Annotated in this window: 56 protein-coding genes, 1 pseudogene and 1 riboswitch (1 of these 58 only partly in view); of the genes and pseudogenes, 34 read left to right on the top strand and 23 right to left on the bottom strand. The window is 71.5% G+C overall.

The genetic code is table 11. The annotated features are described in order from the left end of the window. Together DY218_RS31850 and DY218_RS31855 are read left to right on the top strand one after the other, a co-directional pair. On the top strand, nucleotides 1-619 hold the 3' portion of the coding sequence (locus tag DY218_RS31850) for a sigma-70 family RNA polymerase sigma factor (RefSeq protein WP_407703711.1). Its footprint begins 200 nt before the window's first position; only the last 619 of its 819 coding nucleotides appear in the window; its start codon lies beyond the left edge, outside the window; the stop codon is at nucleotides 617-619. Between the two features lie 225 nt (nucleotides 620-844). Beyond that, complete coding sequence (locus DY218_RS31855) at nucleotides 845-1,666, top strand: ANTAR domain-containing protein (RefSeq protein WP_199566919.1); 822 nt, start codon at nucleotides 845-847, stop codon at nucleotides 1,664-1,666. Between the two features lie 108 nt (nucleotides 1,667-1,774). Here DY218_RS31855 and DY218_RS31860 read toward each other — a convergent pair whose 3' ends face one another. Next, on the bottom strand, nucleotides 1,775-2,038 hold the full coding sequence (locus tag DY218_RS31860; RefSeq protein ID WP_128559645.1) for a GlsB/YeaQ/YmgE family stress response membrane protein: 264 nt from the start codon (nucleotides 2,036-2,038) through the stop codon (nucleotides 1,775-1,777). A gap of 205 nt (nucleotides 2,039-2,243) precedes the next feature. Between DY218_RS31860 and DY218_RS31865 the strand changes: the two genes are divergently transcribed. The 15 genes from DY218_RS31865 (at nucleotide 2,244) to DY218_RS31935 (ending at nucleotide 14,409) form a co-directional block, all read left to right on the top strand. Further along, nucleotides 2,244-2,591 (top strand): gas vesicle protein GvpO, encoded by a 348-nt coding sequence (locus DY218_RS31865; protein WP_128559646.1) that lies wholly within the window; start codon nucleotides 2,244-2,246, stop codon nucleotides 2,589-2,591. 73 nt (nucleotides 2,592-2,664) lie between these two features. Continuing rightward, entirely contained in the window at nucleotides 2,665-3,117 is a 453-nt protein-coding gene (gvpJ, locus tag DY218_RS31870) for a gas vesicle protein GvpJ (protein ID WP_128559647.1), read from the top strand. Nucleotides 3,118-3,120: 3 nt separating this feature from the next. Beyond that, entirely contained in the window at nucleotides 3,121-3,834 is a 714-nt protein-coding gene (locus tag DY218_RS31875; protein ID WP_128559648.1) for a GvpL/GvpF family gas vesicle protein, read from the top strand. Nucleotides 3,835-3,863: 29 nt separating this feature from the next. Next, complete coding sequence (locus DY218_RS31880) at nucleotides 3,864-4,133, top strand: gas vesicle protein GvpG (protein ID WP_128559649.1); 270 nt, start codon at nucleotides 3,864-3,866, stop codon at nucleotides 4,131-4,133. Nucleotides 4,134-4,158: 25 nt separating this feature from the next. After that, complete coding sequence (locus DY218_RS31885) at nucleotides 4,159-4,830, top strand: hypothetical protein (protein WP_128559650.1); 672 nt, start codon at nucleotides 4,159-4,161, stop codon at nucleotides 4,828-4,830. After that, nucleotides 4,823-5,998 carry an SRPBCC family protein gene (locus tag DY218_RS31890; protein WP_128559651.1) on the top strand — a complete coding sequence of 392 codons (1,176 nt, stop codon included), beginning with the start codon at nucleotides 4,823-4,825 and terminating at the stop codon, nucleotides 5,996-5,998. Before DY218_RS31885 ends, DY218_RS31890 begins: the two co-directional genes overlap by 8 nt. A gap of 32 nt (nucleotides 5,999-6,030) precedes the next feature. After that, nucleotides 6,031-6,456, top strand: coding sequence for a gas vesicle protein (locus tag DY218_RS31895; protein WP_407703713.1), 426 nt, complete (start codon nucleotides 6,031-6,033; stop codon nucleotides 6,454-6,456). Beyond that, on the top strand, nucleotides 6,456-7,274 hold the full coding sequence (locus tag DY218_RS31900; RefSeq protein ID WP_233522001.1) for a GvpL/GvpF family gas vesicle protein: 819 nt from the start codon (nucleotides 6,456-6,458) through the stop codon (nucleotides 7,272-7,274). Before DY218_RS31895 ends, DY218_RS31900 begins: the two co-directional genes overlap by 1 nt. Further along, entirely contained in the window at nucleotides 7,264-7,473 is a 210-nt protein-coding gene (locus DY218_RS31905; protein WP_128559653.1) for a gas vesicle protein, read from the top strand. The genes DY218_RS31900 and DY218_RS31905 overlap by 11 nt, the downstream gene beginning before the upstream one ends. A 36-nt stretch (nucleotides 7,474-7,509) precedes the next feature. Continuing rightward, a complete protein-coding gene (locus DY218_RS31910) occupies nucleotides 7,510-7,920 on the top strand; it encodes a gas vesicle protein K (RefSeq protein ID WP_128559654.1) in 411 nt (136 codons plus the stop codon). Between the two features lie 81 nt (nucleotides 7,921-8,001). Then, entirely contained in the window at nucleotides 8,002-8,439 is a 438-nt protein-coding gene (locus DY218_RS31915; protein ID WP_128559655.1) for a hypothetical protein, read from the top strand. 161 nt (nucleotides 8,440-8,600) lie between these two features. Continuing rightward, nucleotides 8,601-9,878, top strand: coding sequence for an HAD family hydrolase (locus DY218_RS31920; RefSeq protein WP_199566922.1), 1,278 nt, complete (start codon nucleotides 8,601-8,603; stop codon nucleotides 9,876-9,878). Between the two features lie 16 nt (nucleotides 9,879-9,894). Next, nucleotides 9,895-10,827 (top strand): poly(ethylene terephthalate) hydrolase family protein, encoded by a 933-nt coding sequence (locus tag DY218_RS31925; RefSeq protein ID WP_128559657.1) that lies wholly within the window; start codon nucleotides 9,895-9,897, stop codon nucleotides 10,825-10,827. A gap of 126 nt (nucleotides 10,828-10,953) precedes the next feature. Beyond that, entirely contained in the window at nucleotides 10,954-13,428 is a 2,475-nt protein-coding gene (locus DY218_RS31930; RefSeq protein ID WP_158574179.1) for an outer membrane protein assembly factor BamB family protein, read from the top strand. Between the two features lie 144 nt (nucleotides 13,429-13,572). Then, entirely contained in the window at nucleotides 13,573-14,409 is an 837-nt protein-coding gene (locus DY218_RS31935; RefSeq protein ID WP_128559659.1) for a class I SAM-dependent methyltransferase, read from the top strand. Nucleotides 14,410-14,450: 41 nt separating this feature from the next. Here the strand turns inward: DY218_RS31935 and DY218_RS31940 are convergent, their stop codons facing one another. After that, on the bottom strand, nucleotides 14,451-15,293 hold the full coding sequence (locus tag DY218_RS31940) for a GntR family transcriptional regulator (RefSeq protein ID WP_128559660.1): 843 nt from the start codon (nucleotides 15,291-15,293) through the stop codon (nucleotides 14,451-14,453). 339 nt (nucleotides 15,294-15,632) lie between these two features. Between DY218_RS31940 and DY218_RS31945 the strand changes: the two genes are divergently transcribed. From DY218_RS31945 to DY218_RS31970, 6 genes and pseudogenes are all read left to right on the top strand, one after another. Then, on the top strand, nucleotides 15,633-16,892 hold the full coding sequence (locus DY218_RS31945; RefSeq protein WP_128559661.1) for an extracellular solute-binding protein: 1,260 nt from the start codon (nucleotides 15,633-15,635) through the stop codon (nucleotides 16,890-16,892). Between the two features lie 5 nt (nucleotides 16,893-16,897). Further along, the gene (locus DY218_RS31950) at nucleotides 16,898-17,875 is read left to right on the top strand and encodes a carbohydrate ABC transporter permease (RefSeq protein WP_128559662.1); all 978 of its coding nucleotides are present in this window, start codon (nucleotides 16,898-16,900) and stop codon (nucleotides 17,873-17,875) included. Further along, nucleotides 17,872-18,705, top strand: coding sequence for a carbohydrate ABC transporter permease (locus DY218_RS31955; protein WP_128559663.1), 834 nt, complete (start codon nucleotides 17,872-17,874; stop codon nucleotides 18,703-18,705). Before DY218_RS31950 ends, DY218_RS31955 begins: the two co-directional genes overlap by 4 nt. 27 nt (nucleotides 18,706-18,732) lie before the next feature. After that, complete coding sequence (locus DY218_RS31960; RefSeq protein ID WP_128559664.1) at nucleotides 18,733-20,322, top strand: beta-N-acetylhexosaminidase; 1,590 nt, start codon at nucleotides 18,733-18,735, stop codon at nucleotides 20,320-20,322. 243 nt (nucleotides 20,323-20,565) lie between these two features. After that, nucleotides 20,566-21,369 (top strand): annotated as a pseudogene (locus DY218_RS31965) (glycoside hydrolase family 16 protein); the annotation flags it as partial. Nucleotides 21,370-21,486: 117 nt separating this feature from the next. Beyond that, a complete protein-coding gene (locus tag DY218_RS31970; protein ID WP_128559666.1) occupies nucleotides 21,487-22,443 on the top strand; it encodes an SDR family oxidoreductase in 957 nt (318 codons plus the stop codon). Nucleotides 22,444-22,512: 69 nt separating this feature from the next. On the opposite strand, the gene DY218_RS31975 is transcribed toward DY218_RS31970, so the two are convergent. Beyond that, complete coding sequence (locus DY218_RS31975) at nucleotides 22,513-23,433, bottom strand: glycoside hydrolase family 16 protein (RefSeq protein ID WP_128559667.1); 921 nt, start codon at nucleotides 23,431-23,433, stop codon at nucleotides 22,513-22,515. 169 nt (nucleotides 23,434-23,602) lie between these two features. Further along, nucleotides 23,603-24,454, bottom strand: a complete 852-nt coding sequence (locus tag DY218_RS31980) for a LysR family transcriptional regulator (RefSeq protein ID WP_128559668.1) — start codon at nucleotides 24,452-24,454, stop codon at nucleotides 23,603-23,605. A gap of 106 nt (nucleotides 24,455-24,560) precedes the next feature. Here DY218_RS31980 and DY218_RS31985 point away from each other — a divergent pair, with 106 nt between their 5' ends. The 3 genes from DY218_RS31985 (at nucleotide 24,561) to cobF (ending at nucleotide 26,528) form a co-directional block, all read left to right on the top strand. Beyond that, complete coding sequence (locus DY218_RS31985; RefSeq protein WP_128559669.1) at nucleotides 24,561-24,923, top strand: DoxX family protein; 363 nt, start codon at nucleotides 24,561-24,563, stop codon at nucleotides 24,921-24,923. Between the two features lie 65 nt (nucleotides 24,924-24,988). Next, nucleotides 24,989-25,531: a DapH/DapD/GlmU-related protein gene (locus DY218_RS31990; protein WP_128559670.1), complete on the top strand. Its 543-nt coding sequence runs from the start codon at nucleotides 24,989-24,991 to the stop codon at nucleotides 25,529-25,531. Nucleotides 25,532-25,739: 208 nt separating this feature from the next. Then, nucleotides 25,740-26,528 (top strand): precorrin-6A synthase (deacetylating), encoded by a 789-nt coding sequence (gene cobF, locus DY218_RS31995; RefSeq protein ID WP_128559671.1) that lies wholly within the window; start codon nucleotides 25,740-25,742, stop codon nucleotides 26,526-26,528. Nucleotides 26,529-26,621: 93 nt separating this feature from the next. Here the strand turns inward: cobF and DY218_RS32000 are convergent, their stop codons facing one another. The 3 genes from DY218_RS32000 to aceA form a co-directional block, all read right to left on the bottom strand. Then, nucleotides 26,622-27,491: a 3-hydroxybutyryl-CoA dehydrogenase gene (locus DY218_RS32000; protein ID WP_128559672.1), complete on the bottom strand. Its 870-nt coding sequence runs from the start codon at nucleotides 27,489-27,491 to the stop codon at nucleotides 26,622-26,624. Next, a complete protein-coding gene (gene aceB / locus DY218_RS32005) occupies nucleotides 27,491-29,080 on the bottom strand; it encodes a malate synthase A (RefSeq protein ID WP_128559673.1) in 1,590 nt (529 codons plus the stop codon). The genes DY218_RS32000 and aceB overlap by 1 nt, the downstream gene beginning before the upstream one ends. 99 nt (nucleotides 29,081-29,179) lie before the next feature. Then, the gene (gene aceA, locus DY218_RS32010) at nucleotides 29,180-30,469 is read right to left on the bottom strand and encodes an isocitrate lyase (protein ID WP_128559674.1); all 1,290 of its coding nucleotides are present in this window, start codon (nucleotides 30,467-30,469) and stop codon (nucleotides 29,180-29,182) included. Between the two features lie 368 nt (nucleotides 30,470-30,837). Between aceA and DY218_RS32015 the strand changes: the two genes are divergently transcribed. Beyond that, entirely contained in the window at nucleotides 30,838-32,274 is a 1,437-nt protein-coding gene (locus DY218_RS32015) for a short-chain fatty acyl-CoA regulator family protein (protein WP_128559675.1), read from the top strand. Here DY218_RS32015 and DY218_RS32020 read toward each other — a convergent pair. The 4 genes from DY218_RS32020 to DY218_RS32035 all read right to left on the bottom strand — a co-directional run bounded on the left by DY218_RS32020 (nucleotide 32,264) and on the right by DY218_RS32035 (nucleotide 36,278). Then, nucleotides 32,264-34,261: an ABC transporter permease gene (locus DY218_RS32020; protein ID WP_128559676.1), complete on the bottom strand. Its 1,998-nt coding sequence runs from the start codon at nucleotides 34,259-34,261 to the stop codon at nucleotides 32,264-32,266. The two genes, DY218_RS32015 and DY218_RS32020, sit on opposite strands and share 11 nt — an antisense overlap. A gap of 23 nt (nucleotides 34,262-34,284) precedes the next feature. Next, on the bottom strand, nucleotides 34,285-35,082 hold the full coding sequence (gene modA / locus DY218_RS32025; protein ID WP_128559677.1) for a molybdate ABC transporter substrate-binding protein: 798 nt from the start codon (nucleotides 35,080-35,082) through the stop codon (nucleotides 34,285-34,287). A gap of 204 nt (nucleotides 35,083-35,286) precedes the next feature. Next, nucleotides 35,287-35,685 carry a TOBE domain-containing protein gene (locus DY218_RS32030; protein ID WP_128559678.1) on the bottom strand — a complete coding sequence of 133 codons (399 nt, stop codon included), beginning with the start codon at nucleotides 35,683-35,685 and terminating at the stop codon, nucleotides 35,287-35,289. Nucleotides 35,686-35,831: 146 nt separating this feature from the next. Next, nucleotides 35,832-36,278: a molybdopterin-dependent oxidoreductase gene (locus DY218_RS32035; RefSeq protein ID WP_128559679.1), complete on the bottom strand. Its 447-nt coding sequence runs from the start codon at nucleotides 36,276-36,278 to the stop codon at nucleotides 35,832-35,834. A 203-nt stretch (nucleotides 36,279-36,481) separates the two neighbouring features. Next, nucleotides 36,482-36,608, top strand: a riboswitch (cobalamin riboswitch). A gap of 52 nt (nucleotides 36,609-36,660) precedes the next feature. On the opposite strand from DY218_RS32035, the gene DY218_RS32040 reads away from it, so the two are divergent. From DY218_RS32040 to DY218_RS32055, 4 genes are read left to right on the top strand one after another with little or no spacing between them, the layout of a single operon-like run. After that, entirely contained in the window at nucleotides 36,661-38,220 is a 1,560-nt protein-coding gene (locus DY218_RS32040) for an ABC transporter substrate-binding protein (protein ID WP_128559680.1), read from the top strand. Between the two features lies 1 nt (nucleotide 38,221). Next, nucleotides 38,222-39,169 carry an ABC transporter permease gene (locus DY218_RS32045; RefSeq protein ID WP_128559681.1) on the top strand — a complete coding sequence of 316 codons (948 nt, stop codon included), beginning with the start codon at nucleotides 38,222-38,224 and terminating at the stop codon, nucleotides 39,167-39,169. Then, nucleotides 39,166-40,041 (top strand): ABC transporter permease, encoded by an 876-nt coding sequence (locus DY218_RS32050; protein ID WP_128559682.1) that lies wholly within the window; start codon nucleotides 39,166-39,168, stop codon nucleotides 40,039-40,041. The genes DY218_RS32045 and DY218_RS32050 overlap by 4 nt, the downstream gene beginning before the upstream one ends. After that, nucleotides 40,038-41,642, top strand: a complete 1,605-nt coding sequence (locus tag DY218_RS32055; RefSeq protein ID WP_128559683.1) for an ABC transporter ATP-binding protein — start codon at nucleotides 40,038-40,040, stop codon at nucleotides 41,640-41,642. Before DY218_RS32050 ends, DY218_RS32055 begins: the two co-directional genes overlap by 4 nt. Here the strand turns inward: DY218_RS32055 and DY218_RS32060 are convergent. The 4 genes from DY218_RS32060 to DY218_RS32075 all read right to left on the bottom strand — a co-directional run bounded on the left by DY218_RS32060 (nucleotide 41,626) and on the right by DY218_RS32075 (nucleotide 44,074). Next, nucleotides 41,626-42,825, bottom strand: coding sequence for a cysteine desulfurase-like protein (locus DY218_RS32060; RefSeq protein WP_128559684.1), 1,200 nt, complete (start codon nucleotides 42,823-42,825; stop codon nucleotides 41,626-41,628). The genes DY218_RS32055 and DY218_RS32060 overlap by 17 nt on opposite strands. Next, complete coding sequence (locus DY218_RS32065) at nucleotides 42,822-43,046, bottom strand: helix-turn-helix domain-containing protein (protein WP_128559685.1); 225 nt, start codon at nucleotides 43,044-43,046, stop codon at nucleotides 42,822-42,824. The genes DY218_RS32060 and DY218_RS32065 overlap by 4 nt, the downstream gene beginning before the upstream one ends. Beyond that, nucleotides 43,046-43,543, bottom strand: a complete 498-nt coding sequence (locus DY218_RS32070; protein WP_128559686.1) for a DUF2975 domain-containing protein — start codon at nucleotides 43,541-43,543, stop codon at nucleotides 43,046-43,048. Before DY218_RS32070 ends, DY218_RS32065 begins: the two co-directional genes overlap by 1 nt. 159 nt (nucleotides 43,544-43,702) lie before the next feature. Beyond that, a complete protein-coding gene (locus DY218_RS32075) occupies nucleotides 43,703-44,074 on the bottom strand; it encodes a VOC family protein (protein WP_128559687.1) in 372 nt (123 codons plus the stop codon). 137 nt (nucleotides 44,075-44,211) lie between these two features. Here DY218_RS32075 and DY218_RS32080 point away from each other — a divergent pair, with 137 nt between their 5' ends. Beyond that, on the top strand, nucleotides 44,212-44,514 hold the full coding sequence (locus DY218_RS32080) for an ArsR/SmtB family transcription factor (RefSeq protein ID WP_128559688.1): 303 nt from the start codon (nucleotides 44,212-44,214) through the stop codon (nucleotides 44,512-44,514). Beyond that, a complete protein-coding gene (locus DY218_RS32085) occupies nucleotides 44,511-44,903 on the top strand; it encodes a VOC family protein (protein ID WP_128559689.1) in 393 nt (130 codons plus the stop codon). Before DY218_RS32080 ends, DY218_RS32085 begins: the two co-directional genes overlap by 4 nt. Nucleotides 44,904-44,978: 75 nt before the next feature. Here DY218_RS32085 and DY218_RS32090 read toward each other — a convergent pair whose 3' ends face one another. From DY218_RS32090 to DY218_RS32100, 3 genes are read right to left on the bottom strand one after another with little or no spacing between them, the layout of a single operon-like run. Next, a complete protein-coding gene (locus DY218_RS32090) occupies nucleotides 44,979-45,569 on the bottom strand; it encodes a histidine phosphatase family protein (protein ID WP_128559690.1) in 591 nt (196 codons plus the stop codon). A gap of 42 nt (nucleotides 45,570-45,611) precedes the next feature. After that, nucleotides 45,612-47,222 carry a pyruvate, phosphate dikinase gene (locus tag DY218_RS32095; protein WP_128559691.1) on the bottom strand — a complete coding sequence of 537 codons (1,611 nt, stop codon included), beginning with the start codon at nucleotides 47,220-47,222 and terminating at the stop codon, nucleotides 45,612-45,614. Beyond that, a complete protein-coding gene (locus DY218_RS32100) occupies nucleotides 47,219-47,839 on the bottom strand; it encodes a transcriptional regulator (protein ID WP_128559692.1) in 621 nt (206 codons plus the stop codon). Before DY218_RS32100 ends, DY218_RS32095 begins: the two co-directional genes overlap by 4 nt. Before the next feature lie 105 nt (nucleotides 47,840-47,944). On the opposite strand from DY218_RS32100, the gene DY218_RS32105 reads away from it, so the two are divergent. After that, entirely contained in the window at nucleotides 47,945-49,036 is a 1,092-nt protein-coding gene (locus DY218_RS32105) for a TetR/AcrR family transcriptional regulator (RefSeq protein ID WP_128559693.1), read from the top strand. Between the two features lie 18 nt (nucleotides 49,037-49,054). Here the strand turns inward: DY218_RS32105 and DY218_RS32110 are convergent, their stop codons facing one another. The 5 genes from DY218_RS32110 to DY218_RS32130 form a co-directional block, all read right to left on the bottom strand. Next, entirely contained in the window at nucleotides 49,055-50,005 is a 951-nt protein-coding gene (locus DY218_RS32110) for a phosphotransferase (protein ID WP_128559694.1), read from the bottom strand. Further along, complete coding sequence (gene abc-f / locus DY218_RS32115; RefSeq protein WP_128559695.1) at nucleotides 50,002-51,732, bottom strand: ribosomal protection-like ABC-F family protein; 1,731 nt, start codon at nucleotides 51,730-51,732, stop codon at nucleotides 50,002-50,004. Before abc-f ends, DY218_RS32110 begins: the two co-directional genes overlap by 4 nt. A gap of 281 nt (nucleotides 51,733-52,013) precedes the next feature. Continuing rightward, nucleotides 52,014-53,669, bottom strand: a complete 1,656-nt coding sequence (locus DY218_RS32120; protein WP_128559696.1) for an acyl-CoA dehydrogenase family protein — start codon at nucleotides 53,667-53,669, stop codon at nucleotides 52,014-52,016. A gap of 70 nt (nucleotides 53,670-53,739) precedes the next feature. Beyond that, complete coding sequence (locus tag DY218_RS32125) at nucleotides 53,740-54,366, bottom strand: TetR/AcrR family transcriptional regulator (RefSeq protein WP_128559697.1); 627 nt, start codon at nucleotides 54,364-54,366, stop codon at nucleotides 53,740-53,742. A 109-nt stretch (nucleotides 54,367-54,475) separates the two neighbouring features. Next, on the bottom strand, nucleotides 54,476-55,625 hold a 1,150-nt coding region (locus DY218_RS32130; protein WP_128559698.1), incomplete at its 5' end, for a VWA domain-containing protein.

The raw sequence follows: 55,625 nt of genomic DNA on the forward strand, positions 1-55,625 counted from the left end.
CGAGGAGCGCGAGGACCTGCGGCAGGTCGCCGCACTCGGCCTGTGCAAGGCGGTGCAGGGATACGACCCGGGGCGCGGCGCCTTCGAGGCGTACGCGGTGCCCACCATCACCGGTGAACTGCGGCGCCACTTCCGCGACCACACCTGGGGCGTGCATGTGCCACGGCGTGTGCAGGACCTGCGGAACCGGGTGCGCACGGCGCTGCAGTTGATGCCCGACGGAGGGAGCGCCCGACAGGTGGCGACCGTCGCCGGACTCACCGAGGAGGAGGCGCGGCAGGGTCTCGAGGCCCTGCACAGTTACCGTCCGCTGTCCCTCTCCGCGCAGCCGGCCGCGCAGCCCGACGGATCCGGCCTGGGGGAGTACCTGGGCGAGACGGACGAGGGCTTCGACGTCGTCGACGACCGGGAAGCCGCCCGGCCGGGCCTGAGCAGGCTGCCGGAGCGCGAACGCCGGGTGCTCTACCTGCGCTTCTTCCGCGACATGACACAGAGCCAGATCGCTGCGCGACTGGGCGTGTCCCAGGTGCACGTCTCCCGGCTGATCAGCGCCGCCTGTGCCGACGTACGGGCCGAGGCGCTCGGTGACCGGGTCACGGCCGGCTCGAAGCAGCGCTGACCGGCGGCGTCCCCGCGGCCGGTGGGCCTCGATCCCGCCGGCAGCGGTGGCCTGCGGCACCACCGATCTGCGGTCGCACAGCCGGCTCGGTCAAGGGGTTGCAGGTCCCCGGCGACGGCCACCACCATGGGGCACTGCGGTGTTCGGACGACGCTGTTCAGCTGCCGCTCACGCCGCGAGCGGCCGCCGACCCGTCTTCCCGAGCCCCAGGGAGGCACGCTTGCGATGAGCATGCGCGACGAGGTCGACGATGTGACAGAGCAGGAGTGGCGGGCCTGGCTCGCCCGGCGCAACCGCCGGGCGGCCCGCGGTGTGGTGCGCCGTGCCGAAGCCGTACTCGTCGAACGGTACGGGCTCGAGGACCTGCTCGCCGCCTTCAGTCTGCTCAAGGACGCCTCGCAGCAGTTCAATCTCAAGCTGCACACCGTGGCCGACGCCGTGGTACGGGTGTCGGCGCCCGAGGCCGACAGCAGGGACTGGTTCCCGGGCCGCGACCATCCGCTGCCGCCGCCGCTCGAGACGCTGGCCTCGCGACAGGTGCGACGCTCGGCACCGCTGAGCGAAGTCCTCGGCGCCGCGCTCGGCCGTACCCTGCAGGTGGCCCGGGCGGACCGCGGCCATGTGCACGTCGTTGAGACCGGCATGCGACGACTGGCCCGCAGCACCGGTCTCGACGAACCTTTCGCGGAGTACGCCGCGTTCACCCGTGGCGAGGAGACCGCCTGGGACCGGGCGGCGAACGAGGCGCGCCAGATCACCGTTCCGGCCGCCCCGGACAGCGACCTGTTCACTCGGGCCGCGAGCCGGGCGATGTGGGACGGCGGCTGCCTGGCCTGCCACTGCCTGCCGCTGACTCCGGGCCGCGACGGTGCACTGGCCGTCGTGACCGCCCACTACCGCCGCCCACTGGGCGCACCCCTGTCGTGGTCCCGCCTCGCCACGATGGACGAACTCGGCTCGGAGGTCGGTGCGTGGCTCTCCTGGCACCGCAACACGATCGTCCTGGACGCGCTCGAGTATCTGCACCACCGGGCGTACGACGTATGACGGCCGGGGACTGGACCACCGCGCGGGCCGGGGCGTGCAAGGGGCGCCGCACCGGGAGTGAACTCGCCAGTGGGGCGCCCGAGTTCGGTGGAACCGGGTCCGGCGGTGTCAGCGTCGGCCGATTGCGCGGTCGAGGGCGGCGACGCCCACCGCGGCCAGGCCGATCTGGATGAGCCATTCGCCCCAGTCGACACCGTCCGTGTCCGCCACTCCGAGCGCTGCCGCGACGGCCGTCCCGAGCAGTGCTGCGGCGATACCCACGGCGACCGTCCACAGAACGCCGATGCGCTGACGTCCGGGGAGAACCAGCCGGCCGAGGACGCCGATCACGATGCCGATCAGGATTGCCGTGAAGAGGCCTGAAATCTCCATCGTTTCCCCTCAGTTGGTCATCGCCGTGCCGTTGTCGGTTCGAGTACCGCCGGGTGCCCCGCGGCGAGTCGCGTAACCACCGCCTCGCACGCATAGGTCCCGGTTGCGGGGGCACCCGGTGGCCCGGTCGTCAACGGCTGCCGCCACGGACTGCACCGGGGACGAGCGACCAGGCCGATCCGAACGACGCGGAACAGGCGGAACCATGGCACCACCGGACAGCGCGGGAAGCGACGGCAGCGACCGTCGCTCCGGCGAACACAAGCGCAGTACCCCCGAGTCCTCCGGGCGCCCGAAGCGGCTCGACGTCTCCGACGCCATGCAGCACGCGGTGCTTCAACTCGCGGAGCTGCTCCGGTGCGAGCCCGGTTCGGTATCCGCCGTACGCGCGACGGACACCGGCTGGACCGCGGATGTCGAGGTGCTCGAGCTGGCCAGGGTGCCGGACACCACGAGCCTGCTCGGTTCCTACCGGGTCACGCTCGACACCCGGGGCCGGCTGACGGGCTACGAGCGCACCCGGCGCTATGTGCGAGGACGGACCGACCCGTGACCCCAGCACGAATCGGCGCGACACGACTCGGCTCGGCCCGCACCGGCCCGGCTCGACGGAAGGAAGTTCGACCATGAGCATCGTTCAACAGAGCAATGCACGCAGCGGCAGCGGGAACGCCGGCAGCTCGGGAAATCTCTACGACGTACTCGAACTCATCCTGGACCGCGGCCTCGTCATCGACGCCTTCGTACGCGTCTCCCTCGTCGGCATCGAGATCCTCAAGATCGATGTGCGGGTGGTCGTCGCCAGCGTCGACACGTATCTCCGCTTCGCCGAGGCCTGCAACCGGCTGGACCTGGAGTCCGGCCGCAAGGCCCCGACCCAGCTCACCGACATCGTCGGCGAAGCCACCGAGAGCGGCGCCAAGGGCAAGTCGAAGGGCGCCCTCACCGGCGCCGTCGAGGCCTTCACCGAAGGTCTCCAGGGCAGCCCCGAGGAGGAACCGGAGGAGGAGGAGCGGCGGCCCCGCCGCAAGTCCTCGACGACCGGCAGCCGGCGCGCATCCCCGCGCAGGGAGGAATGACCGATGCCCATCTACGTCTACGCCGTCACCCGCGCCGATCATCCACTGCGTCTCGAAGGGCTGCAGGGCGTCGGCGACCCACCCTCCGAACTCCGGTACCTCGCCACGAAGGAGCTGGCCGCCGTCGTCGGCGACGCACCGCCGGAACTGCGGGCCAAACGCCGCGACCTCATGGCCCACCAGCTCGTACTGGAGCGCCTGATGGCGGACGGTGCCGCGCTGCCGATGCGGTTCGGTCTGCTCGGACCCGACGACGACGCTGTGCTCGGCGTACTCGAGGAACAGCGCGACGCCTACCGCCGGCGGCTCGAAGAGCTGGACGGCTGCCTGGAGTACAACCTCAAGGTCGCCCGGGACGAGCGGGACCTGCTGCACGAGATCCTCACCGGGTCGCCGGAGGCCCGCCGGCTCGACGCGTACACCAGGGAGCATCCCGAGGCACAGGGCGACAAGGTGGCGCTCGGCGAACTGCTCATGCAGGAGGCGCAGCAGCGCGAGCGCACCGAGGCGGAAGGCCTGGTGGACCGGCTGGCCCCGTCCGCACTGCGCACCGCGGCGGCGGACCCGACCGCGGCGCACTTCCTCAATGTGTCGTTCCTCGTCGAGCGGGACCGGGCCACCGCGCTGTCGGAGGCCGTGCACCAGGAGGCGGAACGGTGCGGCGACTCCTACGACTTCACGCTCAGCGGACCGCTCCCGCCGTACAGCTTCGTCTGAACTCGGCGCCGCAGAACGGAGATTCAGCCATGGGACTCCTCACGCAAGTCCTCACCCTGCCCCTCGCGCCGGTACGCGGCAGTCTCTGGGTCGTCGACCAGGTGATCGCGGCCGCCGAGCGCGAGTATTACGACCCCGAGCCCGTACTGCGTGAACTCGCCGCACTGGAAAGGGAGTTGCTCGAGGGACGCATCGGCGACGAAGAGTTCGAGCGGAGCGAGAGCGCACTGCTCGACCGGCTGGAGGAATGCCAGGCACATCGGCCGGACGCCCCGGGCATCCATCGCATCGACACCTGACCGAGCCCCGAAGAGGTGCAGACACATGACAGGCAACGTCAAGACCGGCGTGGCCCTGGTGGGCGGATACCTGCTGGGCCGCACGAAGAAGGCCAGGATGGCCATCGGCCTCGGTATGTTCCTGGCCGGCCGCAAACTGGATCTCGACCCGGCCAGGCTCGGCAAGCTGGTGGCCAACTCGCCGGTGCTCGGGGGCCTCAACGACCAGGTCCGCAAGGAGCTGGTGGAGGCCACGAAGACCGCGGCGACGGGCGCGCTCACCAAGCGCGCGACCGGACTCGCGGACTCGCTGCAGGACAGGACCCGGGCGCTGAACGATCCGCTCCGGGGGCGCGGCGAGACCGGCGAGGAGGACGACGGCCGGGACGAGGAGTCCGGCCCTGACGAGGGCCTCGCCGACGCACCGGCGGCAGGAGCGGCTGGAGCGGCCGACGCGGCCGCCGAGGCCCGCGACGAGGACGAGAAGCCGCCGCCGCGCCGCCGGGCCGCCGGGAAGACGGCGGGCGGGGGCGCGGGCAAGGCCCCGGCCAAGTCCGCCCGCACCGGGTCCCGGACGGCGTCGTCCGGCCGGACCAAGAGCCCGGCAGGCTCCGCACGCAAGAGCGCGGCCGGTGCCGCGACGAAGTCCGCGTCCAAGGCGGGCAAGAAGACCACCAGCGGTGCCCGCAAGTCCCGGGGAGGCGGCAGCAATGGCTGACTCCACCGTGAGCAGGCTGAAGGGCGAGATCGCGAAGAACCCCGCCACGGAACGCCTCAAGGGCGAACTGCAGAACTACCTGCGCGCCCGCGCCACGCACGCCGTCGGCAACCTCGGCCAGAAGCTCGGCGACGGCATCGGGAAACTGGCCGACCCCGGCGGCGCGACAGGAGCCGGCGGCATCGCATCGGACCTGGCGAAGGGCGGAAAGGCCCTGGGCGAGGGCAAGTCACCCGCACAGGCCGCCATGAAGGTCGGCGCCTCCCACCTCAAGGACACCGTCAAGGAGAAGGTCAGGGGACTGTTCGGCAAGGGCCGCAAGGGCGGCGGCGGAAAGTCCAAGAGCATCACCATCGTCGAGGACATCGACGTGGGTGTGCCGGTCCGTGAGGCATATGACCAGTGGACCCAGTTCCAGGAGTTCAGCACGTTCGCCAAGGGCGTCGTCAGCGTCGAGAAGGCCGACGACACCACGAGCAACTGGAAGGTGAAGGTCGCCAAATCCACCCGCAGTTGGAAGGCGAACGTCACCGAGCAGGTCCCCGACGAACGCATCACCTGGACCACCGAGGGCGCCAAGGGCACCGTCAAGGGCGTCGTGACCTTCCACCGCATCACGGACGACCTGACCCGGGTGCTCCTCGTCCTCGAGTACTTCCCGAAGGGCCTCTTCGAGAAGACCGGCAACATCTGGCGCGCCCAGGGCCGCCGCGCCCGCCTCGACCTCAAGCTCTACCGCAAGTTCATCATGATGCGGGGCGAGGCCTCCGACGGCTGGCGCGGCGAGATCCGGGACGGCGAGGTCGTACTCGATCACGACGAAGCCCTCGAGCAGGAGGACGACCGGACGGGCGAGGGCGATGCCGACGACCGTCCTGCCGACGAGTACGACGAGGATGCCCTGCAGGACGACGCGCCCGACGACGAGGACCTCTCTGAGGGTGAGCACGACGACGACTTCGACGACGAGGCCCCGCAGGACGAGGAAGAACCTGCCGAGGACGAGGACCTGCCGGAGGACGAGTACGAGGCAGGGGACGAGTACGACGACGAGGAGGCGGGCCCCGAGGACGTCGACGCCGACGAGACCCGGGACGAAGCCGAGCAGGAGGAGGCGGCGCCGCCCCGCTCCCGCCGGCGCCGCACTCCCGCGACGGCCCGTCGCTGACGCGCCGCAGCACTCGGAGAGGGTGATCCCAGGTGTCCGATCCGCTGCCCGGCCGAGCGGGGCCGGGGCCCGCACACGGACTGTCCCCGTACCCGCAGCAAGGTTCGTCCGCCAACCTCGCCGACATCCTCGAGAGGGTGCTCGACAAGGGCATCGTGATCGCGGGCGACATCCAGATCAATCTGCTCGACATCGAGCTCCTGACCATCAAACTGCGGCTGCTCGTCGCCTCGGTGGACAAGGCCAAGGAGATGGGCATCGACTGGTGGGAGAACGACCCCTCGCTCTCCTCGCAGGCCCGGCCGCCGAGGGAGGTCCGGAGCCGGACGCACGAGTCGGCGCCGTCCGCCGAACTCGAGAGGGAGAACAGCGCCCTGCGCACCGAACTCGCCGCACTGCGCTCCGCCGTGGACGCCGACGAGGCATCCCGCACACACGGGCGCGAGGAGGACGCATGATGTCCGCCGACACTGTGCCCCAGCTGTCGTACGTGTACGGCGTCGGCATCGCCGGCGAGGCACTCGACCGGGCGGCGGCACTGCTCCCCGGAGTCGACGGCGGCCGGGTGCGCACGGTGGGCGCGGCCGGCCTCGCCGCGCTCACCTCGTCCGTCCCGGCCGACACCTTCGCCATGGAGGGGCTCAAGGCCCAACTGGAGGATCTGGCCCGCCTGGAGACCGTGGCCCGCACCCATGACGCGGTCGTCGAGGCCGCCAGCGCGCACACCACGGTCCTGCCGATGCGCCTGGCGACCGTCTACCACGACGACCGCCGGGTGGCCGCCATGCTGACCGACCGCGCGGCGGAACTCGGCGCGCTGCTGCGCCAGTTGGCGGGACATGTGGAACTGGGCGTCAAGGTGTACGCCGACGTGCGGGAGGCCGCGGCACCTGCGCCGGCCACCGCGGACGAGGCGGCCGCCGAGATGAGCCCCGGGCGCGCCTACCTGCAACACCGGCGCGCCGAACGGCGCACGCACAGTGATGTGCACCGGGCGGCGGCCTCGGTCGCCGCACAAGCCGCTGCGCGCGTCGCCGGATGTGCCGTGCTGCGTATGGCACACCGGCCCCAGCGGGGCGAACTGGCCCCGGCCACGGGGGAGAACGTGGTCAACGAGGCCTACCTGGTCCCGGCCGGCCGGGTCGAGGAGTTCCGTACCGCACTCGCCGGCCTCGACGACGAGGCCCCCGGTGTCCATCTGGAGATCACCGGGCCGTGGGCGCCCTACTCGTTCGCCACCCCGCCCGAGCCGGACGGGCCGTCCGATGCGCAGTGACGTCCCCGGCCGCGACCCGGACATCGAGCAGCTCGCGGGACGCCAGGTCGCGCTCATCGACCTGCTCGACCGGCTGCTGGCCGGCGGTGTCGTACTGACCGGAGATCTGGTCCTGTCCGTGGCCGGCGTGGATCTGGTGCACATCGATCTGCGCGCGGTCATCCACTCCGTCACCGCCGACGATCCGCCGCCGTGGTGAGCGCCCGGCGGGAACGGCACGACCGCGGAGGTATCGATGGGCAAGCCCGTACCGCCTCAACAGCCTTTGTACGACCGCCGGTTGGACGAGGTCGCCGCGGCTGCGACGCGCGCCTTCGCTCTCGTACCGGCCCGGAGCGCTGACGAGCGCAGGCGCCCCGGCACGACCGCCGGGCGCCTGGGTACCGACCCCGACACCGTGGAACGCGACCTGATCAAACTCGTCCTGACCATCGTCGAGCTCCTGCGGCAGCTGATGGAACGCACAGCACTGCACCGGGTCGACGAAGGCGACCTCACCGAGGAGCAGGAGGAGCGCATCGGGACGACCCTGATGATCCTGCAGGACCGGATGGCGGAACTCTGCGAGCGCTACGACCTCACGCTGGCCGATCTGAACCTGGATCTCGGGCCGTTGGGCTCCCTGCTGCCACCCGAAGGCAGCTGATCCCGCACCCGAGTGACGCGAGGCACCCAAGTCGTGCGCTCCCCTGAGTATCACCGGGAGTCGAACGGAAACCCGGAGCCCATGACTGCAGAGAACCGGACCAACAGCAAGTCCGACACGGCCCCCGCCCGGGCGGCCTCCGACGAGAAGGACGGCGCCGGCAACGGCGTCGCGTCGCCAGTCGCCAAGGGCCGGTCCACCGCCGAGAAGGGAGCGGCGAAGGCCGCGGCACAGCCCGAACAGACGGTGTCGAAGGCGAAGGAGGCGGCCGGCGCCGGTCTGGAGAACGGCAGGCAGGCGCTCAGCGCCACCGCCGGACAGGTCACCTCGACGGCCGTCACCGCCTGGAGTGTGGTCAAGCACCGCAAGGCGATCGTCACCGGCACCGCCGCCGGCCTCGCCGGCATGCTGGGCGGAGCCTTCCTCCTCGGCAGGCGCTCGGCAGAGCGGAACAGCACCTGGGCGACCTGGCGCAGGACCGCCCGCGACACCGCACGGAGCGCCCTGCACCGGAAGTAGCGGCCGCGCGCCGCTCCGCGCGGACGGCGGCGCCGCGCCGCTGAGCCGTCCGGCTGCCGTCCGGCGCGGTGGGGTGTACCCCGGGTGACCCTCGGGCGTACGGTGCGAGGCGTCCTGACGTCGTAGATGCGAAGGAGTCGCGCCGCGTGCGTACTGGTCCCCTGGCTGCCGCCCTCGGTCTTGTTTCGGTCGCCGCCCTCACCGTCCTCGCTCCCGCCACCACGCATGCGGCGGAGCGCCCCGCCGAGCGGACGCACTGCCCGCAGCTCTCGTCCGAACTCGACTGGTACGGCGGGAACAAGCAGCATCTGCAGCGAGTGATCGACGAGCGCGGCAGATGTACCGGCCCCGGCCTCCGGCACGGCGACCGCCCGGTCGCGGTCTTCGACTGGGACAACACCGTCACCAAGAACGACATCACCGACCTGGCCATCGCCTGGGCCCTCAAGCACGACAAGATCCTGCGTCCGGCCCGCTGGGCCGACTCCAGCCCGTGGATGACCGCGGAGGCCGACCGCACCCTGACCGAGGCCTGCGGCACGGACGTCCCGGTCGGTGAACCGCTGCCCACCTCCACCAACACCGCCTGCACGGACGAGATCTTCTCGATCCGCAGCGAGGCGAAGCTGATGAACGGCAACGACGCCTTCGAGGGCGACTGGAACAGCCGCCGCACGCTGCCCGAGTACGCCTGGGTGCCGCAGCTCTTCGCCGGTCACACCGAGGCCGAAGTGACCTCGTACGCCCGCAAGTCACGGGCCGAGGCACTGGCCGCACCCGTCGGTGCCACACAGCAGCTGGGCAGCCACACCCTGCACGCCTACGCCCGCTACAACCCGCAGATCAAGGACCTGATCCGGACCCTGAAGCGGGCCGGATTCGAGGTGTGGGTCGACTCCGCGGGCGCCACCGCGGTCACCAACGCCTGGACGGGCGGAGTCGGCGTCGACCGCAAGCACACCATCGCCATCCGCAACGTCCTCGACCAGCAGGGCCGCATCACCTACACCCAGGAAGGCTGCGGCGGTGAACCCGCGAGCAAGGGCGAGGTCATGCCGTACATCGAGGGCAAGCGCTGCTGGCTCAACGAGAAGGCCTTCGGCATCACAGGACCTGCCGCCTGGGAGAAGCAGCCCGCCGAGCAGCGCCCCGCGATCGGCGCCGGCGACGCGGACACCGACGTCACGATCGTCTCCGACGCCACCGGCGCGCACCTCCTGCTCAACCGCAACAAGAACGAAGTCATGTGCCGCGCCTACGACAACGCGGACGGCAACTGGCTGATCAACCCCATGTTCATCGAGCCGCTGCCCCGCAAGGACGGCGACTACCCCTGCTCCACCACCGGCTACACCAACCCGGACGGCACGCTCGGTCCCGTACTGCGCGAGGACGGCAGCGTCATCCCCGACCAGCAGGACACCGTGCACGGAAGCTGAACCGAGGTGAGGAGCCGTGACCGTGGGACCTTCGCGCACAACGGCTCTTCGCCCGGCGGCCGGCCGGCTGCTCGCCGCCGTGCTGCTGCTCGCCTCGACGGCCGCCTGCGGCGGCTCCGGCGGGGAGCGGGACGCGTCGGGCAGTCCGGAGCGGCCGGCGCCCGACCCGGTCGAGCGTGAGCTCGACGGCAAGCACTACGGCCCTTACGAGGTCCGCACCGACCGCTTCGGCGCGGACGCGGTCGACGGTGATTTCGGGGGCGGCACCCTGTACCACCCGGTCGGGGGGCCCGCGCCGAGCGGGGACGGCGACAGCCGCCGGCACGGTGTCGTCGCGGCCGCGCCCGGGCTCGGCGCCGACGAGTCGATGGTCGAGTGGTTCGGTGAACTCCTGGCCTCCCACGGGTTCGTGACGGTCACCCTCAACACCCGCGCCACCGACGACACCCCGGACGAGCGTGCGCAGCAGATCCGGTCGGCACTCGGCTACGCGACACGGGACAGTGTCGCCGCGGACCGGACCGACCCCCGACGGCTCGGCGTACTCGGCCACTCGGCGGGCGGCGGAGGAGCCCTGGTCGCCGCCGCCGAGCATCCCGCCGTCCGGGCCGCGGTGCCGCTCACCCCGTACTACGACGGCACATACGACTGGTCATCGGTCCGCACCCCGACGCTGATCATCGGCGGTGACCAGGACGCGGTCGCCCCGGTCGCCGACCACGCCGAACCGATGTACCGGGGTACGGGATCCCGTGAAAAGGCGTATCTCTCCCTGGCCGGCGACCACTTCGTGGCGAACACGCCCGGCGCCCTGGTCGCGGAGCAGACCGTGGCCTGGTTCAAGCGCTTCGTGGACGGCGATCGCGCCGCGGGCCGTGTGCTGTGCCCGCCTCCCGAACCGGACGGCACCGAACTCCTCGCGGCGAAGCACACCTGCCCGCACCGGTGACACGCGTCCGTCCGCCGGCCTGTGACCCTCGGGACTCCTAGGTTGACAGCCGCGGCGTGTGCGTGGCTACGCTCCGCCCGTAGGACCAGGGGGAATGGGGCCAGGGGGAATCGGGGGATGTCACTCATGGGGTTCACACGCGGCCGCGCCCGAGCAGCCACAGCCGTCGGGGTGCTGTGCGCCCTGCTCGCGAGCGGGGCGTGCACCGGCGGGGGAGGCGGCGACGACGGCAAGGACGAGCGGCGCAGTGCCGTCAAGCCGGCGAAGCTCAAGAAGGCCTGGCAGGTCTCGGCACGGGCGCGCGTCGCTACGCCCGACGACGAAGGCGACGTGTGGGTCAGCGACGGCATCCTCGCCCTGCGGACCGACGGAAGCGTCACGGGATACGACACGCGCTCGGGCAAGAAGCGCTGGACCATGGAGATGCCCGAGGGCACCAAGGGCATCTGCGGGTTCTCCGCGAAGCCGAGTCCGTCCGGACTCGGCGGCTTGTTCTTCACCGCCGAGAAGCCGGCCGGCAAGAAGGCGAAGGAGAAGCAGGAGAAGTCCGACTGCAGCTACGCCGGCGCCGTCGACCTGGCGGATGGCAAGGTCAAGTGGACGCAGCACGTCGGCACCATGAAGGGCACGTACGGCAAGAACGACATCAGCATCGGCGACGAGGCGGTGACCGTCACCCTCGACTGCTACGGCGTGAAGCAGTTCCGCGCCGAGGACGGCAAACCGCTGGGGACCCGGGTCGAGAGCGACAAGGCGTGCGCGCACAACGTCGATCACAACGGCCGCCATCTCGCCGTCCGTACAGCCCCTGCGGGAGATGCCAAGGAAGTGGTGCCCGGCTGGATGCCCGCCGCCGACGGCGCCCCGGCCCATTTCATGCTGTACGAGGGTGGCGACAAGAAGCCCCTGTGGCGTACGAAGGCGGCGCGCGTGGGCGACGAGCTGCACCGGATCGTCTCCGACGATCCGCTCGTCCTGGACATCACACGGGAGGGGCACCGCCTGATCCAGACGTACGACGGCGACGGCAAGCCCGTCCGCACGATCGGCAAGCGGCTCAAGCGGTTCTCCGGCGGCGACGGTGAGGCGCAGGTGGGGCCGTTCACCCACGGGGACACGCTCGTCATGGGATACGGGCGCGATCCGGCCCTGTACGCGTACGACCTGGACACGGGGAAGGTGCGCTGGAAGAAGCGCCGGGGCGGCGAGCAGATACTCGGTGTCTGGAAGGACAAGCTCCTGGCAGCCCGTCAGATGAAGGGCCCCAAGGGTGTGCCGGAGGTCTGGCTCCTGACGTACGGGATGCAGGACGGCAAGCAGCGCACCATCGGCAGGGTCACCGAGGCCGGCGTACAGCCGCAGCTGTTCGCGGCCTGGGACGACGAGCGGATCTTCCTGAGCGGCACGGGTGCCGGGCGGACCGGCGAGCGGGTCGTCGCGTATCCGCTGCCCGCCTCCGGCGGCGACACCCGCCGCTACGACGGTGAACCGATGCCGGACGGCTCGGAGCTGACGCCCGCTCAGAAGCGCGCCTGGCGCAAGGGCGATCTGCGCCCGGACGCGGTCGCCAACGCCTGCGAGGCGGTGTCGCCGGCCGCACAGAAGTCGATGCGCGTGTACCGCAAGGGGATGCCCCCGCCGGCCGACTGCGCCTGGGAGGAGAAGAACACACCTCGGCACGCGGAACGTGAGCTGTCGGTGACGGTGACCGCGCACCGGCCGGGCGGCGACGAGGAGTTCCGCGCCGGATCGTCGAGCGACGGAGCGCGGAAGCCGACACCGGCCCTTGCGGTGGCCGAGCAGGCGTTCCGGGAGGCGGGCACCGGAAAGATCGAGAACGAGGACGACTCCGAGAAGGTCCTCGCCGATGCGCACCGCCTGGAGGGCCTGGGCGACGAGGCGAAGTCGACCGCGTTCGGATCGGCGGCGGACAGTGTGTCCACCGCCGACATCCTGGCCCGCTACCGCAATGTGACGGTACGGGTGAAGGCGCGGACCGAGGCGTTGTCGAGCTACTTGTGGGCCGATGTGCCGCCGCAGCATCGGGTGGAGGCGGCGGCGCGCCAGGCCGCGGCCGACGTCCTGGAGCAGCTCGGCGCCGAGGTGCCCGCCGCAGGGGACGATCCGGCAAGAGCGGCCGGAGGAAAGATCACCAAGGCCAAGTCCCTCTGCACGAGGCTGCGTTCGGAGGCGGCCGGACTGGTGCCCGGAGCCGAGGCGCAGGACACCGCACCCAAGGGCGGATCCGACGGCCGGGTCGCGGGCTGCGAGTGGGAGGCGGATGCGGATCTCTCGCCGAGCCTGATCGTACGGGTCAAGGCGATGCCCGACTCGCCGCTCACCGGAGAGGATGCACTGGAACAGGCCGAGGGCGAGATCACCGCAGCGAAGGGCGGCGAGCTGAAGGGCTTCGGCGACGAGGCCCGCCTCTACCGCCGCGACTTCCGCCACAAGGATGAGATGACCCGCACCCACACCGTCGTCGCCCGCAAGGACAACCTGGTGGTCCGGGTCGAGTACCAGCGCTGGCACCACCCGGACAAGGCCCGGATGGACGCGGACGCCGAGCGGGTGGCGCGACGGGTGCTGGACGCGTACTGAGGCGGGTGTCGGACGCGTACTGAACGGCCCCCGGGAGTGACGCCGGACTGGCACACCTGACCGGACCCACTTAGGGTAGCCTTACCTGCCTGACTTCCTCGGTCGATACTGCCGAGGCGGCGGATGACGGGAGAGGTGGGCCCGATGCCGGAGTCCAAGCACAAGCCCGAACTCGGCGCCGTGCAGGAGACGTTGCTGATTCCGCTGTACGGCCGCGCGGTCCAGACGCGCAAGCGGTACGGGATGATCGACGATCCGCAGGCGGTACGGATGGTCGAGGAGATCGACTACGACTTCTCCCGGTTCGACGGTGCGAAGAGCCTCCTCGGTGCCACTCTGCGGACCCTGCTGTTCGACGTCTGGGCGAAGGACTTTCTGCGGCAGCATCCTGCGGGCACCGTGGTCGAGATCGGCACGGGCCTGAACACGCGGTTCGAGCGCTTGGACAACGGCTCCGTGCGCTGGTTCGACCTGGACCTGCCGGACGCGATCGAGCTGCGCCGCAGATACTTCGCCGACACCGACCGCCGGCGGATGCTGCCCGTGTCCGTCACCGACCCCTCCTGGGCCGACACCGTCGCCGCCGGCCCCGGCCCGTATCTGCTGCTTGCGGAGGCCGTGCTGATCTATCTGCCGGAGGACGAGGTGAAGTCCGTGTTCCGGCTCATCGCCGAACGGCTCCCCGGATCGACCCTCGCCCTGGAGACCTCCGCGCCCTGGATGGTCGAGCACCAGGACCAGCACGATGTGCTGGGCGACATGGAGGCGCGTATCCGCTGGTCCTGCGCCGACCCGCGTGACATGGAGGGCTGGGCCCCGGACCTCCGCCTCGTCGAAAGCCGCACCCTCGCCCGGCTCCCGTCCGGTCTGCGGCGCTCACTGCCCCTGCACTACCGCACGATGATGCGCGCCGTGAGCACTGTCCGGCGCCGCGACATCGAGGCCTACCGCTTCAACCTGCTCCGGTTCGGGGGCAGTTGATGACCGGCCCGCCATGAGTCGCGAGCCGGGTGGCGTCCGGGTCAGCGGTCCGTCTGGACGTCGCCGGTGGTCGAGGACGTGATCGGGTCGCGGTGGGTGAAGTCGCCCGGCGGGATGCCCGGGTGGTGTCCGTCCCGGGCCGGAGGGACCGTGCCCGAGTCCGGGCCGAGCGTCAGCCGGGAGACGATCCGGTAGCGGTCGCCGCGGTAGAGCGAGTGGACATACTCCACCGGACGGCCCTCGGTGTCGTCGGTCAGCCGCTCGAAGAGCAGAGCGGGGGAGAGCGCGGGGACGTCCAGGAGCCGGGCCTCGGCCTCGGTCACCACGGTGGGTTCGATGGCCTGGACCGCCTCGCGCACCTGCACGTCGTGGTGCTCGCGCAGATGTTCGTAGAGATCGCCGCGCTCCAGCTCGTCGGCGGACAGGCCCGGCACGATCGCGGCCGGGATGTGCAGATGCTCGATGGCCGTCGGCGCCCCGTCGACCAGGCGAAGCCGGGCCACATAGACGACCTCGGCCGCGGGGGAGAGGCGCAGCTTGCGGCCGACCCTGGCGCCGGCCTGGACGGTGGTGAACTCCAGGAGCCGGCTTGACCAGGTACCGGTGGCGAGCGGCGCGGTCAGCGTCTGCCGGTCGGAGACCAGCTCCTGGGTGATCTTCTCCGGGGCCACGAACATGCCCCGGCCGTGCTCCCGGATCAGTACGCCCGAGGCCACCAGCTCGTCGACCGCCGCCCGCAACGTCGGCCGGGAGACGCCGAGTCGGGCGCACAGGGTGCGCTCGGAGGGGATGGGATCGCCGGGGCGGCGGGACTCGACGAGCTCCAGAATCACATCGCGGACCCGCTCACGCTTGAGGACCGCGCCCTGCGGTTGCGTCTCCATCTGCTGTCGGCCTTCTTTCCTGAGGCTTGCTGAGGTTTCCGGTGGCTTCCTGAGGTTCCGGTTGCTTCCTGAGGTGCAATGCGGATCTGACCAGTCTGCCACGCCCTGACCACAAGTGGACTGCTGGTCAAGCGGAGTTCGATCGGTGCGAGGACTCCTCACGGCTACGTCCGTGTCGATGGAAGCCTCATATACCGTGCGGCACAAGGGGGTTGACGTTTCTATTGGTCTATGCCAACTTCATCCACCATCAACAGGTTAGGTGTCCAGTTGATGCCACTGGTCAGGTGGTTGGTTCGCCGGTCCCTTCCCGGGCCGGCTCTTCCACAGAGGTGAACCGTGAAGCTCCGCTTGCTTGCATGGGTGTCCGTATGTGCGGTGACCGCCGGTCTCAGCGCCTGCGGCTCCTCCGGGGGCGCCGAGTCCGGTCGTACGACGATCGACGTCTGGCTGATGCGCGACAGCGTCTCCACCGAATTCCAGAAGGACTTCGTCAAGGGCTTCGAGACCGCCCACCCCGACATCAAGGTAAGGATTCAGATCCAGGAGTGGGACGGCATCGGCGAGAAGGTCACCGCCGCCCTGGCGAGCAACGACGCACCGGATGTGATCGAGGCCGGCAACACCCAGGTCGCGCAGTTCGCCGCCGGCGGCGGCCTCGCGGACCTCAGTGACGAGGTCGGCGAACTCGGCGGCAAGGACTGGCTGAAGGGCCTCGCGGAGCCCGGCTCCTACGAGGGCAAGCAGTACGGCATCCCCTACTACGCGGCCAACCGCGTCGTCATCCACCGCACCGACCTCTTCGAGAAGGCCGGCATCGACCCGGCCGAGATCAAGACCCGCGCACAGTGGACCGCCGCCACCGAGAAGCTCGACGAGGGCGGAACCCAGGGCATCTACCTGCCCGGCCAGATGTGGTACGCCCTGGCCGGGTTCGTCTGGGACGAGGGCGGCGATCTCGCCACCGAGTCCGGGGGCGCGTGGCAGGGGGCCCTGGACACGCCCGAGGCGATCCGCGGAATGGAGTTCTACAAGGAGCTCCAGGCGCTGGGCAAGGGACCCAAGGACTCCGACGAGGACGACCCGCCGCAGGCCGATGTGATGGCCAAGGGCGACGTCGCCCAGATCATCTCGACTCCCGGCGGTGCCAAGGTGATCACCGAGGCGAATCCCGAACTCGAGGGCAAGCTCGGCTTCTTCCCCATCCCCGGCAAGTCCGCGTCGAAGCCGGGCGCCGTCTTCACCGGCGGCTCCGACCTGGTCGTCCCCGCCGCCTCCGCGCACCAGGACGCGGCACGGACCTTCGTCAAGGAACTCACCGGCGACACCTGGCAGAAGAAGCTCGCCGTCGCCATGAGCTACGTGCCCAACAAGACCACCCTCGCCGACGCCGTCGCCGACGACCCGGGAGCCGCGGCCATGGCGGCGGGCGCCGCCGAGAACAGCCACGCCACGCCCAACACCCCTGCCTGGGCGGCGGTCGAGGCAGAGAACCCGATCAAGGACTACATGACCGCCGTCATCACCGGCGGCAGCGCCGAGTCCGAGGCGAAGAAGGCGTCCGAGGCCATCACCCGCGCCATGAACGCCGGGTCCTGAGCGCCGTGCAGCCGCTCACCCGCGAACGGACCACCGCACCCGGTGAGGCTCCCGCACCGCGCCGCTCCCGGCAGCCCCTCACCAGCGCCCCTGCACCGGCCCGCACCCTGTGGCCGTACCTGCTGATCGCCCCCGCCGTACTCGGCACCCTCTACTTGCTCGTCCACCCCCTGCTGCGTGCCCTGCTGATCTCCCTCCAGGACTTCGGGCTTCGCCAACTCATCCTGGGCGACGCAGAGTTCGTAGGCCTGGAGAACTATCGGACGCTGCTCACCGACCCGCGCTTCTGGGAGGTCGTACGGCGCACCTTCGTCTTCATGGCGATCAACGTCGCCCTCATCATGGTGATCTCGACCCTGGTCGCGCTGATGGTCGAACGGCTCGGACGCTTCGGGCGCACCATGGTGCTCAGCGCCCTGGTGCTGGCCTGGGCGATGCCCGTGATCGCGGCCACCACCGTCTTCCAGTGGCTCTTCCACTCCGAATTCGGCGTCGTCAACCGGTCGTTGCGGAGCCTCGGGCTCGACTCCTTCGACCGCTACACCTGGTTCGCGAGCGGACCGGCCTCCTTCGCCATCCTGGTGCTGCTCATCGTGTGGCAGTCGGTGCCGTTCGCCGCGATCACTCTCTACTCGGCGCTCACCACCGTCCCCGCCGAGCTCCACGAGTCGGCTCGGATCGACGGCGCGGGCGCCCGGCGGATCTTCCGCTCGATCACCTTCCCGATGATCCGGCCGATCTTCATGCTGGTCCTGTCGCTCGAAGTGATCTGGACCTTCAAGGCGTTCGTACAGATCTGGGTGATGACCCGAGGCGGCCCGGGCGACGCCACCACCATCCTGCCGGTGTACGCCGTCCAGACCGCGCTCTCCGCCCAGCACTACGACCTGGGGGCGGCCGCCTCCATGGTCACGGTGGTGCTGATGTCCGGCGTACTGGTCGCCTACTTCCGGCAGATGTACAAGCAGGAGGCCGAGCTGTGACCCGCTCCCGGATCCGCCGGATCCCCCTCGACGCGGCAGCCGTACTGACCGTCCTCGTCTGCCTCTTCCCCGTCTACTGGATGATCGCCACCGCCTTCCGGCCCACCGGGGACATCCAGTCCGCGAATCCCCGACTCATCCCGTACACCTGGACGTTGGAGCACTTCCGCACGGCCGTCGACGCGGACGGATTCGCCCTCTTCTGGCGCAACAGCATCCTCGTCACCGCGAGCGCCGTGCTCCTCGCCCTCGTCGTCGCGCTCGGCGCCGCCTTCGCGGTGGCGCGGCTGCGCTGGAGCGGACGCCGGCAGTTCATGCTGATGGTCTTCATCGCGCAGATGGCGCCCTGGGAGTCACTGATCATCCCGATCTACATCATCTCCCGGGACACCGACATGCTCGACCGGCTGCCCACCCTGACCCTCGTGTACTTCATGATCACGCTGCCGTTCACCATCGTGGTGCTGCGCGGCTTCCTCGGCACCATCCCGCCCGAGCTCGAGGAGTCCGCCCAGGTCGACGGCTGCACCCGGCTCGGCGCCTTCCGAAGAATCGCCTTCCCGCTGCTCGCCCCGGGCCTGATGGCCACCTCGCTGTTCGGCTACATCACCGCCTGGAACGAATTCGCCTACGCCAACTTCCTGATCATCAAGCAGCAGGACAGCCGCACCCTGCCGGTCTGGCTCTCCTCCTTCCAGAACACCTTCGGCACCGACTGGGGCGCCACCATGGCCGCCTCCACCCTCTTCGCGCTGCCCGCCCTCGCCATCTTTCTGATCCTGCAGCGCCATGTGACCTCGGGGTTCGCCTCCGGGGCCGTCAAGGGCTGACCGACCCCACGCCTTGGAGGCCGAGCCGTGACCGCACCGCGCGCCGAGAGCGCCCTCGTCCCGAAGCCGAGCCGGTACTCCCCGCGGCCCGGCCACTTCACCCTCGATGCGGGTACGACCGTGCGTACGGCCCCCGGGGCCGAGCCGGCCGCGAGCCTGCTCCGGTCACTGCTCGCCCCGGCCACCGGCCTCCCACTGCGGCCATCGGCGACGGGCAACCTCGTCCTCGCCCTCGACCCGCAACTGACGGGCCTCGGCGCCGAGGGATACGGGCTCACCATCGGCCCGAGCGGCGTCCTCCTGCGGGCCGCCCAACCGGACGGGCTGCTCCACGGCATCCAGACGATCCGTCAACTCCTGCCGCCCGAAGCCCTGTCGGCGAAACCGCAGCGCGGCGTCACCTGGCGGCTGCCCTGCGCCGAGATCACCGATGTGCCGCGCCACTCCTGGCGGGGCGCCATGCTGGACGTCGCCCGCCATTTCCAGCCCGCCTCCTACGTACGCCGCTACGTGGACCTGCTCGCCCTGCACAAACTCAACGTCCTGCAGCTGCACCTCACCGACGACCAGGGCTGGCGGATGCCCGTCGCCGCGTACCCGAGGCTCACCGGGATCGGCGGCCACCGGGCCCGGTCCATGGTCGGCCCGGCCGGCAGTACGACGTACGACGGAACACCGCACGGCGGCAGTTACACCAGGGACGAGCTGGCCGGGATCGTGGCGCACGCGGCCGAGCGCGGCGTCACCGTCGTACCCGAGATCGAGATGCCGGGCCATGTCAGGGCGGCCCTGGCCGCCTACCCGGAGCTCGGCAACGACCCGGGCCGCCGCCTCGACGTCTGGACCGACTGGGGCGTCTGCGACACCGTCCTCGGCGTCCACGACGCGGCCGTCGACTTCTGCCGCACCGTCCTCGACGAGGTCATGGAGGTCTTTCCCTCCCCGTACGTGCACGTCGGCGGCGACGAGTGCCCGACCGGCGAATGGGAGCGGAGTCCGGCGGCGCGCCGGCGGATGGCGGCCGAACAGCTCACGCATCCACGGGAGTTGCACCACTGGTTCATGAGTCGAATCGGCGAGCATCTGCAGTCCCGGGGGCGCCGCCCGGTCGGGTGGGCGGAGACCGGCACCGCACTGCCACCCGGATTCACCGCGATGACCTGGCGCGACCCCGAACACGGCCGCGCCGCCGCCCGCCGCGGCCACCAGGTGGTGATGGCCCACTACCTCGCCACCTACCTCGACTACGCCCAGTCCGCCGATCCCGGCGAGCCGCCCGGCCAGCCGGGCGCCGTCGTCGACCTGCGTGCCGTACACGCCCACGATCCGGCACCGAGCGACTGGGACCCCGAGGAGGCCTCCCAAGTGCTCGGCGCACAAGCACAGTTGTGGACCGAGTTCGCCGCCACCCCCGACCAGATCGAGTACCGGTCCTTCCCACGGCTGTGTGCGCTGGCCGACCGCGCCTGGAGCGGCGAGACCTCCTGGACCGGAGACTTCCTGCCCCGACTGCGCACCCACACGACCCGCCTCGACGCCCTGGGCGTCCGGCACCGCCCCCTGACTCCGCCGCGCCTGCCCCTGGCCGCGGCGGCACGAACCGCCCCGCCCCGCTAGTTGCGGCGGCGAGCGGACCAGGCACATCCCACAGCAGTCCCCCCCACACAAGGAGGATCCCCCGTGTCCGCAGTCCGACGAACCCCGCAGACGCACCGAGCCCAGCGCTCCCGCCGCACACACCTGCGCACCGCCCTGACCGTGGCCACGGTCACCGGCCTCTGCGCGCTGTCGCTGACCGCCACCGCGCAGGCGGACGACGACCGCCGCGGTGAGAGGGGTGGGAGCAGCGCGAAGGCCGCCGGAGAAGCCCTCTTCGACGACTTCGACTACACCTCGCACACCGACCCGGCGATCTCCGCCAACGGCTGGACCGTCCGCGGCGAGTCCGGTGGCCCCGGCGTCCCCGGAGCCGGCTGGTCCCCGGAGAACATCACCTTCTCCCAGGACGGCGACAACTCGGTGATGAACCTGGAGACCTCCACCGCCGGCACCCCGGAGTCGACCGAACAGTCCGAACTCCTCACCCAGAGCATGAAGTTCAAGAACGGCACCTACGCGTCCAGGGTGAAGTTCTCCGACGCGCCCCGCTCCGGACCCGACGGCGACCGCCTGGTCCAGACGTTCTTCACCCTCAACGACCTGACCGCGCCGATGGCCGACGACTACTCCGAGTACGACTTCGAGTATCTGCCCAACGGCGGCTGGGGCGAGCCCGCCAACATCCTCTACACCACATCGTGGGAGACCTACCGCCCCGACCCCTGGGAGGCGGTCAACCAGCACACCGAGTCCCGTACCAGCTTCGAGGGCTGGCACGACCTGGTCTTCACCATCGACGACAACGCCATCACGTACTACATCGACGGCGAGGTCTTCGGCACCCACGACGCCCAGTACCTGCCCGAGCGCCCCATGGGCATCTACTTCAACCAGTGGCTGATCGACCTCGAGGGCCAGACCTCCACCGAACCCCGCGCCTACGACCAGCAGGTGGACTACGTCCTGCATGTCAAGGACGAGGTGCTCAGCCCGGCCGAGGTGCAGGCCGAGGTCGACTCGTACCGCGCCTCGGGCACCAGCTTCGAGGACAACGTGCCCGGCTGACCGCCGCGGCCGCGACTCGGTCGCTCCCCGGACTCCGCCGCCCCGCGGCAGCGGAGTCCGGTCGGCGCCCGGGATGTCGTCCTGGACGCGAGTGGGCCGGCTTGAGAGGGTCGCCCGATGGAATCGGATCGTTCGGATCAGCCGAGGAGAGCACAGGAGCGGGACGCACTGCGAGACAGGGTGGCGGTGGTCGCCGGTGCGACGCGTGGCGCGGGGCGGGGCATCGCGGCGGCGTTGGGCGAGGCGGGAGCGACGGTGATCTGCACCGGTCGCAGCAGCAGCCGCGGTGACGCGTCCATCCGCTCCGACTACGACCGCGACGAGACCATCGAGGAGACCGCCGAACTCGTCACCGCGCTGGGCGGACGGGGAATCCCCGTCCAGGTCGACCACCTCGACAGCGAGCAGGTGGCGCGGCTCGCCGACCGACTACGGCGGGAGCACGGACACATCGACGTGCTGGTCAACGCCATCTGGGGCGCCGAAGTACTCAAGGGACCGCCGCCGACCTGGAACACGCCCGTCTGGCAGCACGATGTGGACACCGGCCTGCGGATCCTGCGTCTCGCCGTCGACACCCATCTGATCACCTCGCACCACCTGCTGCCCCTGATGGTCGACCGTCCCGGCGGGCTCCTGGTGGAGATCACCGACGGCACGACCGCGTACAACGCCGAGCAGTACCGGATCTCGGCGTACTACGACCTGGCGAAGGTGGCCGTGAACCGTCTGGGATTCTCGCAGGGACACGAGCTCGCGTCCTACGGAGCGACGGCGCTCGCGGTCACTCCGGGCTGGATGCGTTCGGAGATCATGCTGGACAACTTCGGTGTCACCGAGGAGAACTGGCGCGATGCGCTGGACGGGAATGTCGAGGGATATCCGGCCGCCCCCGGCGGTTTCGAGGCGTCCGAGTCGCCGCGCTTCGTCGGCAGGGGCATCGCCGCCCTGGCCGGCGATCCCGACAGGGCGCGATGGAACCAGCTTTCGGTGACGGCCGGCGACCTGGCCCGTGCTTACGGCGTCACGGACGTCGACGGCAGCCGGCCCGACGCGTGGGCGGGGACCGACTGACGACGGCGGTCCGGGGCCGCGGCGGTGATGTCACCACCCCGGCCCCGGACCGATGTGTGCGGCCCGTCGTCAGGCGGGCGGAGCGGCGTCGTCGGTCTCCACGCGCACGTGGTCGACGACGAGTTCCTGCGGGAACGTCGTGCTGTCGTCCGGGTCTCCGGGCCAGTCGCCGCCGACCGCGAGGTTGAGGATCATGAAGAACGGCTTGTTGAAGACCCATTCGTTGCCGCCCAGGTCGGCGGGCGTCCGGGTCTGGAACTCATTGCCGTCCACGGACCAGGTAATGGAGTCGGGGGCCCAGTCCACCGCGAAGGTGTGGAAGTCGTCGGCGAAGTCCTCCCCGCCGGGCAGCGAGTAGTCGGCGCCGATACCGCCCGCGCCCGAGTAGCCGGGGCCGTGCAGAGTGCCGTGCACCGTGCCCGGTTCGAAGCCGACGTTCTCCATGATGTCGATCTCACCGCTGGCGGGCCAGCCGACGTCACCGAAGTCCGACCCGAGCATCCAGAAGGCGGGCCACATCCCCTGACCGCGCGGGACCTTCATCCTGGCTTCCACATGCCCGTAGGCCTGGTTGAAGGTGGTCGCGGTGTTCAGCCGGGACGACGTGTACTCACAAGTGCCGTACCAGCACTGGTAGTCGGCCGGATTCTCCTTGCGGGCGGTGATGACGAGATGACCCTCGCCGTCGAGCGCGGCGTTGTCGCTGCCCGGTGTGTAGTACTGCCGCTCGTGGTTGCTTTCGTTGTCGCCGGTCTCCAGCTGCCACTTGCTGCTGTCCACGGCGGACCCGGCAGGTCCGTCGAACTCGTCGGCGAACGAGGCGGCCGCCGCCTTCTTGCCCGCCGCCTCGGACGCGTCGGGTGAGGCCGAGGCTCCGGACGGCAGCGCCGCGGCGACGGCGCAGCAGCAAGCCAGCGAGGCGGCGCCGAGGACGGCGCGGCGTTTCCCGGAGAGCCGGCGCTTGTGGCGGGTGGGGGTGTGCACGGTCATCACATCGCTTCGTGGGGGGACATGCGCATGACATTTCAGTGCTTCTTGCTGTACGCGTGTCGAGAGGTGAACGCATCAGGCGAACCACTCCCGTCACTTCGTTCACTACTTGATAAGGCGTACGGGAAGGCCCGTCAAGGGTTTGGTGCAGACCAGGGGTGACGGTCGATCAGCTGCGGTAGGCCGTCATCGCGGTCCGGGCGAAGGAATCGATCAACGGGCCGGACTCGCCCGCGTTCCACGCAAGCACCACACGGCTGGGCGGCATGTCCGTCACCGGGACCACGGTGAGCCCGTGCACCGGCGGGTCGTCGAGGAGCGTCATGCCGACCGTCCCGCTCCACAGCACGGCCTGCCGGCACTCCTGAACGGCGCGCACCACCGGTCCTTCCCGTGCCTCACCGCCGTTCCAGTACGCCTGCCACTGCGGGTCGGTACCCGCCGGGAAACGGAACCAGCGGCGGTCGGCCAGATCGGCGAGCTTCAGCCGGTCGCGCCCGGCCAGCGGATCGTCGGCGCGGAGCAGAGCGCCCACCGGGTCGGCCCGCAACTCGTGGACCGTCAGGCCGGTTTCGTCGAACGGGGCGCGGGTCAGCGCGATGTCGACCAGGCCGGCGTGCAACCCGCAGGTGGGGTCGGTCAGATCGGCCTCGCGGATCCGGACCTCGACCTGCGGATGCCGGCGGCGGTACGCATCCGCGAGCCGGGTCGCGGCAGGATCGGCGGTGTCGCCCAGGAAGCCGACGGTGATCGCGGCGGTCCCGGCCGCGGCGGCCACGCGCACCCGCGCCCGCTCGGCCCGGTCGAGCAGCTCCCGCGCCTCGTCGAGCAGTACCGCCCCTGCCGGGGTCAGGGTGACACCGGCCGGCGAGCGCACGAGCAGTGCGGCGCCGAGCTCGCTCTCCAGCTGCCTGATCGCCCGGCTCAGCGGCGGCTGACTCATGTGCAGGCGGGTGGCGGCACGCCCGAAGTGGAGTTCCTCGGCCACCGCCACGAAGTAGCGCAGCGTACGTAGCTCCATGCTGCAACGATACCCAGGAGGTATCGAGAGGATGGAACGGGTCTTGGACGGCCACGGCTCGCCGCCGGTGCAATCGGCATACACAGCACCGACCGAGAGGGAGATCGTGAACGTCGCCTACTGGATCGTCGCCGGACTGCTCGGCCTCTTCTACCTCTATGCGGGCGGGGCGAAGCTGGTGCGGAGCCGTGAGCAGCTGCTGCCGATGATGGCCTGGGTGGACAGCACACCGATGCCGGTCGTCCGCGCACTCGGCACGATCGAAGTGCTCGGCGCGGCCGGGCTGGTCCTTCCGGTACTGACCGGCATCGCGCCGTGGCTCGCATCGGCCGCGGCCATCGGATTCGTGATCCTGCAGATCGGCGCGACCCGGGTGCACCTGCGGCGCGGGGACCGCCAGATCGCCCTCAACGCCACGCTCCTTGCCGCGGCCGCGGCGACTGTGTGGCTGTCGACGACCTGGTGGTGACGGGGCGGGAGAACTCCCGGGGTGGGGTGAATACGATCAACCTCACCGACAGGAAGGACCGCGCCATGCCCGCCGACCGCCTCATGCGTATCCACAGCCCCGAGTTCAAGGCCATGGCCGACCGCGTCCTGCGGGTCACCGCGCTCACGTCCCGTCTCAACGCCCTGCCGTTCGACGACGAGTCGGGCAAGGCGGAGCTGCTCGAGCAGATCCTCGGGGCACCGCTGCCGGACAGAGTCACGATCTATCCGCCGTTCTACACCGACCACGGCCCGAACCTGGACCTGGCGGAACGGGTGTTCATCAACCAGAACTGCACATTCCTGGACTACGCGGGCATCCGGCTCGCCGAGCGTGTGATGGTCGGCCCGAAGGTCACGTTCATCACCGTCAGCCACCCCGTCGACCCCGCCGAGCGCCGGGAGTGGCTGACCGGTGGCCCCATCGACGTGGCCGAGAACGCGTGGATCGGCGCAGGCGCCACGATCCTGCCCGGCGTCACCATCGGCCGTGACGCAGTGGTCGCCGCGGGCGCGGTCGTCGCCGACGACGTGCCGCCCGCAACACTGGTCACCGGTCCGAAGGCCACGGTGAACCGCGCGTGGTGACGCCGCTCCCGGATTCCCCGCCGGGCCGCGGTACAGGATGACTGACCCACGGGCACGCACGACCCCGAGGCGACCGCATGTCCAAGCGCACACAGCCCGGTCGTGAACCCGAGCGAGAGCGCCGGATTCGTCGAGCGTCATGTCTCGAAGATCCAGTGGGTCGGCTCCTGCTGATCCCGAGGCTGATCCCACCTGCGAGACTGCGGTCATGAGCATGGAGCAACGACGCGTACTCGTGATCGGCATCGGGGCGGGTGATCCGGACCAGCTGACCCTCGCCGCGGTGAAGGCGATGCGCCGGACCGACATCTTCTTCGTCGTCGGCAAGGGCCCGGACAAGGCGTCCCTGACGGATCTGCGGCACCGCATGATCGAGGAGCACGCGCAGGGCCCGTACCGCGTCGTCGAGGTGGAGGACCCCAGCCGGGACCGGCGTCCCATGGGACGTACGGACTACGCCGATGCCGTACAGGACTGGCGCGCCCGGCGCGGGGACATCTTCGAAGGACTGCTGCGCGACGAGATGAAGGCGGGGGAGACCGGGGCGTTCCTGGTGTGGGGCGATCCCTCGCTCTACGACAGCACCCTCGGCATCCTCGCCGACATCGAGGAGCGCGGATCCGTGTCGGCCGCCGTCGAGGTGGTACCGGGGATCAGCAGCGTCTCGACACTGGCCGCACGGCACTGCATCCCGCTCAACCAGGTAGGACGGCCGGTGCACATCACGCCGGCCCGCCGCCTCGGTGACGTGAGCGGGAGCGACGACGGCGACATCGTGGTGATGCTCGACGCGCACGAGTCGTTCGCCGACGTCGAGGGCGACGACGTGTGGATCTACTGGGGTGCCTATCTCGGTACGCCGGACGAGCTCCTCGTGGCGGGTCCGCTGCGTGAAGTGTCCGACCGCATCCGGCAGTTGAGGTCCGAGGCGCGCTCACGGCACGGCTGGATCATGGACACCTATCTGCTGAGGACCGTGGAGCAGAAGGCGAAGTGACGTGGGAGGCGGGGCGCGGACCTCCCGTCCGTGCCCCGCCCCGCACTCGCCGCGGCCGCAGTCCCCCTGGGCCGGGCGGCGGACCCGGGCCCCTCAGCCCCGGTCGTACGTGTGGAACCCACGCCCGCTCTTGCGGCCCAACAGCCCTGCCTCCACCATGCGTTGCAGCAGTGGGGGCGGTGCGTACAGGGGTTCCTTGAACTCCTCGTAGAGGGACTCCGCGATGGAGGCGACCGTGTCGAGGCCGATCAGGTCGGCCAGTTTCAGCGGCCCCATCGGGTGCGCACAGCCGAGCTCCATCCCCGCGTCGACGTCGGCGGCCGTGGCGAAGCCGGACTCCGCCATCCGGATCGCCGACAGGAGATAGGGCACGAGCAGGGCGTTGACCACGAAGCCGGCGCGGTCCTGGGAGCGGACGACCGTCTTGCCCAGGGTGTCGGTCGCGAAGTCCCGTACGGCCGCGATCGTCTCCGCGGTGGTGTGCAGCGAGGAGACGACCTCGACCAGGGGGAGTACGGGAGCGGGGTTGAAGAAGTGCAGGCCGATCACTCGATCCGCGCGCCGTGTCGCCATGCCCAGGCGCATCACCGGGATGGAGGAGGTGTTGGTCGCGAGTATCGCCGCCGGATCCTCCACGATCTTGTCGAGGGCGGTGAAGACCTCCGTCTTCGCCCCGGTGTTCTCGGTGACCGCCTCGATGACGAGCTGACGGTCGGCCAGGTCGTCGAGACCGGCGGTGAAGACCAGCCGGGCCAGCGCGTCGTCCGCCGAGCGCCGGTCCAACGTGCCGCGCTGCACGGCGCGTTCGAGCGACCCGGCGACCCGCTCACGAGCCGCACGGGCCGCGACCCCGTCCGCCTCGGTGACGACCGTGTCGAGGCCGGCGCGGGCGCACACCTCGGCGATGCCGGTGCCCATCCGGCCACCGCCCACCACTCCGACCCGGCTGACGGCTGTGGTCATCACTGTCCCTCCGGGTGGCGCCCGAGGCGGCGGCCGTAGGCGTCCGTGGTGAAGAAGGCCGGCAATTCGCGGGCCATGGCGGTCCGTTCGAAGAGTGCGCGGATGTCGTCGAGCGGTGCCCAGGGGAACTCGGCGCCGAGCGCATCGAGTTCGGCGGTCAGGAGATCCTCGACCGCGGCGCGGGTGACGACGCGGTGACGCAGCCACTGCCAGATCTGCACCCGGGCGATCTCGGCCGTCGACGTGTCCTCGATCGAGCCCGCGTGCTCGATCGTGCCCTGTCCGCGCAGCCAGGCGGCGAAGTAGCGCACCGCGACCGCGACATCGGTGCGGATGCCCTCGGTGGTGGGCGGCCCGGCGATCCGGCGCACGGACAGCAGTTGATCAGCCGTCACCTCGACATCACCGCGGGTGCGTTCGAGCTGATGCGGACGGGTGCCGAGCCGCGCGTCGAACGCCTCGCGGCAGACCGGCACCAGCTCCGGGTGCGCCACCCATGAACCGTCGAAGCCTTCCTCGGCCTCACGTTCCTTGTCGCGCCGCACCGTTGCCCGCACTGCCTCCGCAACACCCGTATCGGTACTGGGCAGTTGGGCCGCCATGCTGCCGATCGCGTGCGCACCGCGCCGGTGGCAGGTGCGGACGAGCAGGTCGGTGCAGGCCCGCATGAAGGGTGCCGTCATGGTGACTCGGTCCCGGTCCGGCAGCAGGAAGTCGGTGCGGTGGCCGAAGGTCTTGATGAGGCTGAAGAGGTAGTCCCAGCGGCCGGCGGTCAGACCTGAGCTGTGCTCGCGGAGCTCGTAGAGGATCTCCTCCATCTGGAAGGCCGCGGTGACGGTCTCGATCAGTACGGTGGCCCGCACGCTGCCGCGGGGGATGCCGAGGAGGTCCTGGGCCAGCAGGAAGACGTCGTTCCACAGCCGCGCCTCGCCGCGGTTCTCCAGCTTCGGCAGACAGAAGTACGGCCCGTGCCCGGCGTCGATCCGGCGCTGCGCGCAGTGGAAGAAGTAGAGGCCGAAGTCGACGAGCGAGGCGGGGGCCGGCCGGCCGTCGAACTCCAGGTGGTCCTCGGTGAGATGCCATCCGCGGGGGCGTACGACGACGGTCGTGCGGTGCTCGCCGGGGCCGTGCCGCTCGTCGTCCGGCGTACCGAGGTCGATCGCCCGCTCCGCGGCGTCGAGCAGGTTCAGCTGGCCGCCGACGATGTTGTCCCAGGTGGGCGAGGTGGCGTCCTCGAAGTCCGCCACCCACACCTGCGCGGCCGAGCCGAGGGCGCGGGCCGTCGTCCGGCGGTCCGGGGGTCCGGCGATCTCCACCCGGCGGTCCGTGAGGCCGGGCGCCGGAGGTGCCACGCGCCATGTGCCGTCCGCGCGGATTCGGGAGGTGGCGACGGAGAAGTCGAGCGGCGAGCCGGAGGCGAGGCGGGCCGCCACCCGGGCACGCTCTTTGAGGATTTCCAGTCGGCGCCCGGCGAAGGCGTCGACGAGACGGCCGACGAACTCGAGGGCCTCGGGCGTGAGGATCTCCTCGTGCCGGTGTCCGGGCGGGCCCAGGACCTGGGCACTCCGGGGCGGAGCGGAGATGGGCATACGGGTCTCCTCGGGGGAGCGGCCGGGGGCCGGGCCGTGGGTCCGGCCCCCGGCCTGGACACGGGATTGGCGGTACGGGAAAAGCGACCGACCAGAGGTCTAGTGGAACTGCTCGGCCTCCGTGGACCCGGCCAGCGCGGTCGTCGAGGAGGTGGGGTTGACGGCGGTGGAGACCAGGTCGAAGTAGCCCGTGCCGACCTCGCGTTGATGCTTCACGGCGGTGAAGCCGTGTTCCTGCGCGGCGAACTCCTTCTCCTGGAGGTCCACGTACGCGGTCATGCCGTGTTCCGCGTAGCCGCGGGCGAGGTCGAACATGCCGTGGTTGAGGGAGTGGAAGCCGGCCAGGGTGATGAACTGGAAGCGGTAGCCCATGGCGCCCAACTCCCGCTGGAACTTGGCGATCTGGTCGTCGTCGAGCGCCGCTCGCCAGTTGAACGACGGCGAGCAGTTGTACGCCAGCATCTGGTCCGGGTGCTCGGCGTGGATGGCTTCGGCGAACTCGCGGGCCTGCGCGAGGTCCGGGGTGCCCGTCTCGACCCAGATCAGGTCCGCGTACGGGGCGTAGGCGAGGCCGCGGGCGATGACCGGCGCCATGCCGTTCCGCACCCGGTAGAAGCCCTCGGCGGTGCGCTCACCCGTGACGAACTCGGCGTCGCGCTCGTCGACATCACTGGTCAGCAGGCTCGCGGCCAGTGCATCGGTGCGGGCCACGATCAGGGTCGGCACATCGGCGATGTCGGCGGCAAGGCGGGCCGCGTTGAGGGTGCGGATGTGCTGGCCGGTCGGGACCAGGACCTTGCCCCCGAGATGGCCGCACTTCTTCTCCGAGGCCAGCTGGTCCTCGTAGTGGATGCCGGCGGCGCCTGCGGCGATCATCGCCTTGGTCAGCTCGAAGGCGTTCAGCGGTCCGCCGAATCCGGCCTCCGCGTCGGCGACGACCGGCGCGAGCCAGTCGGTGGCGTCCCCGCCGCCCTCCGCGGTGGCGATCTGGTCGGCGCGCAGCAGTGCGTTGTTGATCCGGCGGACCACCTGCGGCACCGAGTTGGCCGGGTACAGCGACTGGTCGGGATAGGTGTGACCGGCCTGGTTGGCATCGGCGGCGACCTGCCAGCCGGACAGATAGATCGCCTGCAGACCGGCCTTCACCTGCTGGACCGCCTGGCCACCGGTGAGGGCGCCGAGCGCGTGGATGTAGTCCTGCTCGTGCAGCTGCCGCCAGAGGCGTTCGGCACCCCGCCGGGCCAGCGTGTGCTCCTCGCGGACACTCCCGGAGAGCCGGACCACGTCCTCGGCCGTGTACGTACGCTCGATGCCCTTCCACCGCGGGTCGCTCGCCCAGCGGCGCGCCAACTCCTGGGCCGTTTCCGCCGTCGTCCCTGCCTGTGCCATGACCGTCTCCCGGAGGATCGTGAACTGTGCGAATGACTGGCACGGGGTGCCAAGTCGCCTGAGGGTGATGCGGCCCGAGGATCGCCGGTGGAGCAATCGAAGCAATGTTGCCGAGGCGGTGGAAGGGCCGGGATCTCCGACGTCAGGGCGTGAATCGTGCCCAGCTTCCGTTCCGTTCCGCCCGCCGGTGCCCCGCGGGCCGCAGAACGACACTGACACCTGCACTCAGTGCCATCAAGCGGGGACAGCTGCCAATTTCTGTGAATCTTGAACCGCCGTTTTGCCAACTTTGCCAATGCCGTACGGTCTCTTCGCCGGGCTACCATCACGTGCAGTGCCGACGACCGCGACCGGACGGGAGCCCACGGGTGAGCAAGACGTACGCGGGAGCGCGACTGCGCCGGCTCAGGGAGGAACGGCGCATCACACAGGCCGAGTTGGCCCGTGCCCTGGCCATCTCGCCCAGCTATCTCAATCAGATGGAGCACGACTCCCGGCCGCTCACCGTGCCCGTACTCCTCCGCCTGACCGAGGCCTTCGGCGTCGACCCCGGGTTCTTCTCCGAGCGGGACACCAGCCGTCTGGTCGCCGACCTGCGGGACGCACTGACCGGTGAGATGACGGCCGGCCGGGTATCGGCCTCCGACCTCTCCGACCTGGCCTCCCGGATGCCCGCCGTGGCGACCCTCCTGGTGGACCTCGGCCGCCGCAACCAGCACCTCACCGAACAGCTCTCGGAGACGGCGGAGGGCAGAGGCCCGGGCGCATCCGCGCAGCCGCGCTCCGCGCACGAGGAGATCCGCGAGTTCTTCTACCGGCGGCAGAACTATCTGGACGACATCGACCGCGCCGCGGAGCGCTTCGCCACCGAGATCGGCGTACGGCCGGGCGACGTCGTCCGCGCCCTGTCCGCCCGCCTCACCGAGCGCCACGGGGTCCGCCTCGCCGGAGACACCGGAGAGCGGCTGCACAGCTTCGACCCGACGACCCGGGTACTGCACCTCTCCAGCCGCCTGCGCCCGGGCCAGCAGGCATTCCGGATGGCCACCCAACTCGCCCTGCTCGAACACGCCGACGCCATCTCCGCCCTGGCGTCGGAGGACTTCGGGGAGGACTCCCCGGCCCACCCGCTGGCCCGCATCGGCATCGCCAACTACTTCGCCGCCGCGCTGATCCTGCCGTACCGCCGCTTCCACGCCACGGCGGAGGAATTCCGCTACGACATCGAGCGGCTCACCGACCACTTCGGACTCGGCTACGAGACCATCTGCCACCGACTCAGCACCCTGCAGCGTCCCCGGCTGCGCGGTGTGCCGTTCTCCTTCGTGCGCGTCGACCGCGCGGGGAACATGTCCAAACGGCAGTCCGCCACCGCATTCCACTTCTCCCGTGCGGGCGGCACCTGCCCGCTGTGGAACGTCTACGAGGCCTTCGCTGCGCCCGGCCGCATCCACGTCCAGGTGGCCGCCATGCCGGACGGGCAGCGGTACCTCTGGACCGCCCGTGCGGTCACCCGGCACCGCGGCGGCTGGGGCGAACCGGGCAAGACCTTCGCCATCGGCCTCGGCTGCGAGATCCGGCACGCCGGCCGGCTCGTGTACTCCGACGGCCTCGACCTGGACAACGCCTCGTCCGCGGTGCCCATCGGCATGGGCTGCCGCCTGTGCGAGCGCACGGACTGCCCGCAGCGGGCCGTGCCGCCGTTCGACCGCAGCCTCGCGATCGACGAGAACAGCAGCACGTTCGTGCCGTATCCGGTGGCGGGGGAGCGGGAGCCGTCGGGCGGCGGGACCGTCACATCGTGACGAGGGTGATCTCGGTGGCCTTGACGCTCGTGTAGACGGAAGTGCCGTCGGCCAGGGCGAGTTCGGCCGCCGCCTGAGGGGTGATCTCGGCGACGAGGTCGGGGGCGCCGTCGCCGGTCACCAGGACACGGAGCCTGCTGCCGAGCGCGGTGATCTCGCGGACCGTGCCGGCCCGGACGTTGCGCGGGCTGCCCTCCGGGCGCTCGCGATGCAGCGAGACCGCCTCCGGCGCGATGATGGCGAGCGCCTGAGCGCCCTCCTCCAGCGGGTCGGCCACGACCAGGTGACCGCCGTCTGCGAGGGCCAGGGTTCCGTCCGAAGTGCCCGTGCCGGCAAGGGCGTTGCGGCCCAGCATGCGTGCCACCCAGGGGGACCGCGGATGCCGGGCCACCTCGGCCGGCGCCGCGTCCTGCAGGGTGCGGCCGTTGTCGAGTACGAGGACACGGTCGGCGAGCGACACGGCCTCGACGGGGTCGTGGGTGACGATCAGGCAGACCCCGCCGAAGCCGGCGAGGTGGCTGCGCAGGGTGTGCCGGACGTGGGCGCGGGTGGTCTGGTCGAGCGCCGCTAGCGGTTCGTCGAGCAGCAGGAGCCGTGGCTTCGGTGCCAACGCGCGGGCGAGCGCGACGCGTTGGGCCTGACCGCCGGACAGCTGGGCGGGCTTGCGGTGGGCGAGATGACCGACGCCGAGCCGCTCCAGCCACTGCTGTGCGATGCGCCGCGCCTCGGTGCGCGGCACGCCGTGGGCACGCAGTCCGTACGCCGTGTTGGACAGGGCACTCAGATGCGGGAACAGCGCGCCGTCCTGCGGAACCCAGGCGACACCCCGCTTGTGCGGGGCGAGCGCCGTGACGTCCGTGTCGCCGAGTCGCAGCCGGGCGTGGGCGCGCGGGGTGAGGCCGAGCAGGGCGCGCAGGAGGGTCGTCTTGCCGGCGCCGTTCTCGCCGACGACGGCGATGGTGGTGCCGGGCGCCGCGTCCAGGGTGAGGTTGTTGAAGCCGGTGACCACGGCGTGCAGGGGCCGGCGCGGCGTGTCGGCCGTGTCCTTCGCGGAGACCGTCGACTCCGGCGTGTCCAGGGGCTCTTCGTCGGTCGGCGTGTCGCGACGGCTGCCGGGATCGCGTGCCGTGCGGTCGGCGGTGCCGCCCGTCCAGCGTCCGCGCAGTGCGACCAGTACACCCATCGCGATGGCCAGGAGCAGCAGGGACACCGAGGTGGCCGCCTCGGGGTCGTCCTGCAGCAGCAGGTACACCTGCAGCGGCAGGGTCTGGGTGGATCCCGGCAGATTGCCGGCGAAGGTGATCGTCGCGCCGAACTCGCCGAGCGCCCGCGCCCAGGTGAGGGCGGCGCCGGCGGCGAGTCCCGGCGCGACCATCGGCAGGGTGACCGTGAAGAACACCCGTACCGGAGAGGCGCCGAGGGACGCCGCGGTCTCCTCGTACGAGGGGCGCATGCCCGCCAGCGTGCCCTCCAGGCTGATCACCAGGAACGGCATCGCTACGAAGGTCGCCGCCACCACGGCGCCCGCGGTACTGAACGGCAGCACCACACCGAAGGTTTCCTCCAGCCAGGGCCCGAGCAGCCCGCGCCGCCCGAATCCAAGCAGCAGTGCGACGCCGCCGACCGTGGGCGGCAGCACCATCGGCAGCAGCACGAGCGACCGTACGAGGGTCTTGCCGGGGAAGTCGACACGCGCGAGCAGCCACGCCAGCGGCACGCCGAGCAGGAGTGACACGCCGAGGGCGCAGAACGACACATACAGCGACAGCTGGAGCGCCTCGGTGACGCCGGGGCTGGTCAAGTGCGCGCCGAGCGCGCCCCATTCGGCGCGGGAGAGGATGCCGACCAGCGGGAGCAGCAGGAACGCGATGGCGAGCAGCGCGGGCACGGCCAGGGCGACCGGCGCGCGGGTCGCCCTCCTGCGGGCGGGGTGGCCGCCGTCCTTCGCCGCTGCGGCTCTGCCGCTCGTCTGCCGGATGTTCCGCATCGCGATCCCTGCTCCCGTACTGGCTACGGCTGCTGGAAGCCCGCGTCCGCGAGGATCTTCTGCGCCTCGTCGGAGCTCAGCCACTGCACGAACTCGTCGGCGGCATCGGTGTTCTCGGACGCCTTGAGGGTGGCGGCCGGGTACTCGGCGATGGCGTTCTCGTCGTCCGGGATGTCGACGGCCCCGGCCTTGCCCTCGGCCGCGGTGACATCCGTCTTGTAGACGAGACCCGCGTCCGCCTCCCCGAGCTCGACCTTGCTCAGCACCGCGCGCACATTGGCCTCCTGCGAGACGGGCTTCACCTTGATCTTCTGGGTGTCGAGGATCTCCTTGCTGTACCGGCCGACGGGGACCTCGGAGGCGGCGAGTACGACCTTGTTGTCGCTCTTCGCGAGGTCGTCGAGGTCCTTGATGTTCTTCGGGTTGCCCTTGCCGACGGCGATGACCAGGCGGTTCTTGGCGATCACCGACGGGTCGTTCGTGTCCGCCTGCAGATCGTCCATGGTCTTGGTGTCGGCGGTGACCAGGGCGTCGGCGGGGGAGCCCTGCTCGACCTGGGCGGCCAGTTCCTGGGAGCCGGCGAAGGAGAACTTCACCGTGGTGCCCGGGTGGTCCTTCTCGTAGGCCTTGCCCGCGGTGGCGAAGACATCGGTGAGCGAGGCGGCGGCGAGGACGGTGAGCTCGGTCTTCTTGCCCGAGTCCTGCTTGCCGCCGGTGTCCTTCTTGCCGTCGTCGTCGCTGCCGCAGGCTGCGAGTGGTACGAGCAGGGCGGCGGTGGCCGCCGCGGCGGCGACCCGGCGGGGTGTCATGGCGGTGAACATCAGGGCTCCTCTGTCTGCGGACGGCGGCTGCCGCCGCTGAACGGAAGCGCGGGCGCACGGGGACGGCGGAGCCTGCGCGAGTGCGGATGGATCCGGTGGGGCGGATCAGGGGTGGCGGGTCAGGTGCGGTGGATCCGGGGTTGTCGAATCCGAAGCGGTGGATCCAGAGCGGTGGATCCGGAGCGGTGGACCCTGCGCCGTGGATCAGACGCGGTCGATATGCACGTTGGTCGACTTCACGCGGGCGGTGGCCTGCATGCCGACCTCGAGGCCGAGCTCTTCGACGGCCTCGCGGGTGAGCAGGGAGACCAGACGGTGCGGGCCCGCCTGGATCTCCACCTGGGCGGCGACATCGCCGAGCTTGACGGCGGTGACGATGCCCGGGAAGGCATTGCGGGCCGAGGTGTAGGACGCGTCTTCGTCCTCGCCGTTGCCTGCCTGGCCGATCTCGATCGAGAAGGCCGCCAGATCACGGCCGTCGACGAGCCGGCGCCCGTTCTCGTCCCGGTGCGTCTTGACCCGCCCCGCGTCGGCCCAGCGTCGTGCGGTGTCCGGACTGACGCCGAGCAGCCGCGCTGCCTGACCGATCGTGTAGGACTGCATGTGCGCCAAGGTATGCGCTTTTTCCTTGCATCTACAACTTGTCAGCGGAATCTCCATCGCGGATGCCGTCGAGCCTGGAGGAACGCCCAAGGTGCCCGAGGTTCCCACCTGTCCGTGAGTGACGATGCGTACGCGGTGCGCAACGGTCAGGGGTGTGCGGCTCGTCCCGCGGACCCGAGCCTGATCCATCGGACGGCGCTGATGTAGCGGGCCCCGCAGACGTCGGTCGGGACCACCAACTGGCTCCCGCACGCGTCGAGTTCACGTCCGTCCAGCTCGGTGGCCAGCAGTACCGGCGCGTTCCCGAAGTCCTCGTCGATCTCGGCCCAGGACAGTACGGTGCCGTGCCCGTCCTCGCCCGTGACCTCCAGGAGGAACCGGGAGCGGTCCTTGCGCCGCGCCGCGTCGAAACCCGGACCGGCCGCCAGGATCACCTCGCGCAGCAGCGGCCCACGGAAGACATGGTGCCGCGGACCGCTGCTCGCGCAGTCGAACGTCACCTCGGCCTCGCGTGCGGGCCAGCCCCTGCGCAGATCGGCGACGGTGAGCGTCACCTGCCGGTCGACCGCGCCCACCACCACGAATCGGGTCATCCCCGCCCCCTTCGCTCCTGCCTCGCGCCCACTCCGGTCCCCGAGCCGTACATCACGATCCGAGGATGACAGGCGAAAGGGGCGGGGAACATGGCGCATCCGAACCGAGTCCGAGAAGCAGGCTGGCAACTGCCGCCCGATCGGCCCGGCGTCCGGCAAGCCCCGACCCGTACGCCACAATGTGCGCACGAGGCGACGGGGACCAGGAAGCCGGTGTGAATCCGGCGCGGTCCCGCCACTGTGACCGGGAAGCGACCCTCCGGCATGCCACTGTCCGCGACCGCGGGCGGGAAGGCGGCGGCGAGCGACGATCCGGGAGCCAGGAGACTGACCCGTCGCCGGTCCGACGTCAGGGGCGAGGAAACCCCGGAAAGGATCGACCGTGGCGACGCATGCCCGGACAGCACCCGGCCGCCCGCAACCCACCCGACGGGGCGTACTGGCCGCCGGCGGCGCCCTGGCCGCGGCCTCGACGGGCCTGCTGAGCGGCTGCGGCGACGGCAGTGACGGCGGGGGAGGCGAAGCGCCCTTCCGCGCCGCCTTCACCTCCGGCGGATCGCAGGAGACCCTCGACCCGCACGTCGCGCCGAACTTCGTCGACCAGGCACGCGCCAAGGCCCTCTACGACACCCTCGGCACCTACGCGGACGACATGTCCGTACGCAAGCGGCTCGCCGAATCGTGGGAGAGCAACGCCGCCGGCACCCGATGGCACATACGGCTGCGGCAGGCGGAGTTCCACGACGGGACCCCGGTCACCGCCGAGGACGTCCTGTACAGCTACCGCCGCGCCGCCGACCCCGACACCGGATCGCCGTCCCAAGTACTGCTCTCCGCCATCGACTTCACCGCCAGCCGGGCCGACGGCAAGCGGTCCCTCGTCCTTGTCCTCGAGGCGCCGAACTTCGAGTTCCCCACCGTCTTCGCCGGCCCGGGCACCGAGATCATCCCGGACGGGACGACGGACTTCCGCAAGCCGGTCGGCTCCGGACCCTTCACCCATGTGTCGTTCACCCCCGGCGGTACGGCTCGCTACCGGAGCTGGGCGGACCACTGGGACGGTGCCCCGCACATCGCCGAACTCGAGATCGTCCCCGCGAACGAGGAGTCGGCCCGCCTGAACGCCCTGCTGTCCGGGCAGGTGCACTACGCCGCCGACATGGCCGGAGCCTCCGTCGAGCGGCTGCGGAAGGCCGAGTCCGCACGCCTGCTGACCTCGAAGCGGGCCACCGCACAGCAGCTTCTGCTGCGTACCGGCCGCAAGCCCTTCGACGACCCGCGCCTGGTACGAGCCGTCCAACTGGGCATCGACCGCGCCGCGTTGGTACGGATCGCCCTTGCCGGACACGGCGAGGTCGGCAACGACCTGTTCGGGACGGGCCTGCGCGGTTATCCGGGCGGACTCGAGCCGCGCGAACGCGATGTGGCCGAGGCGCGGAAGCTGGTGAAACAGGCCGGTGCGGAAGGCCTGCACATCACCGTCCAGACCAGCGCGGTGGATGCCGCGTGGCAGCCGGCCGCCGATCTGATGGCACGCCAACTCCGCGAGATCGGGCTCCGGTTGACGGCCAACACCCGGGCGGCCAGCACCTACTTCAGCGAGATCAGGACCAAGGGCGTCGCCGCCTTCAACACCACCTCCACGCTGCCCGTGTCGGACTTCCTGCAGCAGCGCGTGCGTGGTGGAGCCGCCCGGAACCAGACCGGATACCGCTCGGAGAAGTTCGACCGACTCCTCGACCGGGCCCGAACCACCCGCGACGAGCAGGACCGCCTCGCCCTGCTCGCCCGCGCACAGAAGATCGCGCGGGACGAATCGGGGCTGCTGGTGTGGGCGTTCTCCGATGCCGTCGACGCCATCGGCCGCACGGTGCGCGGTCTGCGCGCCGCACCGCCCAACTCGCACGACTGGGCCCGCTTCGACCGGGTCCGCATCGACTGACGTGCGCGGATACGTGCTGCGGCGCACGCTGCTCGCCGTCGTCCAGTGTCTGGTGGTGCTGGTCGCCGTGTTCGCCGTGGGCTCCCTGCTCCCCGGCGACACGGCAGACGTCCTGCGCGGCGAGCTCGGCACGCCGGAACAAGTGGCCGCCCTGCGAAGCCGGTTGGGCCTCGACGAACCCGCCTGGCCGCGGTTCGTGCACTGGCTCGGCGGCCTGGCCACCGGTGACCTCGGCACCTCGCTCACGACCGGAGTGCCGGTCGGCGACGATCTGGGGCGCCGCGTCGGCGTGACGCTGCTGCTCGGCGTGCCGGCACTGCTCCTCGTCACCCTCCTGGCGCCGCTGCTCGGTACCGTGTGCGGTCTGCGCGAGGGCAGCCGCGCCGACCGGGCGATGAACGCGACCGCCGTACTGCTGCACGCCGTACCGGAGTTCGTGCTCGCCCTGCTGCTTGTCGCGTCCGTGTCGCTGGCCGCGGGGCTGCTGCCGGCCACGGCGATCGGCATGGACACCGGCGCGCTGCTTGCGCAGCCGAGCGTGCTCGTCCTGCCCGTCGTCGTCCTCACCGCCCGCCACCTCTGCGACCTGGCCAGGCAGATCCGCGTCTCAGTCGCGGCCGAACGGCACGGGCCGGTCGCCGAACATCTGCGCCTCCTGGGGCTCCGCGAACGCACGGTCGTCCTGCGCCACGTCCTGCCGAACGCCCTGGGGCCCGCGGCCCAGCAGTACGCGCGCTGTGTGGAAGGGCTGCTCGGCGGCGCGGTCCTGGTGGAGGCCGTCTTCGGGTTCCGCGGTCTGGGCGGCGGCTTCGTGGAGGCGGTGGAGAACCGCGATCTGCCCGAAGTCCAGGCGTACGCCCTGCTGTTCACCGGCACCGCGGTCGTCGTCAACCTGCTCGGAGACCTGGTCGCGTACCGTCTCGCGCCGCGGCGGGAGGTCTCCGCATGAGCGGGCGGGACGGCGGCGTGGGCCGGGCGGCCGCCACCCCTGCGCGCCGTACTCGCGGTCGGCACCCATGGGTCGCTCTGCTGCTCCTCGCGGTACCCGTCTGTGCGGCGGTCGTCGGCCCGTGGGTGGCAGGCGACACGGCCCCGGGCGCCGGAGCCCTTCCGTCGCAGCCGCCCGGTGCCGGACACCCGCTCGGCACCGATGTACTGGGCCGTGACGTACTGGCCCTGGTGCTGCACGGCGGTGCATCGGTCCTGGCGAGTGCGCTGGGTGCGCTCCTGATCGGAGCGGCCGCGGGGGTGCCGCTCGGCCTGCTCGCGGCCGGACCGCGCCGCGGGGTCGACGAGGCCGTGATGCGCACCCTCGACATCCTGCTCGCCTTCCCCGGACTGCTGGTCCTGCTGACGCTCGCGGCCACCGGGCACCGCGACCCGTACTGGCTGGTGGCGGTCGCCGGACTGCTGCAGGTGCCGGCCGTGGCGCGGCTCGTCCGCGGCGCCGCCCTCGCACCCGGCACCCGTACGGCGGTCGAAGCGCTGCGGATGCAGGGACACGGCTGGGCATACATCCACCTCCGGCATCTGGCACGGCAGTTGGCCGCCCCGCTGGCCACCGACCTGGCCGGGCGCTTCGCCGTCGTCCTCTACCTCCTCGCCTCCGCGAACTTCCTCGGCCTCGGGCTTCCCGACTCCTCCCCGGACTGGGCCGTACTGATCGAGCGCAACAGCGACGCCCTGTTCACCCAGCCCGCCGCGGTGCTCGCTCCGGCCGGACTGCTCACGGCGCTGTGCGTGGGCGGCAATCTGCTCGTGGACCGGGCCCTGCGAAGACGGCGGGTACGAGAGCCTGCACAGCAGAGGGGGAGCCGGTGACCACTCCAGTGCCCGAACTCCTGGACGTACCCGAGATCTCCGCGTACGCCGAAGGGGCGCCGCGACCACTCCTGGACCGGGTCGGAATCACCGTGCGACCCCGAGCCGTGGTCGCCGTCGTGGGTCCGTCCGGGAGCGGCAAGACCACCCTGGGCCTCGCCGCGCTCGGCGCCGCACGCAGCGGCATCGAACTCGACGGACAGGTCCTCCTGCAGGGCATGGATCTGCTGCGGCTGCCGCCTGCCGCGCGCGCCCGCGGCCGGGCGGGGCGGGCGGCCCATCTGCCCCAGCATCCGGAGACGGTGCTCGATCCGGTGCGCCGCGTCGGCAGTGCGCTGACCGAACTGGCCGGCCTCGGGCAGGACGGGCGCGCCCGGCGCAGGGCGGCAGCCGAGCGGGCGCTGACCCTGGCCGGCCTCGACCGGCACGTCCTGCGCCGCCTCCCGCACCAGCTCTCCGGAGGGCAGCAGCAGCGTGTCGCCCTCGCCACCGCCCTGGCCACCGGGGCGCGGCTGCTGGTGCTCGACGAGCCGACCAGTGGACTCGACACGGCGCTCGCGCAAGAACTCGCCGGGACACTGCGGACGCTCGCGGACACGGGGACGGGAGTGCTGCTGCTCAGCCACGACCTGCCGTTCGTGCGCGCCACGTCCGACCGGGTCGTCGTCCTCGAACGCGGACGCGCGGTGGACGCGGGGCCGACCGCGGATGTCCTCGGCGCCGACGGCGGCGCACGCTCGGGCCGGGTGGTCCGTCCGCGGGCCACCCGTGAACTGCTCACGGCAGAAGTCGAATTGGGACGCTGCGCACCCCCGGACGAGCCCGCCCCGGTCACAAAAACGGCGGGGGCAGGGGTCACCGCTCACCATGTCACCGTGCGCCGCCGCTCCGGCGATCCGCTCACCGGACCGCTGTCGATGGCGTTCCCGCCCGGCAGCAGCACCGCACTGCTGGGCGCCTCGGGCTCGGGAAAGACCACCTTCGCCCGGGTGCTGGCCGGGGTGACCCGGCCCACCTCGGGCGAAGTGCGCTGCGACGGCGTGATACTGCCCCCGCGCATCGACCGCCGGACGGCCGGTCAGCGCCGGCTCGTACAGTACGTGCACCAGAGCAGCGCCGACTCCTTCGAGACGCACCGCCCGGTCCTGGTCCAACTCGCCGACACCGGAAGACTGTTGAGACGACTCGACACCGAGACGGCGACCGCCGAGGCGATCGACGTCGCCCGTGTGCTCGGCCTCGACGACCGGACGCTGCTGCGCACCCCGGACCGGCTCTCCGGCGGCCAGCTGCAACGCTGCGCACTGGTAAGGGCCCTGACGGCCCGTCCGGCGCTCCTGGTCTGCGACGAGGTGACCTCGGCCCTCGACACGGTGTCCCGCCGGCGGGTCGTCACCGCACTGCCCGAACTGTTGGCGCCCGCGGGGACGGCCTTGCTGTTCCTCAGCCACGACCTGCCCGCCGTACGGGCATTGACCACCGAGGCCGTGCTTCTCGACGCGGGGCGCCGCATACGGAGCGGGCCGGTCGACGCCGTGCTGCCGACCGACCAGCGCGGCGTACACCGGCCCGCCCCGCTCGGCGTCAGACGAACGACCTGAGACCGTCGAGGAGCCGCTCCACCTCACCGGCCGTGTTGTACGGCGCGAGCCCGATCCGCAGCGCCGGATCCTCCAACTTCAGTGCCGTGAACGGCTCGTAGGCATAGAAGGATCCGGCGGGTGCGACGACGTCCCGGGCGGCCAGATGGCGCTGTGCGTCCCGGGCGTCGTGCCCGGCGAGCGACAGCAGGGTGGTGGGGGTGCGGTCGGCCGCCCTCGAGTGCACGGTGACGGAATCGCCGAGGGCTGCGAGCCCGGTGTCCAGGGCGGTCCGCAGCGTCTCCTCATGCGCGTGCAGCGCGTCGAAGGACCGGGCGAGGCGTGTCCGGCGCGGGCCCGACGCGGCCGGTACGAGCGAGGCGAGGAAGTCCACCGCGGCAGTGGCGCCGGCCAGGATCTCGTACGGCAGCGTGCCGAACTCGAATCGCTCGGGCACCGTGTCGGGCGACGGCAGCAGCTTGTCCGGGCGGATCCTCTCGAGGAGTTCGGGCGCCGCCCCGAGCACACCGCAGTGCGGCCCGAAGAACTTGTACGGCGAGCACACGAACAGGTCGGCTCCCAGGGCCGGTACGTCGACCAGCCGGTGCGCGGCGTAGTGCACCCCGTCCACATGGACCAGGGCACCGACGTCGTGCGCACGGTCGGCGATCTCGCGCAGCGGGGGAATGGTGCCCAGTACGTTCGAGGCGGCGGTCACCGCGACGAGGCGCGTCCGTGAGCTCAATATCCTTGCGTAGGAATCGAGTTGAAGCTCGCCGGTCGCGCGGTCGAGGTCGATCCAGCGGACCGTCGCGCCGCTTGACCGCGCCGCCTGCACCCAGGGGCGGACATTGCAGTCGTGGTCGAGGCGGCTGAGGACGATCTCGTCCCCCGGTCGCCAGTCCTTGGCCAGATGCCGGGCGAAGTCGTAGGTGAGCTGGGTGGCGCTGCGCCCGTGCACGATGCCGTCGGCGGGCAGCCGGAGCAGATCGGCGTACGCGGCCCGGAAGTCGGTGACGGCTGCCTCGGCATTGAGCTCGGACGCGCTGACCAGGCCACGGTTGGACAGTGGGCCGGTCATCGTCGAGGCGATGGCCTCGGCGACGGGACGCGGGGTCTGGGTCCCGCCCGGGCCGTCGAAGAAGGCGAGTCCGGACTCCAGGGCGGGAAAGTGCGCCCGCAGGGCGCCGGTGTCGAGGGTCATGAAGGATCCGTCCCGTCGTCGGGCACCCAGCGCAGGATGTCGCCGGGCTGGCAGCGCAGAGTGCTGCAGATGGCATCGAGGGTGGTGAACCGTACGGCCTTGGCCCGGCCGTTCTTGAGCACCGCGATATTGGCCGGGGTGATGCCCACCGCCTGGGCGAATTCGCCCACGGACAGCTTGTGGCGGGCGAGTTGGACGTCGAGGTCGACGATGATCGCCATCAGACGACCTCGGCCATCTCGGTCTGCAGGGTCGTCGCCTTGCGCAGCAGCCCCCGCAGCACGGCGAGGAGCATCGCGAACGCGGCGCCCACCACGGTGCAGGCGGCGGTCGCGCCGAGTGCGCTGAGCACATCCATGCCGTCGTCGGGAGAGGGGATCTCCACGATGGCCAGGTGGAGGGTCGCGCCCAGCGAGAGCAGGGTGGCCACGATCGACGACGCCATGATGACGTCGACCCAGCGGAAGGCCCGCTCGGTGAAGATCGCGTCCCGGTCGACCATGTCGAGCAGGATCCAGAGGGCGACGAGGGCGACCTGGACGCAGACGACACCGAGGATCGCCAGAGTCGCGTACGGGGCGGCGTAGGGCGCGTACGGCGGGAAGCGGTCGACTTCGTCGGCGGCGGTCGTCGGGATGACGACGGCCTGACCGAAGACGCCGAACAGGACCGCGACTGCGATGCCGGCGCGGAGCACGGCGACGAGAAGCTGATGCATGGATCGAGTATCGATAGATACCGATCGGAAATCAATCGACTCGGCGAATCCGGTGGCCCGGCACCCCGCGATGGCCGCCCGTCATTCCTGGCACAGGCGGACGCCCGTCATTCCTGGCACAGGCGGACGCCCGTCATTCCCGGCACAGGCAGACGCCCGTCATTCCTGGCACAGGCAGAACGGATGGCCCGCCGGGTCCGCGTACACCCGGAAGCCGCGCTCGCCGTCCCGGTCGTCGAGGTCGAGCGGCATGGCGCCCAGGGCGATCACCTGCGCCTCGGCCGCCTTCATGTCCTTGACGTGGAGATCGAGGTGCAGCTGCTGGGAATTGTCGTCGGCGCGGGGCCAGTTCGGCGGACGGTGGCCGGGTGCGCGCTGGAAGGCGATGCGGTGGCCGCCCGGGGCGTACAGGTCGTACCAGTCCTCGTCGTACTCCTTGATCTCGCCGCCGAGCACGGCGGCGTAGAAGCCGGCGAGGGCGGGCGGGTCGGGGCAGTCCACGGCCACCAGGCAGTAGTCGGCGACGGGCATGGCGTCCTCCCTTGTCCTCCTTGATGTCCAGCTGTGCGGCCGGGTTCCCGCGGAAGGCGCTGTCATGCTCGCCGGGTGTGCGGGGGCCGTCCGGCGCGAGTTGATAGGCAAGTGAACACTTGCCTATAGTGGAGTGCGTGGCCGACGACCTGTTCAAAGCACTCGCCGACCCCACCCGTCGCACGATCCTCGACGAGCTGACCGAGAGTTCCGGGCAGACGCTGTTCGAGATCTGCTCGCGACTGAGCATGAGGCACGGCCTCGGACTGTCGCGGCAGGCGGTCTCGCAACACCTGGCCGTGCTCGAGGCGGCCGGGCTCGTCGAGACCCGGCGGGAGGGGCGCTACAAGTTCCACGACCTGAACACGGCACCGCTTCGGGAGATCACCGAGCGATGGCTCGCGCCAGGAGAATCCGCACCGGAGGAGAGCACCCCATGAAGATCCATCTGACCAGCGTCTTCGTCGACGACCAGGCGGCCGCGCTGCGGTTCTACACCGAGGTCCTCGGTTTCGTGAAGAAGCACGACGTCCCGCTGGGCGGCGAGGACCGCTGGCTCACCGTGGTCTCGCCGGAGGAGCCCGCCGGCACCGAACTGCTCCTGGAGCCCGCCGCCCACCCCGCCGTCAAGCCGTACCGTGACGCGCTCGTCCAGGACGGCATCCCGCTCGCCCAGTTCGCCGTCGCCGACGTGCAGGCGGAGTACGAGCGGCTGCGCGGTCTCGGGGTCCGCTTCACCCAGGAGCCCCTGGCCGCGGGCCCCGTCACCACCGCCGTGTTCGACGACGGATGCGGCAATCTGATCCAGCTCGCGAGCGAGCCGCAGTAGCCGCTTGGTGGTCCGGCCGGCACGGGAAACCGGTCGGGGTCGCACCCGGTCGGTCAGTGCACGCACCCCGGTCGGTCAGGGCCACGCCCCGGTAGGGAAGCCCGTCCAGCGCAGTTCGGCCGGCAGATGACCCATGTCGTTGTAGAGCAGCACGGCCGGCGCCGATGCGGTGCGGTACTCGATGACGGTGAGCGCCGTGTTCCCGCAGTTGAGGCCGAGCCAGCGGTCCACCGGGGCGCCCAGAGCGTCACGGACCAGCCAGGCCACCTGATAGGCGTGGGTGACCAGAACCTCGTGCGACTCGCGCTCTGCGGGGCGGGCGAACCGTGCGGTCAGGGCGGCGGACCGCCGTTCCGCCTCGGCGGCCTCCGCGGCGCCGTAGCCGTCGAAGAACGGCGCCCACTCGGGCGGCGGTTGCGCCGGTACGTACGGGATGTGGTCGACGAGTTCGGGTGCCTCGCTCACGGGCACCGCCGTCGGAAGCGAGGCGCCGACGATCTCGGCGGAACGCACCGCGCGGGGCAGCGGCGAGTGCCATACCGCGTCCACCGGCACGCTCGCGAGTCGTCGGCCGAGCAGTTCGGACTGCTGCCGTCCCACGTCGGTCAGTGCACCGAACGGGTCGGCCGCTCCGTGCCGGGCCAGATACAGACGCCGAGTTGCCATGATCGATCCCCTTCCTGTGTCGCGTCGTCGGATCCGTGCCGCTCAGCTGCGCCGGAGCACGGCCTGGGCGGCCCGCAGGCGCTCCGCCTCGTCGTCCGCCGTGTCCCCGACTCCGCCCGCGACCTCGTCGGCCCAACCGAGCAGCCGGGCCAGATGCTCGCCGGCCGGGTTCTCGACCACAGGCGCGGACCCGAGGGCGACTTCGCCGCTCGTCCCGTCGACGGTGAGCAAGGTGCCGGCGCCGACGGTGCGGTCGCCGACCTGCACCGCATCCGCCTCGCAGTTCACCCGCAGGCCTCCGACCCCCACCACCGCGGGCTTGCCCAGGGACCGGGCGACCACCGCGGCATGACTGGCCGGACCGCCGTGCGCCGTGACGATCCCCGCCGCCGCGGCGAGTCCGTGCATGTCGTGCGGCGACGTCTCCGGCCGCACCAGCACCACGGGGCCGTCCGATGCCATGCGCACCGCGTCCTCCGCCGTGGTCGCCACCCGGCCGACCGCCACGCCGGGGCAGGCGCCGAGCCCGCGGCCCAGCAGATCGACCGCGGCCGACGGTGCGATACGCGGCGTACGGACCTGCCGGAGGTGGCCGGGGGTGATCCGCAGCAGCGCCTCGTGACGGTCGATCACCCGCTCGTCGGCGAGTTCGGTGGCGAGGCGTACGGCCGCGCCTCCGGCGAACCGGCCGGGCCGCACCTGCAGCAGCCACAACTCACCCGCCTCGAAGGTGAATTCGACGTAGCAGGCGTCCCGGTAGTGGTCCTCGATCCGGCGCAGCGCCGAGACGAGCTCGCCCCACACCACCGGCTCCCGCTCGGCGAGATCGCCGAGCGGCCGGGTCGCCGTACGGCCGGACACCACGTCCTCGCCCTGACGGCCGAACAGCACTTCCCCGAAAGGTGAGTTCGCGCCGGTGCCGGGATCACGGCTGAACGCGACCCCGCTCCCGCTCCGCCCGTCCCGGTTCCCGAACACCATCCGCTGGACGACCACGGCGGTGCCCAGGTCGTCCGGGATGCCGTTGAGTGAGCGGTACGTACGGGCGCGCGGCGTGTCCCACGAAGCGAACACGGACTCGACGGCCCATCGCAACTGGCCCTGCGCATCGGCCGGTACGGGTCGGCCGCAGCGGGCGAGCACAAACTCCTCGACCGCACGTGCGGCCGTCTCGGCGTCGCCCTCGGCGCGATGGCCGGCCGTCACGCGGGAGACGTCCGCATCGGTGACCGCGCCGGCGAAGCTGGTGAGGAACCGCAGCCGTGAATCCAGTGCGAAACCCCGGTCACCCGTCTCCGTGGCCAGCCCTTCGGTGGCCGCGGGGGTGAGTCCCAGATCGAGGACGGTATTCATCATGCCCGGCATCGAGACTCCGGCCCCGGAGCGGACCGAGACGGCCAGCGGAGCGTGCGTGCCGCCCAGGGTGCGACCGGTGGCACGCTCCAACTCGGCCGTTGCGGAGGAGAGTTCATGCTCGAGCCGGGCGGGCTGCTGCCCGTCGCGCAGGAAGGCGCGGCACGCCTCGGCCGTGATGACGAACCCGAGCGGCACCCGCAGACCGAGACGCTGCAACAGCGCGAGCCCCAGCGCCTTGCCGCCCAACAGGTCGGCAGGACCGTCCAGTTCGGCCGACAGCGGCCGGATCCACCTCATCGCTGCAGCCCGAGCGTGGCGAGCAGATCCTCGTGCAGCTCGGCCCAGACGGTGTGGTACGAGACGGTGCTGTCCGTCACCTGGCCGAGCTCGCCGGCGCGTGCCCGCTCCAGTGCCTCGGTGAGCCGAGCCGCGTACCGGCCGAACCGGGGGAGTGCGGCGGCGAGTTCCCCGATGACGGGGCCGGCACGCAGATCCAGGTCCGCGAAACGGTCGAGGACCTGCGCGTCGTACGCCGCGTCGCGGTGGTCGTTGGCGCTCGGCACCCCGTCGACCGACCGCAGTTGCCAGGCCCGGCACAGGTCGAGCAGCTCCGGATTGAGCACCAGGAAGCGCTCGTGCGCCGCCGTGACGACCGGTCGTGCGCCGGCCGATTCCAGCTCGTCCCGGATCCGTGACGGGTGCGCCGCGCGGCCCGCGTCCGTGAGGCTCCAGTACGGCAGCTCGCCGGACAGCCGCGTCGCGAGCCCGGCGACGCCCAGGTCGATCAGCTCCGACTCGATGTCGGACGCCTCGGCGCCGGTGATGTGCCGAAGGCGTTCGGTGCTGCAGGCGCCCGCGCAGCGCAAGGCGTGCAGCAGCAGGAGGCCGGTGTCCTGAGTGTGGGGCCGGTTCACGTCTCGCTCCTCCGGAGGCGGGAGATTCTGATGGCATCCAGATGACGTCATCATCTGGATGCCATCTGTATCATGACACGGCACGAGGAAGGGAGGCGGCCGCGGATGGTGCGACTGAACCGCGCACAGCAACAGGAGCGGACCCGCGCATCGGTGCTCGTCGCGGCCCGCGAGGAATTCGCCGAGTACGGATACGCCGACGCCAAGGTCGACCGGATCGCCGAGCGCGCCGAGCTGACCCGTGGCGCCGTCTACTCCAACTTCACCGGCAAACGGTCCCTCTACCTCGCGGTGCTCACCGCCGCGGCCGAGCAGGCCCGCGCCGCCGCCGGCCCTCCGCCCGCCTCACCCGCCGACGCCGAGCAGGCGCTGGGCGCCTTCGCGCGGGTCTGGCTGGAGCGACTTCCGCTGGCCGGCGACACCCCGAGCCACGGCCACCTTCAGCTGCGCTCGCTCTCCGGAGTGCTCACCGGCGAGCCGGCCCGCGAGGCACTCGCCGAACTCGCCCGCTTCGAGGCCCTGTTGCTCGCCCTTGCGATCGAGCTGCACGGCACGCTGCGCCCCGGCACGGTCCGGCGGGCCCAACTGGCCCTGACCCTGCTGCACGGCACGGCGAGCCTCGCCGAGAGCGCGCCCGGCGTCGGCGACCCCTTCGACATCGCCCGCGCCGCCGGACATCTGGCCGCCACCCCGCTCACCGAGGACGCAGCACCGCCCCATCTCCCGTACGTGGCACCGGCGTCGGCGACTCGCACCGACTGGCAGCCACCCCGCGACCTCGTCGACGAGCTCACCGGCCTCCCGGTGGACCTCGCCGAGGACGGAGTGGTGACCGTGCTCGGGGTGCGCCGCCTGTCCGCCGCCGCGGACATGCTGCACTCCGCGCGCCCGGACGACGCCCTGACATGTGTGGTCGTCACCGGCGACCCGGCCGGGACGGGCCGACTGGCACGCCTGCGGATCGTCGATCAAGTCGCCTGTCTGCAGCGGGTGTTCGCCCCGGCGGACCTCCCGCGCCTGCGCATCGTCCTCGACGACTCCGGCACGGTGCCCGCGGCGATCGGCCTGGATCCCGCCGACGACCTCGCCGAGGCGGCGCTCCGCTGCCGGGACGGACTGATCACGGCCCGGGCGGAGGGGCGCGGCGCGGGCCATGCGGCCGCCGTGCACTCGGTGCGCGACGACCGCAGACCCTGACGGCCCCGGCGCGGAGCCTCAGCCGTCCAGACCGCCGGCGAACGGCAGCGTCCGCCACTGCTCGACGGCCGGCCCCATGTACTCCTCGAGGACCGGCAGTTGAGGCACCAGGGTGAGTACGGTGATCGCCCGCAGCATTCCCACGGCGTTCACGAACCGCAGCACGTCCTGACGCAGCGGCCGCAGGCCGGCCCGGCGCGCCCCGCGGTCGTAGGCGGCCTCCAGCTCGGGGCCGAGCGACGCCAGGTCCCACTCCACGGGGCCGAGTGTGACCATCTCGAAGTCCGAGTACCGGTCGCCGTCGACGCCGTGGAAGATGTTCGCGGGCGGGGAGTCGCCGTGCACGGGCTGCACCTCCACCCCCGGGAACCGCTCCTCGAAGGCGGCCTGCGAGCGTACGAGAGGCTCCAGGAGCTGCCACTCCCGGCGGGCCCGCGCCAGATCCTCCCGGTCCACGAGCACGGGCTCCTTGTCGAGCGCCGCCAGGCTGTCGGTGACGAACTGCGGTTCTGCCGCTGACAGGAACGACAGGTGCCCCGGATACGTACGCATCGCGGCGTGCAGCGCCGGCACGCTCTCGGTGTTCGCCGCGTAGTCGGGCTCCCGGTCCCGGTCCTCCGCGAGATGGCTCCAGAAGGTGATCGAGAAGCCGTCGCGCCGCACGGGCTCGCGCGGTACGAGCGGGCTGGGCGGGATCACCGGCGTGCCCCGGTCCGCCAGCCACTGCGCCACGTCCAGCTCGGACCGCTGGCGGCGTGCGAGTGCGGCGAGATCCGCGTCGCCGGCCAGGACGACCGGGATCCGGGCCACCACGGGTGAGGGCGCGAGATGCACCACCACGGAGAACAGGTCGTGGAGTACGGCCGCATCGGTCACCGTCAGGCCGAGTTCGCGCCCGGCGCCCACCGCGGCGTCCACTGCGGCGGCGCGGCGGCGGTCGATGTCCTGGGATGTGGCGTAGGCGGTCATGGGTGGATCGCTCCGTTCGTCGGGGTGGTGGTCGTCAGGGTGGTCGTCGTCGTACGGGTGTCGACGCGGCCCTCGTGCAGTTCGAGCCGGTCGCCGGGGAAGCGCTCGCGGAAGCCGCGGTCGTGCGAGACCGCGACCACCGGGCCCGGATACGCCGCGAGTGCGGCCTCCAGGTCCTCGACCAGGTCCAGGGCGATGTGGTTGGTCGGCTCGTCGAGTACGAGGAGGTCCGCCGGCCGGGTCACCAGACGGGCGATCTGCAGCCGGCGCTGCTGCCCGGCGGAGAGCGCCGCCACCTCGACCCCCAGGTCCTCCTCGCGGAACAGGCCGAGCGCGAGCAGCTGTTCGGCGTACTCGTCCGCGGGCCCGGGCCGCCCGGCCGCGAAGGTGGCAAGGAGCGAACGGCGGGTGACGCGGGCCGGCAGCTCCTGCGCCAGAAAGCCGATCCGTGCCGGACGCAGCACCGTGCCGGCGTCCGGCTCGAGATCACCCGCCAGGACGCGCAGTAGGGTGGTCTTGCCCGCCCCGTTCCGCCCGGTGACAAGCAGCCGTTGCCCGGGTCCGATGCGCAACGCCCCGTCCAGGCACAGCCGTTCACCGACCCGTACGCCGTCCAGCTCGGCCACGGGACGGTCCGCGGGGGAGCGGGTGGCCTCGTCGTCCGCTGCCGCGGCTGTCGTCGGAGCCGCGGTGAATCGCAGCGGCACCGGCGGCGCGGCGACCGGATGGCGCCGCAGCCGGTCGAGGCGCTCACGCACCGCACGCACCTGTCCGCCGAGCTTCGCCTCGTGCGAACGGCGGTGCTTGCCGAAGCCCTGCCGCGGGTCCTTTCCGGTGGTGGCCAGGCGTTTGCCGGCCGCCGAAAGGAGTTCCTCGGCAGCGGCCACATCCTCCAGCCACTGGGCGTACTCCTGCTCCGCGCGGCGCCGGGCGGCCGCCTTCGCGGTGCGGAAGCCGGACCAGCCGTCGCCGTACCGGTGCACCGTGCGGGTGTCCCGGTCGACCTCGAGGATCGTGGTCGCGATGCGTTCCAGGAACCCGCGGTCGTGCGTGACGGCCACGACGGTGCCGCGGTGGGCACGCAGATGGTCCTCGAGCCAGCCGACGGCCGCCGCGTCGAGGTGGTTGGTCGGCTCGTCGAGGAGCAGCAGTTCGGGTGCCGCGGCCAGTACGCAGGCGAGCGCGAGCCGGGACTGCTGACCGCCGGAGAGCGAGCCGAGCCGCCGGTCGCGGGTCACCCCGGCCAGCCCGAGGCCGTGCATCGCCGCGTCGAGGCGGGCATCGGCCAGGTATCCGCCGCGATCCTCGTAGGCCGTCAACAGCTCGCCGTACGCGGTGAGTTCGGCCTCCGACGCCTCGCCGAGGTGTTCTTCGGCGGCCCGCAGCCGGCGCTCCATGTCCCGCAGCTCGGCGAGGGCGAGATCGACGGCGTCCTGAACCGTGCAGTCGGGATCGAGGTCGAGGGTCTGGGCGAGATGGCCCGTCCCGCCGGGGAAGGTGACGGTGATCTCGCCGGCGTCCGGCGCCTCGGCGCCGGCCAGCAGGCGCAGCAAGGTGGACTTCCCGGAGCCGTTCTCGCCGACGACGGCGGCCTTCTCGCCCGGGCGGACCGTGAAGGAGACCTGATCGAGGATGCTCCGGGTGCCGTAGGACTTGGCGGCGTCCTTGACCGACAGCTGTGCCACGGAGGTGGGCACGGTGGAAGGGGTGGGTGTGCGTTCGCGCATGGCGAGTTTCCCTGGGGTGGTGAGGTCTACGGGCAGCAGAGACGGCGACCGGGGCGCATCCGGGCAGAACCGTGCGGATGGCAGCGCGGGCCGTCGGGACGGCGCAGAAGGCCGTGCCCGGACTCAGAGAAAGTAGAAGAACGCCATGCGCCCCACCATAGCAAGACGGAGCGTCTCGTCTCCACCGGCTTTCGGTGAAAGGCGCTCATGGGCGCGAACCGGCAGGTCAGGGCCGATGCCTGCCCGGAAGGGAGCCGGGCGGGCACCGGCCCGTACCCCGTTCAGGCGGGCAGCCGTCGCAGTACGCCGTCGAAATCGGTGCCCGGCGCGAGCGTGCCGAAGGCCAGGCCCCGGTCCCCGGCGAGCCGCGACGCGCAGAAGGCGTCGGACACCGCATGCGGCGCATGCCGGACCAGGAGCGAACCCTGCAGCACCAGGGCCGCCCGCTCGATCACCCGGCGGGCCCGCAGCGGTGCGTCCTCGGTCAGGACCAGCTCGTCCCGCAGCTCCCGCCAGGCCGCATCGAGCCGGCGGTCCGCGCCGGAGGCCGCCTCGACCTCGGCGCGGAAGGCCGCCAGGGACTCCGGCTCACGGGCGAGCGCACGCAGCATGTCGAGGGCGTTGACGTTCCCGGAGCCCTCCCAGATGCCGTTCAGCGGGGCCTCCCGGTAGAGCCGCGGCATACCCGAGGCCTCGTCGTAACCGTTGCCGCCGAGGCACTCGAGCGCCTCGGCGACGGCGGCGGGCTGCCGCTTGCACACCCAGTACTTCGCCACGGCGGTCGCGAGCCGCAGAAAGGCGCGTTCCGAAGAGTCGCCGTGCTGCGCGCGGTCGATCGCCCCGGCCAGGCGCAGTCCGAGTGTGGTCGCCGCCTCCGACTCGAGGGCGAGGTCGGCGAGCACATTGCGCATCAGCGGCTGGTCGACCAGCTTCGCGCCGAACACCTCGCGGTGGCGGGCGTGATGGGCGGCCTGGGCGAGCGCGGCGCGGGTGCCCGCGGCGGAGCCGAGCACACAGTCCAGGCGGGTCATCGTCACCATCTCGATGATGGTGCGCACCCCCTTGCCCTCGGCGCCCACCAGCCAGCCCACGGTGTCGTCGAACTCGGGCTCGCTGCTGGCGTTCGAGCGGTTGCCGAGCTTGTCCTTCAGGCGCTGGATACGGAAGGTGTTGCGGCTGCCGTCCGGCAGGACGCGCGGCACCAGGAAGCAGGACAGCCCGCCCGGCGCCTGCGCGAGCACCAGGAACAGGTCGTTCATCGGGGCGCTGGTGAACCACTTGTGACCGCGCAACCGCCAGCTGCCGTCCGGCTGTTCGGCGGCCGTCGTGGTGTTGGCGCGCACATCCGTGCCGCCCTGCTTCTCCGTCATCCCCATGCCGGCGAGCAGCCCCTGCTTCTCGCCCGGTGCGCGAAGGCCCGGCTCGTAGACCCGGCTGGTGAGCAGCGGTTCGTACGTCTTCGCGAGCTCGGGGGAGTGGCGCAGGGCGGGGACGGCGGCGTACGTCATGGAGACCGGGCAGCCGTGGCCGGGCTCGGTGCTGCTCCACGTCATGAACCCGGCGGCGCGCGCCACATGGGCACCGACCCGCTCGTCGGCCCAGGCGCTGCCGGCCAGGCCCTCGCGCACCGCGACGTCCATCAGGGCGTGGTACGAGGGATGGAAGTCGACCTCGTCGATGCGGTTGCCGTAGCGGTCGTGGGTGCGCAGCTCCGGCTCGTGGCGGTTGGCCTCGTCCGCCCAGCGCTGTGTCTCCTCGCTGCCGGCGAGGCGCCCGACGCGGTGCAGATCCGCCAGGTACCACTCGGCGCCCTCCCGGCGTACGCCCTCCAGGAGGACCGGGTCGTCGGCGACGTCGTGGCCGGTGAGCGGCGGGGGCTGATTGGTCACCTGGTGGGTCACGGCGGCGGGGTGGCTGCGCGGCGCGGTGCTCGGCATGGGCTCGGCTCTCCTCGTGGTGCGGGGCGTGCGGGGCTTGAGTGGGCGGGCCTGCGACGGTGCGCGGGCGTCACGGCGGCGACTCGGGGCGGGCGCCCGCGCAGCGCAGGGCCAGGGCGGTCAGCTCGGCGAGCAGGTCCTCCGGGTCCGGGGCCGGTGTGCGGCCGGCGCCCAGCGGATCGACGAGCACCTCGCCGACCGCGCCGGTCAGCGCCGCCGCGGTGACCTGCCCGTCCTGGCGCGGCAGCAGGCCCGCGTCGATGCCCTCGCGTACGACCTCGGCGAACAGGGCGTGGTAGCGGCGGCGGAAGTCCAGTCGTTCGGCGCCGACGGACGGTTCGGCGGGAGCCGCGAGCAGGGCGTGGGCGAGGCCGCGGTTCTCGAGGGCGCGCCGGGCGAAGACCTGCACCCCGCGGGCGAGCCGCTGCACCGGTGAGCCGTCCGTACTCCGCAGCACCTCGGCCAGTACGTCCACCTCCCGGCTCGCCGCACGCCGGAACACCTCGACGGCCAGCGCGGCCTTGGACGGAAAGTGCTGGTACACGGAGCCGGCCGCGATCCCCGCCGCGTCGGCCACGGCCGTCACGGACGCCTGTGCCCAGCCCACCTCGGCCACGACCTGCGTCGCACACTCGACGAGGCGCTCACGGGCTGCTTCGAGCCGGCGTACTTCGGCAGCGGTCTTGCGGTAGGCCATGAATGAAGTGAACCACTGTTCAGAGCATCACGCCATGGTCCGCGTCCGTGGGCACACCGAGGCTCGGACCGTCCCGGACACGAGGGTCCGAGCGCCCGGATCGGGACGTTCAGATCAACCGGAACAGATCGCCCGCCGCCCGCACGTCGGTGAGGTCCTCGATGCTGCGCAGGTTGTCGCAGAGGGCGTCCAGGGCACGGCCCGGTGCCGCGGCCTCCGGCGCGCCGACGGCCACCCCGAAGACGCGGAAGCCCAGCGACTGCTTGGCGTCCTTCCAGGCCCGCATCCAGGCCTCGGTCACCCCGCACTCCCCGTCGGTGATCATCACGATGTCCCCGCGCTGCCGGCCCTCGGTGTTGTACTCCTCGTCGAGCACCTCGACCGCCGCGGCCAGCGGCGCGCGGTAGTTGGTACCGCCGCCGAAGAAGTGCTCGGTGAACTCCAGGACCTGCTCGATCCCGGCCGGCCGTGCGGACGGGAAGCGGAACACCCTGACCGACTCGGCCGAGGAGAACAGCACGCCGACGAAGTCCCGTTCCGACCGCCGGGCCTGGTCGAGCAGCGCCAGCGCACAGGCCTTGGCCCACGCCTCTCGGGTGATCCCACCTGGTCCGGACTCCTCCATCGAGTACGAGCAGTCGACGCACGCGATGATCGCGCCCCTGCCGGTGTGCTGCTCGCCCCGGCTGTCGTAGAGCATCAGACGCGACTCGGCGAAGCGCGCGGCGAACACGCTCCGCATCGCCGGTACGCCGAGCTGGGCCAGTTCGGAGGGCACCACCCAGGACAGGTCGTCGCCCAGAGTGATCCCGACCAGCTCGCCCTGTGCCTGCTCGACCCGGCGGGCCCGCTCGCCGTCGGCCAGCTGCCGGAAGCGGCCGATGAGGTCCGCGAATCGTCCGAGCCGTCCGGTGCGCAGCCGCTCGGCCAGCTCGGCCCGGCGCCCGTACGGCATCCGCTGCAGCTCGCCCGGAGCCACTCCCCATGCGCGCATCAACGCGCTTTCCGCACGGGCCTGTTCGGCGGCCTCGGCGACGGCTCGGCGCGCGGTGCTCCGGATGCCGGGAGCCGCCTCGGCGAGCGCCTGCTCGGCCTGCACCGAAGCCTGTTGCGCTGCGGCGTCCGCGTCCTGCGCCGCGGCGGTCGCGCGGGTCGCGCCGGCTGCCTGCGTGCCGTCCGGCGCCGTACCCTCCGCCGCCGTACTGCCTGCCGCCGCGCCGTCCGGCGGCGTGCCGTCCGCAGCGGCTGCGCCCGCGCCG

It is taken from the genome of Streptomyces triticagri, from assembly GCF_003429565.1.
GTDB classification, from domain to species: domain Bacteria; phylum Actinomycetota; class Actinomycetes; order Streptomycetales; family Streptomycetaceae; genus Streptomyces; species Streptomyces triticagri.

What these genes read in the sequence shown, in the direction of transcription:
- DY218_RS31875 (WP_128559648.1), top strand. Translation starts at nt 3,121, where the DNA reads ATGCCCATCTACGTCTACGCCGTCACCCGCGCCGATCATCCACTGCGT.
- DY218_RS31860 (WP_128559645.1), bottom strand. Translation starts at nt 2,038, where the DNA reads ATGGAGATTTCAGGCCTCTTCACGGCAATCCTGATCGGCATCGTGATC.
- DY218_RS32050 (WP_128559682.1), top strand. Translation starts at nt 39,166, where the DNA reads ATGAGCGGGCGGGACGGCGGCGTGGGCCGGGCGGCCGCCACCCCTGCG.
- DY218_RS31990 (WP_128559670.1), top strand. Translation starts at nt 24,989, where the DNA reads ATGCCCGCCGACCGCCTCATGCGTATCCACAGCCCCGAGTTCAAGGCC.
- DY218_RS32090 (WP_128559690.1), bottom strand. Translation starts at nt 45,569, where the DNA reads ATGGCAACTCGGCGTCTGTATCTGGCCCGGCACGGAGCGGCCGACCCG.
- DY218_RS31970 (WP_128559666.1), top strand. Translation starts at nt 21,487, where the DNA reads ATGGAATCGGATCGTTCGGATCAGCCGAGGAGAGCACAGGAGCGGGAC.
- DY218_RS32120 (WP_128559696.1), bottom strand. Translation starts at nt 53,669, where the DNA reads ATGCCGAGCACCGCGCCGCGCAGCCACCCCGCCGCCGTGACCCACCAG.
- DY218_RS32105 (WP_128559693.1), top strand. Translation starts at nt 47,945, where the DNA reads ATGGTGCGACTGAACCGCGCACAGCAACAGGAGCGGACCCGCGCATCG.
- DY218_RS32095 (WP_128559691.1), bottom strand. Translation starts at nt 47,222, where the DNA reads ATGAGGTGGATCCGGCCGCTGTCGGCCGAACTGGACGGTCCTGCCGAC.
- DY218_RS31905 (WP_128559653.1), top strand. Translation starts at nt 7,264, where the DNA reads ATGCGCAGTGACGTCCCCGGCCGCGACCCGGACATCGAGCAGCTCGCG.
- DY218_RS31915 (WP_128559655.1), top strand. Translation starts at nt 8,002, where the DNA reads ATGACTGCAGAGAACCGGACCAACAGCAAGTCCGACACGGCCCCCGCC.
- DY218_RS31885 (WP_128559650.1), top strand. Translation starts at nt 4,159, where the DNA reads ATGACAGGCAACGTCAAGACCGGCGTGGCCCTGGTGGGCGGATACCTG.
- cobF (WP_128559671.1), top strand. Translation starts at nt 25,740, where the DNA reads ATGAGCATGGAGCAACGACGCGTACTCGTGATCGGCATCGGGGCGGGT.
- DY218_RS32060 (WP_128559684.1), bottom strand. Translation starts at nt 42,825, where the DNA reads ATGACCCTCGACACCGGCGCCCTGCGGGCGCACTTTCCCGCCCTGGAG.
- abc-f (WP_128559695.1), bottom strand. Translation starts at nt 51,732, where the DNA reads ATGCGCGAACGCACACCCACCCCTTCCACCGTGCCCACCTCCGTGGCA.
- DY218_RS32110 (WP_128559694.1), bottom strand. Translation starts at nt 50,005, where the DNA reads ATGACCGCCTACGCCACATCCCAGGACATCGACCGCCGCCGCGCCGCC.
- DY218_RS31935 (WP_128559659.1), top strand. Translation starts at nt 13,573, where the DNA reads ATGCCGGAGTCCAAGCACAAGCCCGAACTCGGCGCCGTGCAGGAGACG.
- aceA (WP_128559674.1), bottom strand. Translation starts at nt 30,469, where the DNA reads ATGGCACAGGCAGGGACGACGGCGGAAACGGCCCAGGAGTTGGCGCGC.
- aceB (WP_128559673.1), bottom strand. Translation starts at nt 29,080, where the DNA reads ATGCCCATCTCCGCTCCGCCCCGGAGTGCCCAGGTCCTGGGCCCGCCC.
- DY218_RS32000 (WP_128559672.1), bottom strand. Translation starts at nt 27,491, where the DNA reads ATGACCACAGCCGTCAGCCGGGTCGGAGTGGTGGGCGGTGGCCGGATG.
- DY218_RS31910 (WP_128559654.1), top strand. Translation starts at nt 7,510, where the DNA reads ATGGGCAAGCCCGTACCGCCTCAACAGCCTTTGTACGACCGCCGGTTG.
- DY218_RS31900 (WP_233522001.1), top strand. Translation starts at nt 6,456, where the DNA reads ATGTCCGCCGACACTGTGCCCCAGCTGTCGTACGTGTACGGCGTCGGC.
- DY218_RS31980 (WP_128559668.1), bottom strand. Translation starts at nt 24,454, where the DNA reads ATGGAGCTACGTACGCTGCGCTACTTCGTGGCGGTGGCCGAGGAACTC.
- DY218_RS31930 (WP_158574179.1), top strand. Translation starts at nt 10,954, where the DNA reads ATGGGGTTCACACGCGGCCGCGCCCGAGCAGCCACAGCCGTCGGGGTG.
- modA (WP_128559677.1), bottom strand. Translation starts at nt 35,082, where the DNA reads ATGTTCACCGCCATGACACCCCGCCGGGTCGCCGCCGCGGCGGCCACC.
- DY218_RS32075 (WP_128559687.1), bottom strand. Translation starts at nt 44,074, where the DNA reads ATGCCCGTCGCCGACTACTGCCTGGTGGCCGTGGACTGCCCCGACCCG.
- DY218_RS32030 (WP_128559678.1), bottom strand. Translation starts at nt 35,685, where the DNA reads ATGCAGTCCTACACGATCGGTCAGGCAGCGCGGCTGCTCGGCGTCAGT.
- DY218_RS31975 (WP_128559667.1), bottom strand. Translation starts at nt 23,433, where the DNA reads ATGACCGTGCACACCCCCACCCGCCACAAGCGCCGGCTCTCCGGGAAA.
- DY218_RS32070 (WP_128559686.1), bottom strand. Translation starts at nt 43,543, where the DNA reads ATGCATCAGCTTCTCGTCGCCGTGCTCCGCGCCGGCATCGCAGTCGCG.
- DY218_RS32085 (WP_128559689.1), top strand. Translation starts at nt 44,511, where the DNA reads ATGAAGATCCATCTGACCAGCGTCTTCGTCGACGACCAGGCGGCCGCG.
- DY218_RS32035 (WP_128559679.1), bottom strand. Translation starts at nt 36,278, where the DNA reads ATGACCCGATTCGTGGTGGTGGGCGCGGTCGACCGGCAGGTGACGCTC.
- DY218_RS31865 (WP_128559646.1), top strand. Translation starts at nt 2,244, where the DNA reads ATGGCACCACCGGACAGCGCGGGAAGCGACGGCAGCGACCGTCGCTCC.
- DY218_RS31880 (WP_128559649.1), top strand. Translation starts at nt 3,864, where the DNA reads ATGGGACTCCTCACGCAAGTCCTCACCCTGCCCCTCGCGCCGGTACGC.
- DY218_RS31855 (WP_199566919.1), top strand. Translation starts at nt 845, where the DNA reads ATGAGCATGCGCGACGAGGTCGACGATGTGACAGAGCAGGAGTGGCGG.
- DY218_RS31890 (WP_128559651.1), top strand. Translation starts at nt 4,823, where the DNA reads ATGGCTGACTCCACCGTGAGCAGGCTGAAGGGCGAGATCGCGAAGAAC.
- DY218_RS31940 (WP_128559660.1), bottom strand. Translation starts at nt 15,293, where the DNA reads ATGGAGACGCAACCGCAGGGCGCGGTCCTCAAGCGTGAGCGGGTCCGC.
- DY218_RS32065 (WP_128559685.1), bottom strand. Translation starts at nt 43,046, where the DNA reads ATGGCGATCATCGTCGACCTCGACGTCCAACTCGCCCGCCACAAGCTG.
- DY218_RS32125 (WP_128559697.1), bottom strand. Translation starts at nt 54,366, where the DNA reads ATGGCCTACCGCAAGACCGCTGCCGAAGTACGCCGGCTCGAAGCAGCC.
- gvpJ (WP_128559647.1), top strand. Translation starts at nt 2,665, where the DNA reads ATGAGCATCGTTCAACAGAGCAATGCACGCAGCGGCAGCGGGAACGCC.
- DY218_RS32020 (WP_128559676.1), bottom strand. Translation starts at nt 34,261, where the DNA reads ATGCGGAACATCCGGCAGACGAGCGGCAGAGCCGCAGCGGCGAAGGAC.